This window comes from Marinobacter shengliensis, from assembly GCF_003007715.1.
GTDB lineage: Bacteria > Pseudomonadota > Gammaproteobacteria > Pseudomonadales > Oleiphilaceae > Marinobacter > Marinobacter shengliensis.
Window position 1 is genome coordinate 115,344 of the sequence record NZ_PXNO01000022.1, and the last position, 57,671, is coordinate 173,014.

The 57,671-nt window shown below is 57.6% G+C and carries 47 protein-coding genes and 1 riboswitch (2 of these 48 cut by a window edge); of the genes, 38 read left to right on the forward strand and 9 right to left on the reverse strand.

Features of this window, described 5'->3' with window-relative positions:
- Positions 1 to 32 carry the end of a TonB-dependent receptor domain-containing protein gene (locus C7H10_RS08970; protein WP_106694594.1) on the forward strand. The gene continues 2,161 nt to the left of window position 1, outside the view, so the window shows 32 of its 2,193 coding nt (coding positions 2,162–2,193); its start codon lies beyond the left edge, outside the window; its stop codon occupies positions 30 to 32.
- Positions 33 to 214: 182 nt separating this feature from the next.
- Positions 215 to 964: a substrate-binding periplasmic protein gene (locus C7H10_RS08975; protein ID WP_228263898.1), complete on the forward strand. Its 750-nt coding sequence runs from the start codon at positions 215 to 217 to the stop codon at positions 962 to 964.
- 63 nt (positions 965 to 1,027) lie between these two features.
- Here C7H10_RS08975 and thpD read toward each other — a convergent pair whose 3' ends face one another.
- Together thpD and C7H10_RS08985 are read right to left on the reverse strand one after the other, a co-directional pair.
- The gene (gene thpD / locus C7H10_RS08980; protein WP_106694595.1) at positions 1,028 to 1,963 is read right to left on the reverse strand and encodes an ectoine hydroxylase; all 936 of its coding nucleotides are present in this window, start codon (positions 1,961 to 1,963) and stop codon (positions 1,028 to 1,030) included.
- Positions 1,964 to 2,173: 210 nt separating this feature from the next.
- Positions 2,174 to 3,994, reverse strand: a complete 1,821-nt coding sequence (locus tag C7H10_RS08985; RefSeq protein WP_106694596.1) for an acyl-CoA dehydrogenase C-terminal domain-containing protein — start codon at positions 3,992 to 3,994, stop codon at positions 2,174 to 2,176.
- Positions 3,995 to 4,292: 298 nt separating this feature from the next.
- Between C7H10_RS08985 and C7H10_RS08990 the strand changes: the two genes are divergently transcribed.
- The 3 genes from C7H10_RS08990 to C7H10_RS09000 are packed head-to-tail and all read left to right on the forward strand — an operon-like array spanning position 4,293 to position 9,082.
- Entirely contained in the window at positions 4,293 to 4,808 is a 516-nt protein-coding gene (locus tag C7H10_RS08990) for a DUF3833 domain-containing protein (protein ID WP_244178236.1), read from the forward strand.
- 29 nt (positions 4,809 to 4,837) lie between these two features.
- A complete protein-coding gene (locus C7H10_RS08995) occupies positions 4,838 to 5,932 on the forward strand; it encodes an efflux RND transporter periplasmic adaptor subunit (protein WP_106694598.1) in 1,095 nt (364 codons plus the stop codon).
- A 3-nt stretch (positions 5,933 to 5,935) separates the two neighbouring features.
- On the forward strand, positions 5,936 to 9,082 hold the full coding sequence (locus tag C7H10_RS09000) for an efflux RND transporter permease subunit (protein ID WP_106694599.1): 3,147 nt from the start codon (positions 5,936 to 5,938) through the stop codon (positions 9,080 to 9,082).
- Between the two features lie 15 nt (positions 9,083 to 9,097).
- On the opposite strand, the gene C7H10_RS09005 is transcribed toward C7H10_RS09000, so the two are convergent.
- A complete protein-coding gene (locus C7H10_RS09005; protein WP_106694600.1) occupies positions 9,098 to 10,363 on the reverse strand; it encodes an EAL domain-containing protein in 1,266 nt (421 codons plus the stop codon).
- Positions 10,364 to 10,584: 221 nt separating this feature from the next.
- Here C7H10_RS09005 and C7H10_RS09010 point away from each other — a divergent pair, with 221 nt between their 5' ends.
- From C7H10_RS09010 to glmS, 16 genes are all read left to right on the forward strand, one after another.
- Positions 10,585 to 11,880, forward strand: coding sequence for an MFS transporter (locus tag C7H10_RS09010; protein WP_106694601.1), 1,296 nt, complete (start codon positions 10,585 to 10,587; stop codon positions 11,878 to 11,880).
- A gap of 351 nt (positions 11,881 to 12,231) precedes the next feature.
- Entirely contained in the window at positions 12,232 to 14,118 is a 1,887-nt protein-coding gene (mnmG, locus tag C7H10_RS09015; RefSeq protein WP_106694602.1) for a tRNA uridine-5-carboxymethylaminomethyl(34) synthesis enzyme MnmG, read from the forward strand.
- A 1-nt stretch (position 14,119) separates the two neighbouring features.
- Positions 14,120 to 14,755, forward strand: a complete 636-nt coding sequence (gene rsmG / locus C7H10_RS09020; RefSeq protein WP_106694603.1) for a 16S rRNA (guanine(527)-N(7))-methyltransferase RsmG — start codon at positions 14,120 to 14,122, stop codon at positions 14,753 to 14,755.
- A 31-nt stretch (positions 14,756 to 14,786) separates the two neighbouring features.
- Entirely contained in the window at positions 14,787 to 15,581 is a 795-nt protein-coding gene (locus tag C7H10_RS09025) for a ParA family protein (RefSeq protein ID WP_106694604.1), read from the forward strand.
- Between the two features lie 60 nt (positions 15,582 to 15,641).
- The gene (locus tag C7H10_RS09030) at positions 15,642 to 16,517 is read left to right on the forward strand and encodes a ParB/RepB/Spo0J family partition protein (protein ID WP_061333217.1); all 876 of its coding nucleotides are present in this window, start codon (positions 15,642 to 15,644) and stop codon (positions 16,515 to 16,517) included.
- 203 nt (positions 16,518 to 16,720) lie between these two features.
- Positions 16,721 to 17,128: an ATP synthase subunit I gene (locus tag C7H10_RS09035; RefSeq protein ID WP_082780615.1), complete on the forward strand. Its 408-nt coding sequence runs from the start codon at positions 16,721 to 16,723 to the stop codon at positions 17,126 to 17,128.
- An 18-nt stretch (positions 17,129 to 17,146) separates the two neighbouring features.
- Entirely contained in the window at positions 17,147 to 18,016 is an 870-nt protein-coding gene (gene atpB / locus C7H10_RS09040; RefSeq protein WP_061333190.1) for a F0F1 ATP synthase subunit A, read from the forward strand.
- Positions 18,017 to 18,101: 85 nt separating this feature from the next.
- Entirely contained in the window at positions 18,102 to 18,329 is a 228-nt protein-coding gene (gene atpE / locus C7H10_RS09045) for a F0F1 ATP synthase subunit C (RefSeq protein ID WP_058090906.1), read from the forward strand.
- A 96-nt stretch (positions 18,330 to 18,425) separates the two neighbouring features.
- On the forward strand, positions 18,426 to 18,896 hold the full coding sequence (locus tag C7H10_RS09050) for a F0F1 ATP synthase subunit B (RefSeq protein ID WP_058090905.1): 471 nt from the start codon (positions 18,426 to 18,428) through the stop codon (positions 18,894 to 18,896).
- 12 nt (positions 18,897 to 18,908) lie between these two features.
- Complete coding sequence (locus C7H10_RS09055) at positions 18,909 to 19,445, forward strand: F0F1 ATP synthase subunit delta (RefSeq protein ID WP_058090904.1); 537 nt, start codon at positions 18,909 to 18,911, stop codon at positions 19,443 to 19,445.
- Between the two features lie 28 nt (positions 19,446 to 19,473).
- The gene (gene atpA, locus C7H10_RS09060) at positions 19,474 to 21,018 is read left to right on the forward strand and encodes a F0F1 ATP synthase subunit alpha (protein ID WP_072675887.1); all 1,545 of its coding nucleotides are present in this window, start codon (positions 19,474 to 19,476) and stop codon (positions 21,016 to 21,018) included.
- Positions 21,019 to 21,088: 70 nt separating this feature from the next.
- Positions 21,089 to 21,949, forward strand: a complete 861-nt coding sequence (atpG, locus tag C7H10_RS09065) for a F0F1 ATP synthase subunit gamma (protein WP_106694605.1) — start codon at positions 21,089 to 21,091, stop codon at positions 21,947 to 21,949.
- A 54-nt stretch (positions 21,950 to 22,003) separates the two neighbouring features.
- Positions 22,004 to 23,398: a F0F1 ATP synthase subunit beta gene (gene atpD / locus C7H10_RS09070; protein ID WP_106694606.1), complete on the forward strand. Its 1,395-nt coding sequence runs from the start codon at positions 22,004 to 22,006 to the stop codon at positions 23,396 to 23,398.
- Positions 23,399 to 23,436: 38 nt separating this feature from the next.
- Positions 23,437 to 23,859, forward strand: a complete 423-nt coding sequence (locus C7H10_RS09075) for a F0F1 ATP synthase subunit epsilon (RefSeq protein ID WP_061333192.1) — start codon at positions 23,437 to 23,439, stop codon at positions 23,857 to 23,859.
- A 150-nt stretch (positions 23,860 to 24,009) separates the two neighbouring features.
- Positions 24,010 to 25,374 (forward strand): bifunctional UDP-N-acetylglucosamine diphosphorylase/glucosamine-1-phosphate N-acetyltransferase GlmU, encoded by a 1,365-nt coding sequence (gene glmU, locus C7H10_RS09080; protein ID WP_106694607.1) that lies wholly within the window; start codon positions 24,010 to 24,012, stop codon positions 25,372 to 25,374.
- Between the two features lie 29 nt (positions 25,375 to 25,403).
- Positions 25,404 to 27,236, forward strand: coding sequence for a glutamine--fructose-6-phosphate transaminase (isomerizing) (gene glmS / locus C7H10_RS09085; protein WP_106694608.1), 1,833 nt, complete (start codon positions 25,404 to 25,406; stop codon positions 27,234 to 27,236).
- A 32-nt stretch (positions 27,237 to 27,268) separates the two neighbouring features.
- Here glmS and C7H10_RS09090 read toward each other — a convergent pair whose 3' ends face one another.
- The 3 genes from C7H10_RS09090 to C7H10_RS09100 all read right to left on the reverse strand — a co-directional run bounded on the left by C7H10_RS09090 (position 27,269) and on the right by C7H10_RS09100 (position 32,505).
- A complete protein-coding gene (locus tag C7H10_RS09090; protein ID WP_106694609.1) occupies positions 27,269 to 29,413 on the reverse strand; it encodes a TonB-dependent siderophore receptor in 2,145 nt (714 codons plus the stop codon).
- Between the two features lie 72 nt (positions 29,414 to 29,485).
- Complete coding sequence (locus C7H10_RS09095) at positions 29,486 to 30,403, reverse strand: helix-turn-helix domain-containing protein (protein WP_106694610.1); 918 nt, start codon at positions 30,401 to 30,403, stop codon at positions 29,486 to 29,488.
- A 26-nt stretch (positions 30,404 to 30,429) separates the two neighbouring features.
- Entirely contained in the window at positions 30,430 to 32,505 is a 2,076-nt protein-coding gene (locus C7H10_RS09100) for a TonB-dependent siderophore receptor (protein WP_106694611.1), read from the reverse strand.
- A 386-nt stretch (positions 32,506 to 32,891) separates the two neighbouring features.
- On the opposite strand from C7H10_RS09100, the gene nhaB reads away from it, so the two are divergent.
- Both nhaB and C7H10_RS09110 read left to right on the forward strand, forming a co-directional pair.
- Positions 32,892 to 34,397, forward strand: a complete 1,506-nt coding sequence (gene nhaB / locus C7H10_RS09105; protein WP_106694612.1) for a sodium/proton antiporter NhaB — start codon at positions 32,892 to 32,894, stop codon at positions 34,395 to 34,397.
- A 212-nt stretch (positions 34,398 to 34,609) separates the two neighbouring features.
- On the forward strand, positions 34,610 to 35,317 hold the full coding sequence (locus tag C7H10_RS09110; protein ID WP_244178235.1) for a substrate-binding periplasmic protein: 708 nt from the start codon (positions 34,610 to 34,612) through the stop codon (positions 35,315 to 35,317).
- 17 nt (positions 35,318 to 35,334) lie between these two features.
- Here the strand turns inward: C7H10_RS09110 and C7H10_RS09115 are convergent, their stop codons facing one another.
- Entirely contained in the window at positions 35,335 to 36,240 is a 906-nt protein-coding gene (locus C7H10_RS09115) for a response regulator (protein ID WP_106694614.1), read from the reverse strand.
- Entirely contained in the window at positions 36,227 to 39,610 is a 3,384-nt protein-coding gene (locus C7H10_RS09120; protein WP_106694615.1) for a hybrid sensor histidine kinase/response regulator, read from the reverse strand. The genes C7H10_RS09115 and C7H10_RS09120 overlap by 14 nt, the downstream gene beginning before the upstream one ends.
- Before the next feature lie 310 nt (positions 39,611 to 39,920).
- Here C7H10_RS09120 and urtA point away from each other — a divergent pair, with 310 nt between their 5' ends.
- From urtA to C7H10_RS09165, 9 genes are all read left to right on the forward strand, one after another.
- Positions 39,921 to 41,189, forward strand: coding sequence for an urea ABC transporter substrate-binding protein (gene urtA / locus C7H10_RS09125; RefSeq protein WP_106694616.1), 1,269 nt, complete (start codon positions 39,921 to 39,923; stop codon positions 41,187 to 41,189).
- Positions 41,190 to 41,269: 80 nt separating this feature from the next.
- Positions 41,270 to 42,196, forward strand: a complete 927-nt coding sequence (urtB, locus tag C7H10_RS09130; RefSeq protein ID WP_061333201.1) for an urea ABC transporter permease subunit UrtB — start codon at positions 41,270 to 41,272, stop codon at positions 42,194 to 42,196.
- Between the two features lie 9 nt (positions 42,197 to 42,205).
- A complete protein-coding gene (urtC, locus tag C7H10_RS09135; RefSeq protein WP_106694617.1) occupies positions 42,206 to 43,411 on the forward strand; it encodes an urea ABC transporter permease subunit UrtC in 1,206 nt (401 codons plus the stop codon).
- Positions 43,411 to 44,169 carry an urea ABC transporter ATP-binding protein UrtD gene (gene urtD, locus C7H10_RS09140; RefSeq protein WP_061333203.1) on the forward strand — a complete coding sequence of 253 codons (759 nt, stop codon included), beginning with the start codon at positions 43,411 to 43,413 and terminating at the stop codon, positions 44,167 to 44,169. The genes urtC and urtD overlap by 1 nt, the downstream gene beginning before the upstream one ends.
- A gap of 2 nt (positions 44,170 to 44,171) precedes the next feature.
- Positions 44,172 to 44,861 carry an urea ABC transporter ATP-binding subunit UrtE gene (gene urtE, locus C7H10_RS09145; RefSeq protein ID WP_061333204.1) on the forward strand — a complete coding sequence of 230 codons (690 nt, stop codon included), beginning with the start codon at positions 44,172 to 44,174 and terminating at the stop codon, positions 44,859 to 44,861.
- Between the two features lie 169 nt (positions 44,862 to 45,030).
- Positions 45,031 to 46,077, forward strand: coding sequence for an aliphatic amidase (locus tag C7H10_RS09150; RefSeq protein ID WP_106694618.1), 1,047 nt, complete (start codon positions 45,031 to 45,033; stop codon positions 46,075 to 46,077).
- Positions 46,078 to 46,092: 15 nt separating this feature from the next.
- Positions 46,093 to 47,136, forward strand: coding sequence for an AAA family ATPase (locus tag C7H10_RS09155; protein ID WP_106694619.1), 1,044 nt, complete (start codon positions 46,093 to 46,095; stop codon positions 47,134 to 47,136).
- A gap of 101 nt (positions 47,137 to 47,237) precedes the next feature.
- Positions 47,238 to 48,470, forward strand: a complete 1,233-nt coding sequence (gene fmdA, locus C7H10_RS09160) for a formamidase (RefSeq protein WP_061333207.1) — start codon at positions 47,238 to 47,240, stop codon at positions 48,468 to 48,470.
- Positions 48,471 to 48,475: 5 nt separating this feature from the next.
- Complete coding sequence (locus C7H10_RS09165) at positions 48,476 to 48,829, forward strand: zinc ribbon domain-containing protein (RefSeq protein WP_106694620.1); 354 nt, start codon at positions 48,476 to 48,478, stop codon at positions 48,827 to 48,829.
- Between the two features lie 60 nt (positions 48,830 to 48,889).
- On the opposite strand, the gene C7H10_RS09170 is transcribed toward C7H10_RS09165, so the two are convergent.
- The gene (locus C7H10_RS09170; RefSeq protein WP_106694621.1) at positions 48,890 to 49,615 is read right to left on the reverse strand and encodes a DUF3047 domain-containing protein; all 726 of its coding nucleotides are present in this window, start codon (positions 49,613 to 49,615) and stop codon (positions 48,890 to 48,892) included.
- Positions 49,616 to 49,731: 116 nt separating this feature from the next.
- A riboswitch (cobalamin riboswitch) is annotated at positions 49,732 to 49,929 on the forward strand.
- Positions 49,930 to 50,041: 112 nt separating this feature from the next.
- On the opposite strand from C7H10_RS09170, the gene C7H10_RS09175 reads away from it, so the two are divergent.
- From C7H10_RS09175 to C7H10_RS09200, 6 genes are all read left to right on the forward strand, one after another.
- Positions 50,042 to 52,786: a ribonucleoside-diphosphate reductase subunit alpha gene (locus tag C7H10_RS09175; RefSeq protein ID WP_106694622.1), complete on the forward strand. Its 2,745-nt coding sequence runs from the start codon at positions 50,042 to 50,044 to the stop codon at positions 52,784 to 52,786.
- Between the two features lie 28 nt (positions 52,787 to 52,814).
- Positions 52,815 to 53,873 (forward strand): ribonucleotide-diphosphate reductase subunit beta, encoded by a 1,059-nt coding sequence (locus C7H10_RS09180; protein ID WP_106694623.1) that lies wholly within the window; start codon positions 52,815 to 52,817, stop codon positions 53,871 to 53,873.
- Positions 53,874 to 54,002: 129 nt separating this feature from the next.
- Positions 54,003 to 55,007: a 2-hydroxyacid dehydrogenase gene (locus C7H10_RS09185; RefSeq protein WP_106694624.1), complete on the forward strand. Its 1,005-nt coding sequence runs from the start codon at positions 54,003 to 54,005 to the stop codon at positions 55,005 to 55,007.
- 44 nt (positions 55,008 to 55,051) lie between these two features.
- Positions 55,052 to 55,825, forward strand: coding sequence for a CLCA_X family protein (locus tag C7H10_RS09190; protein ID WP_106694625.1), 774 nt, complete (start codon positions 55,052 to 55,054; stop codon positions 55,823 to 55,825).
- Between the two features lie 396 nt (positions 55,826 to 56,221).
- Positions 56,222 to 57,076 (forward strand): tyrosine-type recombinase/integrase, encoded by an 855-nt coding sequence (locus C7H10_RS09195; RefSeq protein ID WP_106694626.1) that lies wholly within the window; start codon positions 56,222 to 56,224, stop codon positions 57,074 to 57,076.
- On the forward strand, positions 57,073 to 57,671 hold the 5' portion of the coding sequence (locus C7H10_RS09200) for an IS91 family transposase (RefSeq protein WP_106694627.1). Its footprint extends 526 nt past the window's final position; 599 of the gene's 1,125 nt are visible here — the first part of the coding sequence; its start codon is at positions 57,073 to 57,075; its stop codon lies off the right edge, out of view. Before C7H10_RS09195 ends, C7H10_RS09200 begins: the two co-directional genes overlap by 4 nt.

The following is a 57,671-nucleotide window of genomic DNA, read 5'->3' on the forward strand; positions in this document are numbered from 1 at the left end:
GTTTGTGGCTCTCCGCAACCGTCGATTTCTGAGTTATCCACAGTTATCCACAACCCCAGGCCGCCGGCATTCGCCCGGCGGCCTGACGAATTCCCTTACGAAAACAAACAGTTTAGTTGTAAAACAACGTCAAAGCGTCGGGTAAACTCCGCCTACGTCTATTGGTGCCGCCAGTTTGGCGGTTTCATGCCATTCGAGTTAAAGGAGATAACCTGTGCGTAACCTGCTGTGCGTTACTGCGGTCGTTTTTGCCCTGTTTACGGCACCATTGCCGGCCGTGGCGTCTGAGCGTATCTATATCTATACCGAGAACTTCCCTCCCTACAACATGAGTGCCACGGGGCGTGCCTTCGAGCATAACGAAGATGGCATTGATGGTCTGTGCACAGAAATGGTCAAGGCCATTCTCGAGCACTCCGGGCTGGATTACGTGATCAAGCTGCGCAACTGGGATTTTGGCTATAACCGTGCGCTGAACAAGAAGAATCATGGCATCTACTGCACCACCTACACGGAAAACCGGGCTTCCCAGTTCAAATGGGTAGGGCCACTGACCACCAACCTGTGGACCATTTTTGCACCCCCCGGTACGGACTTGCAGATTGACAGCCTGGAAGATACCCGAGGCATGCTGTACGCCGGATACCGTGGTGATGTGATGACCGAGTACCTGCTGGAGCGCGATTTCCGGGTATCGGCCATGGACAGCGATGACCTCAACCCCAAACGTCTGGAACTGGGCCAGGTTGACCTGTGGATAGCGGACCGGCTGGCAGGACCTTACTTCGCCTCCCAACAGGACGTTGAAGGCCTGGAACCGGTGTTTTCGTTCAATAACACCGAACTGTACCTGGCGATGAACCTCGAGACTTCAGAGGAAGTGATTCGCAAGCTACGCCAGGGACTGGAGACCATTCGCAACAACGGGATGTACGAGGCCATAGAGACCAAGTGGGGCCTCTGACACCCTCGGCGAATCTATCGAGACAGGGGGGAGCCACACGCTCCCCTTTTTGCGGATATAGCCTCAACCGGTTCTTCGCAAATCCGGAGTCGCCAGTGGCTTGAGGGCCCGGGTGTTGGTGCGATTACCCAGAAATTCCGGTCTGGGCTTGTTGCCACAGAAGGGCTGTTGCAATTGGTTTTCCACACTGTTGTATACGAAGAACAGATTACTGCGCGGCCAAGGCGACATATTGGCGTTGGATGCGTGCAAGGTGTTGCACTCAAAAATGATCAACGAGCCGGCGGGACCCGTGGGTGCCTGGATACCGTATTGGTCCGCCATTTCCTGCAGATCCTGGTGATTGGGCACGCCCAGTTCCTGCCTCTTCAGCGACGACTGGTAGTTGTCTTCCGGGGTTCGGCCGACACAGGGCACAAAGGTTTTGTGGGAACCCGGGATCAGCATCAGCGGGCCGTTGAACGGTGTATTGTCGGTCAGGGCGATGGAGAAGCTGACCGCCCGCATGCGAGGCATGCCATCTTCGGCGTGCCAGGTTTCGAAGTCGGAATGCCAGTCGAACCCCTTGCCGTGAAAACCGGGTTTGAAGTTGATCCGGGACTGGTGGATATACGCCTCGCTACCCAGTAATTGATGCACCATATCGAGAATGCGAGGGTCCCGTGTCAGCCGGTCAAAACGGTCTGACAGTTCGTGAATACCAAAGACCGATCGAATTTCCTGTTTTCCCGGTTCGGTAATGGTGCCCTCGGAACGGAGAATGCTGTCGTCGTTTTCATAGGCGCGCAGATCGTCACGGAAACGTTTGACCGTGTCTGCATCGAGAAAGTTGTTGAACACCAGGAACCCGTCCCGTTCATAACGCGCCAGTTCGGTCTCACTCAGCGGACCTTCAGTACGGGCGTTTCCGGAGCTGTGGATAACCGGGTCTCTCCGGTCAAAAGCCGGAACAGGGCGTTCCAGGCGGGTGGGATAAAAGTCGTCAGCACGAGTCTCCATATTCGAACCTCCTTCTTTTATACACAGTACCGATATGGTCAGGCCTTGCCCGGCTGTGGGAAAGCCTGAAAATACTATATTCCTCAGAAAGTTATTGGATTGATGCAAAGACTTGCACCAGAGAGGGTAAGGGCAGGAACCGGGATTTCAAGGCCCCGGTTCCGGAATAAAAAAGTCCCGGCAGGCCCGGGACGGTAAGTTACCGGGTAATCACCCGGTAAAGGCCATATTGTCCGGCTCCACCTGCATCAGGTTGCGAGTCGGGCTGAGCATGCTGGTGGCGTGGGCCTGGGCCCGTGGTAGCAGGCGCTCGTAGTAGAACTCGGCGGTTGCCAGTTTGGTCTGGTAAAAGGCGTCGGATTCGTCGCCGCCGTTCTCCAGCTTGTCGGCGGCCACCGCGGACTGGCGCAACCACATATAGGCCATGGTGACGTAACCGCTGTACATCAGGAAGTCGTGGGCGGCAGCACTGACCACATCGCGGTCTTTGCGGGCCGCCAGCATCACCCGGACGGTCAGCAGGTTCCACTGGGCAGTCAGTTTTAGCAGCTCGATGGCCATCGGGCGCAGCTGTTTGTTGGTCAGGTGCTTGCGGGCAAAGTTGGCAATCTTGAGGGTGAATTCCCGCACCGCGCCGCCCTGGGTCATCAGCAACACTTTACGGCCCAGCAGGTCCAGTGCCTGGATGCCGGTGGTGCCCTCGTAAAGCGTGGCAATCCGGGTATCGCGTACGATCTGTTCCATGCCATGCTCACGGATGTAACCGTGGCCACCGAACACCTGCACACCCAGGTTAGCCGCTTCGTTGCCCAATTCAGTCAGGAAGCCTTTCAGGATCGGGGTCAGGAAACCCAGTTTGTCGTCGTATTTCTCGGCCTTCTTGTCGTCACCCACGGTGTGCGCCTCAACCATGTGGTCGGCCAGCTTCGCAGCGTAATACAGCATGGAGCGCCCACCTTCCGCGATGGCTTTCTGGGTCAGCAGCATGCGCCTTACATCCGCGTGGTGAATCAGGCTGTCGGCCACTTGGTCTGGCTCTTTCTTGCCAGACAGCGCGCGCATGGAACGGCGCTCTTTGGCGTAGTCCAGCGCCCACTGGTACGACAGTTCAGCCGGGCCAACGCCCTGAATGGCAGTACCGATACGGGCGGTGTTCATAAAGGTAAACATGCACTCCAGGCCCTGGTTCTCAGGTCCGATCAGGTAACCGGTGGCGCCGTCGAAGTTCATCACGCAGGTGGCCGAGGCCTTGATGCCCATTTTCTTTTCCAGGCTGCCGCAGTTCACGCCATTGCGTTCGCCCACGCTGCCATCCGCCGCCGGCAGGAACTTGGGCACGATAAACAGGCTGATACCGCGGGTGCCCTTGGGCGCATCCGGCAGACGCGCCAGCACGATGTGGACAATGTTCTCGGTCAGATCATGCTCGCCGGAGGAAATGAAGATCTTGGTACCGGTCAGCTTGTAGCTGCCATCGGCCTGTGGTTCGGCCTTGGTCTTCACCTGACCCAGGTCAGTACCGCACTGTGGCTCGGTGAGGCACATGGTGCCGCCCCAGCGGCCCTCCGTCAGCGGTACCAGGTAGGTTTGCTTCTGGTCTTCCGAGCCATGCAGGAAGATGGTGTTCATGGCACCGAGTGACAGCCCCGGATACATGGAGAATGACCAGTTGGCGGTGCCCATCATTTCCTGTTTGAACAGGCCCATGGACGCCGGCAGGCCCTGGCCGCCGTATTCTTCCGGGGCCGACAAGCCCTGCCAGCCGCCCATCACGTATTGGTCATAGGCTTCTTTGTAGCCTTTGGGCGTGGTGACCTCGCCGTTTTCCAGGCGGCAGCCTTCCTCATCACCGCTCTGGTAGATTGGGCTCAGAACTTCCTCACAGAAGCGCCCGCACTCGGTCAGAATGGCGTCTACAATATCCGGTGTTGCGTTCTCTCCAGAGGCCAGGGTCTGGTAGTGGCCCGGGTAGTCGAACACGTCGTTGAGCAGAAATTTCATGTCACGCAATGGCGCTTTGTACACTGGCATAACCCATCCTCACAGTCTGTTATCGCAATCCGGTCGGGCCCGAGGCCCGTTATGACTGCTGTTTTACGGCATTCACTTGCGGCTGCCATTGACGGAAAGCGCTTGTCTGCATGTCAGAATGGACAATTGGCTCAAATGACGCATTTCATATCTGCCTGATCGGATATTGCTCCGGGCCCGTAAATCACAACTCGACGACGCCTTAGCCAAGGCCATCTAGCGGAGTGTAAAAGTCATGCAAAACAGGGAAATTCGACTTAAAGCCGGTGGTGTCTGGTCAGTTGCTCTTATACTGTTGATGGTATCTGTGCTGGCGGGCTGTGCTGGCCCCTCACTGGACGATTATCGCGATACACAACCGGAGCTGATTCCCCGGGAATTTTTCCAGGGCGAACTTTCTGCCCGTGGCGTGGTCAAGAATTTCTCCGGCAAGGTCATTCGTACTTTCGATGCCGATATCAGCGCCACCTGGGACGATGACGGCGTGGGTACCCTGGACGAGGTGTTCAGGTTTGATGACGGAGAGGTCCAGACCAGAGTCTGGACCCTGACACCAGCCGGCGACAGCTACCATGCCGAAGCCGGTGATGTGGTCAAACCCGGCACCATGCGCTGGCAGGGCAACGCCATCCATATGAATTATGTACTAAAGGTGTCATACGGCGATGGCACCATAGACGTCCGGATGGACGACTGGATGTACCTGATCACACCAGACACCCTGATCAACCAGACCACCATGAGCAAATGGGGCGTCGAGGTTGGTGAGGTGGTACTGGTTATCCAGAAACTGGGGTACGGGGACGACTCGTAACATTTATATCTGAAAGGTTAGCAAAATCCATGTGGAAACAATGGCTGATTGCTGTGGTCCTGGTTGTGGTGGTAGCTGCAGGGGCTGGTATTTATCTGAACCTGGAGTCAGGAGACAGTGGCCAGAGCGGTGGCGAGGCTCAGGCCAGTGCCGTCAATGTGGTAACACCGGAACGACAAAGGGTTCGTGACACCGTTGGCGCCGTGGCAAATCTGCGAGCCCTGAACTCGGTAGAGTTGACCACTGAGGTGAGCGGTCGAGTGATGGAACTGAATCTGCAGCCAGGCGCTGCGGTAGCCCAAGGGGCTGTTCTGCTCCGGTTGGATGATCGCCAGGCCCGGGCTGACCTTGCAGTTATTGAGGCACAGCTGGCTGATGCCCGGCGCCAGTATGAACGGGCCCAGAGGCTGCGAGCCAATAACAGTATCTCTCAGTCCCAGGTCGATGAACTCAGAACCGCCGTCGACGTTGCCATTGCTCAGCGAGAGGCTGCGAGGGTCCGGTTACAGAACCATCGGATCGAAGCGCCGTTCGCCGGTGTGGTCGGGCTTTCGGATATCAGCGTTGGGGCATTTCTCCAGGCAGGCACCACCATCACCACCCTGGATACCAATGACAAGATGGAACTGAACTTCGCTGTTCCCGAGCGATTCATTGGTCAGGTCAGGATTGGGCAACGAGTTCGGGCTACCTCCCCTGCGTTTCCGGGCGAAGTTTTTGAGGGGGAGCTGATAGAACTGGCTACCCGGATCAATGAGCTGAGCCGGACACTGTCTGTTCGGGCATTGATCGACAACTCTGAGGGCCGCCTGCGACCCGGCCAATTTATGTCCGCGTCTCTGACGTTGCAGGAACGAGAAGGCTTGGTCATACCGGAACAGGCGGTCATGATCCGGGGTGATCAGAAATATGTATTTGTGGCAGAAGATGGTGTTGCCCGCCGGGTGTCGGTGCGCACGGGCTCGCGAATGCCTGGCCTGGTTGAGGTGGTGGAAGGCCTGGAGGTCGAGGACCAGGTGGTGGTCACCGGCCAGGATCGCCTGAGTACCGGTGACCGGCTCAGGCTGCTGGAGTCTGATCTGGCAATACCGGATAACCGGTTTATTTCCAGCCGGGAGTCCTGATCTATGGTCCTCTCCGATATTTCCATCAAGCGCCCGGTATTCGCTACGGTTCTCAGCCTGCTGATTGTGGTGTTCGGGGTGGCGGCACTGATGGAACTGCCCGTTCGGGAGTATCCTGACATTGACCCACCCATTGTGTCGGTGTCCACCGACTACACTGGTGCTGCGGCTGAAGTGGTCGATACCCAGATCACCCAGGTGATTGAAGGTGCGATCAGTGGCATTGAGGGTATTCGTTCCATTGAGTCATCCACTGAGCAAGGTGAATCCCGAACGTCCATCGAATTCAACACTTCTCGCGATATCGATGTTGCAGCGAACGATGTCCGCGATGCAGTTGCCCGTGTGGCCAACCAGTTACCCGATGAAGCAGATGCCCCCAGGGTTCGTAAGGCGGACTCCGATGCCCGGCCGATGATGTGGGTAACGCTGCTCAGTGATGTATGGGACAGCGCAGAACTCAGCGATTTCGCCGATCGGGTGCTGGTCGACCGGTTGTCGGTGCTCGATGGTGTAGCCGATGTTCGAATTGGTGGCGAGCGCCGATACGCCATTCGGGTGTGGCTCGACCGGGAGCGCCTGGCAGCAAGAAACATCACGGTGGCGGAGGTAGAGCGCGCACTCCGGGACAACAACGTTGAATTACCGGCGGGGCAGGTGGATTCGTCTACCCGCAATTTCACCGTAAGGGCGGAGGGGCGCTTGTCCAGTGTTGAAGAGTTCCGCAACCTGGTGGTGCGCCGTGACGGCAATGATTTGCTGCGGCTGGGCGAAGTCGCCAATATCCAGATGGGTGTGGAATCTGACATCAGCCGGTTGCGGGCCAACGGGAAAACCGCCATTGGCCTGGGCATTATCCGGCAATCCAAAGCCAATACCGTGGCGGTATCGGATGCGGTGCGTGCCGAACTTGAGCGGATTCGGGACACGCTGCCACCGGAAGTCTCACTTGCGGAAAGCTACGACGAATCCATCTTTATCCGTGCCTCCATCAAAGAGGTGTTGATCACCCTGGGCATCGCCGTGTCTCTGGTGATTCTGGTGATTTTCCTGTTCCTGAGATCCTGGCGGGCCACATTGATACCGGCCGTGACCATACCGGTGGCGGTGATCGGGGCGTTTATCGGCCTGGGTTTCCTGGGGTTTTCCATCAACGTGCTTACGTTGCTGGCGATTATCCTTGCCATCGGCCTGGTGGTGGATGATGCCATCGTGATGCTGGAAAACATCCAGCGGCGCATTGATGAAGGAGAACCACCGCTGTTGGCAGCCTATCGCGGTGCCAAGCAGGTGGCCTTCGCCATCATTGCCACCACACTGACACTGATTGCTGTGTTCGTGCCCATTTCGTTTATGGGCGGCAACGTTGGCCGGCTGTTCGCCGAGTTTGGCTTCACCCTGGCGGCTGCCGTGATCTTTTCAAGCCTGGTTGCGCTGACGCTGGCCCCGATGCTGTGCTCGAAATGGCTCCAGCACAGCCCGGAATCCGAAGAAGGCCACCGCCTGTGGGCATTCAGCGAGAAAGTGCTCAATGGCCTGACCAATGGCTATAAAAAACTGCTGACATTCTCCCTGAATCAGCCGGGTTTGTTGTTGGGCCTGGGTGTGGCTGGCCTGATCATAGCCACCGTCATTTTCCCGCGCCTGCCGCAGGAGCTTGCGCCTACGGAAGACCGGGGGGTAATCATCATGCCCACCAGCGCCCCGAGGGGGTCGACCGTTGAATACACCGACCACTTTGTCCGCCAGGCGGAGACGCAATTACTGCCGTACCTGGACGAAGGCATTGCTGCCCGCTTCCTGTCGATTGTCGGTTTCCGGGAGGAAGAAGATAACGCCTTTATGATCATGGGCCTGACCCATTGGGATAACCGCGACATTAAGCAGCAACAGGTAACCAGTGAAATCCGGCAGAAGCTGGCGGATATTTCCGGTGTACGGATTAACGTGATCAACCCGCCGGGCCTTGGCCAGCGAGGCTTCAATCAGCCTGTTGAATTTGTGGTGGCCGGGCCGGATTACGAATCGGTACAGGCCTGGAGTGAAGAGATCGTCGAACGGGCGAAAGAGAACCCGAACCTGATCAATGTGGATACCGATTTTGAGCTGACCCGACCGGAGTTACGGTTGAACATTGATCGGGACCGGGCGGCGGACCTGGACATCACCGTTCAGGATGTGGGCCTGACCCTGCAAACCATGCTTGCCTCCCGCAACGTGACCACCTATGTGGACCGGGGTCGCGAGTACGATGTCATCATCCAGGCTGACGACGCCAACAGGGCGACGCCGGGGGATCTTGAACAGATCTTTCTGCGACCGAGAGAAGGCGGCGAGCTGATTCCGATCAAGGCCCTGGTGTCGGTGGAGGAAATTGGCGCCAATCCGGACCTTCGGCGTATAGATCGGTTGCCGGCGGTGGTCATCAGCGCGTCCCTGGCCGATGGCTATGACCTGGGTTCGGCGCTGACCTACTTGAATAATCTGGCCGTGGATAACCTGCCGCCGGAGGCCCGGCTCAGCTACAAGGGCCTTTCCCGGGAATTCCAGGATTCGTCCGCGGCTATCTATCTGACCTTCGGCCTGGCGTTTATCATCGTGTTCCTGGTGCTGGCGGCCCAGTTCGAGAGCTGGATTCACCCGTTGATCATCATGTTGTCCGTGCCGCTGGCCGTGACCGGGGCGCTCATTGCGTTGGCCTGGTCTGGGATCAGTCTGAACATTTACAGCCAGATCGGCATTATCATGCTGCTCGGGTTGATGGCCAAGAACGGCATATTGATTGTGGAGTTTGCCAACCAGTTGCGGGACAAGGGTTACGAGGTGCGAGACGCGATTCTTGAGGGTGCCACCCTGCGTTTCCGTCCTGTTTTGATGACCACTATTTCCACAGTGTTCGGCGCCGTACCACTGGTCATTGCTACCGGCGCCGGTGCGGAAAGCCGGGCGGCCATCGGTATGGTGATTCTCGGTGGGCTGGTGTTCGCCACGACGCTGACGCTGTTCATCATTCCGGTGTTGTACAACCTCCTGGCGCGATTCGCCAAGTCGTCCAACGCGGTGGAAAAGGAGCTGGAGCGCCTGGCGTCCGGTTCGGCTGGCGGCTCCAGCCCCAAAGGCTCACCCGCAAGCAAGGCTGATGACTTCTGATCAGAGCGCTGGTGGTTACAGCACTGTCGGGAACACCAGATGTCCGTCCAGAACCTCGTCCGGGTGGATATCAATACAGAAAATGTGTTGGCCCGTCGAACCGGCAAGGCCTGTGGATAACGTGACGGTTCGCCGTGCATCCGGAAGCGCAACGTAAGGGCGGCAACTGTTGATTTGTTGCGGCCTTTCCAGGGCATTCCGGAAGTATTCCCGGTGGCTCCAGCGGGCACCCGCCGAGTAGTAAAGCGGGTTGAAGCGGTCGCCACTGACCATATCCACCTGCGCCAGCCGGCCCTGCTGGACGCCATGGCTATCCAGAATGAAACAGCGTTTGACGCCTTCCATGAGCAGCAGGTTTCTGCACACGCGTTCAAAGGGCTCGCCCCGGGCGATTTGATGGCAGACATCCATGATTTCAAAGCGGAGCAGTTTCAGGTAAGTTTCCTGGCTGTGATAATCCCTCAGGCTCCACTGCTGGGACCGGGACATCACCTGCTGCAGGGCGTTTTCGGCATTGATCGTGCACTCCCGGGTACTGTGTTTGGGCCGGGCAAACAGAAATCCCTGCAAAAGATCCGCTTCGGTATCCAGCGCAATCCGTGCCTGGTTCTCACTCTCGATACCCTCCAACAATACCAGGCTGCCGCTTTCTCGGATCATTCTGACCAGGCTGTGCAGCAATACCCGGGCACGCTGGTGTGTTTCCGCATTGGCTAGCAGGCTGCGATCAATTTTCACGATCAGTGGATTGATTCGCCACAGCCGCTCGAAATTGGAATCGCCCACGCCAAAATCGTCGATGGCAATCTGAAAACCAAAGTCTTTGGCTTCCTGGATGAATTCCAGAAGGCCATTGGTGTCACGTGTAGCGGTTTCCACGAGCTCCAGGACTATCCTCTCCGGAGGAATTCCGGCGCTGTGACAGTGGGTTGCAAGTTGTCCCAGGTAACCGGCGTGGTGCAGCAAGGTGTCCGGATTGATGTTGATAAACAGCCAGACCGGTTCCTGTTTAAGACCGAAGTTGGTCAGATGCAGGTTGAGCAGGTGCTGGTCGACACCGGTGGTGACGCCCAAGATTGATGCTTGCTCAAATAACTCGGGTGGGGCAATTGGCCGGTTATCCCGATGAACCCGCACCAGCGCCTCGTAACCAACCAGTTTCTGGTGGGTCGGGCTGAGAATGGGTTGATACACAGACTGGAAATCATGATGCTTTATAAATCTGGCACATTTACCAGGTACCTTGCCTCGGTGGTCTGCAAGGCTTAACACACTTTTCATGGTCAGGAGCCCTATACTGCTATGGCGTAGCCGTCCTGGCCGCTGATGGAGTTACCGGGAAAAACTGAAGCCAATTCCGTGCCATCGGTATCTGGTTCTAAAAAAGCGAGGCAGGCCTGGGGTTGAACGGCACGATGGCACCCAAGGCCCAGACGGTTTGCACCAGAACGGTGCCCAGACATCACCAAACGGCGTTTAACCGCACCAGGAAACAACAGCCTATGAGTCAACACAGTCAGTTCCGGTTATTGGGCCAACGGCGGTTTTTGCCGTTCTACCTGACCCAGTTTTCCGGCGCCTTTAACGACAACCTCTACAAAAACGCCCTGTTGCTTCTGATTACCTTTCAGGCCGGTGGTCTGATGGGGTTGTCTGTGAATGTGGTGGTCAACATCGCTGCGTTCCTGTTCATCCTGCCGTTCTTCCTGTTTTCCGGTATCGCGGGCCAGATGGCTGACCGCTATGAAAAGGCCGTGATCATCCGCAACGTTAAAGCCGCGGAAATTGGCATCATGCTGGTGGCCGCCACGGGCCTCTGGTTTGGCTGGTACGAGTTGCTACTGGTGTTGTTGTTCCTGATGGGGGTGCAGTCCACCTTCTTCGGTCCGGTCAAGTATTCGATTCTGCCCAGGGTGCTGACCGACGACGAACTGGTTGGCGGCAATGGCCTGGTCAGCATGGGCACCTTTGTAGCGATCTTGCTGGGCACCATCGCTGCGGGCTTGATCATGGGGGCTGACCAGGCGGCGAAAGTCACCGCCGTTGGTGTGGTGGTAATGGCGGTGCTCGGATATCTTGCGGCCCGGCAAGTACCCAATACCCGGGACGAATCGCCGGGTGTTAGGGTTCGGTTCCGGCCATTGCTGGAAACCTGGCGGTTGATGTCGGTGGCAGCGGAGCGGCGGCAGGTGCTGTGGGCGATTCTGGCCATCTCCTGGTTCTGGTTTCTGGGCGCCGCCTACCTGACCCAGTTCCCCAACTTCGCCAAAACCTGGCTGGCCGGGGATGAAACCGTGGTCACCCTGTTGCTGGCGATGTTTATCGTGGGTATTTCCATCGGCTCCATGCTGTGTGAGCGGCTGACCAAGCATCGGATCACGCTGTCGCCGGTACCCTGGGGTGCCCTGGGCCTGACACTGCTGGGGATCGATCTGTTCTTCGCAGTTCCGGCAGAGCCGAGCCCCTCTACCTGGCTCAGCCTGATCACCGAGCCTGTGTATATCCGGGTATTGCTGGATCTGGTGGGGATTGGCATTTGTGGCGGGCTGTTTATCGTGCCCCTGTACGCCTTTATCCAGCATGAAACCCCGGATCACAAGCGGGCGCGCATCATTGCCGCCCTGAACGTGATCAACTCGCTGTTCATGGTCTGTAGTGCCCTGGCAGGCATCGTGGTTCTGGGGGTGTTTGAGCTTGGAATTCCCGGGTTTTTCCTGATGCTGTCACTGACGAACGGCCTGGTGTGGATGAGTGTGCTGGGGTTGCGGCGCCGGGCCGAAAAATCTGTGGATAATTAATTGGAAAACCTACGGATAAGCCCGGAATAAAACTTTTTATTTCTATTAAAAACAGATAGTTAATTCGATTTTAAAGCGTTGAAAAAGTGATCAGGGGTGTGGATAACTTTCTTGAAAACTTTTCTGAGAAGCTGCTGACAACTGACTGAAAAGCAAAAAGTTTCGGTTTTTACCTAGCCTAAGCCCTGGGTTTATCCACTGGATTTCCTGGCACCCGCCGCCGGGATGCTTTTCGCTGGGGCGATATCTGGTTAAAATTTGCACATTCAGACTGCAATTTCGCCGGCGAGGCGTTATACTCGCCGCCCTGTTTTCAGACCCTTTTTTAAAGCCCGATTTCCGAGGTGTAGTGTGGAGTTTCCGACCCGTTTCGATGTCATTGTCATTGGTGGTGGCCATGCCGGTACAGAGGCCGCGCTGGCGGCTGCGCGCATGGGGTCGCAAACCCTGCTGTTGACCCACAACATTGAGACCCTGGGGCAGATGTCCTGTAACCCCGCCATTGGTGGCATCGGCAAGAGCCACCTGGTGAAGGAAATCGACGCCCTGGGTGGGGCCATGGCCCGGGCTACCGATAAAGCTGGTATCCAGTTTCGTGTGCTGAACAGCCGTAAGGGCCCGGCGGTGCGTGCCACCCGCGCCCAGGCTGACCGGATTCTGTACAAGGCGGCCATTCGCCATACCCTGGAAAATCAGCCCAACCTGACCCTGTTCCAGCAGGCCGCCGATGACCTGATTGTGGAAAACGACCAGGTGGTGGGCGTGGTTACCCAGACCGGTATTCGCTTCAACGCCAAAACCGTCGTGCTGACTACCGGTACCTTCCTCGGCGGCGTTATCCACATCGGTATGCAGCACCACGCCGGTGGCCGCGCCGGCGATGCGCCGGCCAATGCCCTGGCCAAGCGCCTGCGGGAGTTGCCGTTCAACGTTGGCCGCCTGAAAACCGGTACCCCGCCGCGCATTGATGCCCGTACCGTGGATTTTTCAGTGATGCAGCAGCAGTGGGGTGACGACCCGACACCGGTGATGTCTTTCATCGGCAGCCGTGACGAGCACCCTGAGCAAATCTGTTGTTATGTCACCCGCACTACCGAAGAAACCCACGACATTATCCGCAGTGGTTTTGACCGTTCGCCCATGTTCGCCGGTAATATCGAGGGCGTGGGCCCGCGCTACTGCCCGTCCATCGAAGACAAGGTCAATCGCTTCGCTGACAAAGACTCGCACCAGATTTTCGTGGAGCCCGAAGGCCTGACCACCAACGAGCTGTACCCGAACGGCATTTCCACCAGCCTGCCGTTCGATATCCAGCTCAAGGCCGTGCGCTCGATTCCCGGTTTTGAAAACGCTCACATCCTGCGCCCGGGGTATGCCATTGAGTACGATTACCTGAACCCCCAGGACCTGCGCCATACCCTGGAAACCAAATTTATCCAGGGCCTGTACTTTGCCGGCCAGATCAATGGCACCACCGGCTATGAAGAAGCCGGCGCCCAGGGCTTGCTGGCGGGCATCAACGCCGCCTTGCGGGCCCAGGAAAAAGCCGAATGGTATCCGCGCCGGGACGAAGCCTACCTCGGCGTACTGGTGGACGACCTGATAACCATGGGGACCAGCGAGCCCTACCGTATGTTCACCAGCCGCGCCGAATACCGGCTGATCCTGCGGGAAGACAACGCCGACCTGCGCCTGACCGAAACCGGCCGCAAGCTGGGGTTGGTGGACGACGAACGCTGGCAGAAGTTCAGCGACAAATGCGAAGGCATCGCCAAAGAGCGCAGTCGGCTGGAAAGCACCCGCATTCACCCGAACACCGAAGCCGGTGAACGTGCCAACGGCTACCTGAAACAGCCGATGACCCGGGACCAGTCCCTGGCCGAGCTGCTGCGTCGCCCCGAAATCGCCTATCAGCACATTGCCGAGATCGGTGCCGAGCAGGCCGCGGACCCGAACGTGGCTGAGCAGGTAGAAATCGAAATCAAGTACGAAGGCTACATCTCCCGCCAGGCCGATGAAATCGAGCGCCTGCGCCGGAACGAGAACACCGCACTGCCGGTGGATCTGGACTATGAGGTCATCGGCGGCCTGTCGAACGAGATCAAGCAGAAGCTGCAAACCGTAAGACCGGAAACCGTCGCCCAGGCCTCACGCATCCAGGGTGTCACTCCGGCCGCGGTGAGCCAGATTCTGGTGCACCTGAAAAAGCGGGACCTGCTCAGAAAGCAGAGTGCCTGAGATGACTTATCCACAATGGCCAGGCCAGCTGAGCGACGGGCTGGCGGCGATGAATCTGTCCCTAAGCGAGAGCCAGCAGCAACAGTTGCTGGCTTTTCTGGCATTGCTGAATAAATGGAACAAGGCCTACAACCTTACCGCCGTTCGGGAGGAGCGGGTGATGGTGTCACGGCAGTTGCTCGACAGCCTGAGCATCCTGCCCTGGATAACCACCAATCATCTGCTGGATGTTGGCGCCGGTGGCGGCCTGCCCGGTATCCCTCTGGCCATTGTGTTCCCGGAAAAACGCTTTACCCTGCTTGACAGCAATGGCAAGAAAACCCGGTTTCTGAACCAGTGTGTGCTGGAACTGGGGCTGAGCAATGTTGACGTTATCCATGGCCGGGCGGAAGACTGCCAGCCTGACCAGCCATTCACCCAGATCAGCAGCCGGGCCTTTACCGCCCTGGAGAACCTGGTGACCTGGTGCGGCCAGTTGCTCGCCAGTGAGGGCGAGTTCCTTGCCATGAAAGGCCAGTATCCGGATGATGAAGTAGCTGCCCTTCCGGCCGGCTGGCAGGTAGAATCCAGCCATTCCCTGAAGGTGCCCGGTGCAGATGGCGAGAGGCATTTGCTGATCGTCACCCGGGCTGAGTAAACCCGCTAAACCCAAGAGCAGGAGGCAAAGCATGGCGCGCGTGATTGCAGTGACCAATCAGAAAGGCGGTGTGGGCAAAACCACCACCTGCGTCAATCTTGCCGCGTCTCTTGCCGCCACCAAACGCCGGGTGCTGCTGGTGGATATGGACCCCCAGGGCAACGCCACCATGGGCAGCGGTGTCGACAAGAATAGCCTGCAGTTGTCCGGTTACGACGTGCTCACCAAACGTGCCAGCGCTGCCGAAGTGATTGTCAGGGCCGAGGCCTCCGGCTTTGACATACTGCCCGCCAACGGCGACCTGACCGCGGCGGAAGTGGAACTGATGAATGAAATCGGTCGGGAGCACCGGCTGCGCCTGACCCTCAACACCGTTCGCGAGAATTTCGATTACATCCTCATCGATTGCCCGCCGTCCCTGAACCTGCTGACCGTCAATGCCCTGTCGGCGTCGGATTCGGTGCTCATCCCCATGCAGTGCGAATACTATGCCCTGGAAGGCTTGGCCGCATTGATGAATACCGTGGAGCAGATCAAGGAAACGGTGAACCCGAACCTTGAGGTCGAAGGCATCCTGCGCACCATGTACGACCCGCGCAACAGCCTGACCCTGGATGTCTCCAGCCAGCTGAACGAGTATTTTGGTGACAAGGTCTACCGGGCGGTAATTCCCCGCAACGTGCGCCTGGCCGAGGCACCCAGTTACGGTATGCCGGCGCTGGCCTACGACCGGGCCTCCAAAGGCGCCATTGCCTATCTGGCCCTGGCCGGAGAAATGGTGCGCCGGCACGGATCGAAAAAGACATCCGCCGCGGTTGCGGTGTAACATAGATCGCCGTCAGGCGACCATGCATCCACCATTTCAACAGGAAGAATGACAACCACCATGGCGGCGAAGAAACGAGGTTTGGGCGAACGCGGTTTGGGGGCACTGCTTCAGGGTTCCAAAGTAAACCTGAACCAGGAACCCGGTAATCACGATGGAGAACTGCGGGACATTCCCGTGGATCTGATCCAGCGCGGGCGTTATCAGCCCCGCCGTGACATGGACCCGGCCGCCCTGCAGGAACTGGCCGACTCCATTCGCCAACAGGGCGTGATGCAGCCGGTGGTGGTTCGCCCCATCGCGGAAGGCCGTTATGAACTGATTGCCGGTGAACGACGCTGGCGCGCTACCCAGATAGCCGAACTGGACCGTATTCCCGCCATTATCCGCGATGTGCCCGATGAGGCCGCCATTGCCATGGCGCTGATCGAGAACATTCAGCGGGAAAACCTCAATCCGATCGAAGAAGCCTTCGCCCTGCAACGCCTGCAGGAAGAATTTGGCCTGACCCAGGCCCAGGTGGCTGAAGCTGTGGGTAAATCCCGCACCACCATCACCAACCTGTTGCGCCTGATTGGCCTCACCGAAGATGTCCGGACCATGCTTGAGCACGGTGATCTGGAAATGGGCCATGGTCGCGCCATGCTCACCCTGCCGCCGGAGCAGCAGATGCAGGTGGCCCGCCAGGTGGTGGCCAAGTCGCTGTCGGTACGCCAGACCGAAGCCCTGGTGCGTCGGATTCAGCAGGAGAAGCCCGCGGCCGAAGAAACCGAAAGCAAGGGCCTCGACCCCAATATTCGCGCCCTGCAGGACGACCTTTCAGACCGCCTTGGTGCCCGGGTTGCGATCAACCATGGCAAACGGGGAAAGGGCAAAGTGGTGATCGAATACAGTTCACTGGATGAACTGGATGGTATTCTGGGCCATATCCGCTAAGTCAGCCTGATAATCGGGAAAAATCATCCTAAAGTCCCGCTTTTCGCATTAAACACCACATGTGGTTGCTCCGGAGGTTGCAGAACACAACTTGTGTTATCTGCTATCAAATACCGACCCGATCTGGTTAAAACTTGGCCGATTTTTCGGTCGAGTTGTGTTGAACAGCTATCGGTTAACACATATAATTCCGCGCGCTTGCAATGACAGCTGGTGACATGACACGTTCGAAGAAAGCCATCATGCGTTTGCCGCTCCTGAAGTGGCTGGTTATCGAGATGGCGGCTCTGGTCACTATCAGTCTGTTGTGGTTGTTTGAAAGTCGTTTGGCCGGGTATTCCGCGTTTATCGGCGGTCTTATTTTTGTCATACCAAACGCGTATTTTGCTCACCGGATGTACCGGTACCAAGGCGCCCGACACGCGCGCCTGATGGTGGGCAACATGTTCAGGGCAGAAGGCATCAAGCTTGCCCTTACCGCAGTGGGTTTTGCGGCAGTTTTCATCTTGATGGAGCCAGTACATGTGCCGGCTCTGTTATTCACTTTTGCTGTAATGGTTGTTCTCAGTGGCGTGCTGCGCTTCCTGATTCAACCGCAAAGACAGCTATAGACTGGACGTGAGAGCAGTATGGCAGCTGATACCCCAGTAGAATATATACAACACCACCTTCAGAACCTCACTTACGGCAAGCTCCCCGCGGGTTATGAGAGGGTCGATCCCTACACCAATGATGTCACCGTGTTGCAGGAGGCCTCCTGGACGTTTGCGCGTACTTCGGCCGAAGCAACCGATATGGGCTTCATGGCGTTCCACGTGGACACCCTGGGCTGGTCCATCTTTATGGGCATCCTGTTCCTGACCATTTTCCGTATGGTTGCCAAGCGGGCCACCAGCGGCGTGCCCTCCGGGCTCCAGAACGTGGTCGAAATGACCGTCGAATTTGTTCAGACCATCGTTCGTGATGGCTTCCACGGCAGGAACCCGGTCATCGCGCCGCTGGCCCTGACCATGTTTGTCTGGATCTTCCTGATGAACAGCCTGAAGCTGATTCCGGTGGACTTTATCCCCCAGATCGCCCACGCGCTGGGTCTTGAATACTTCAAGATTGTACCGACCACCGATCCCAATGGTACCTTCGGTATCTCCATCGGTGTGTTCCTGCTGATCATCTTCTACAGCATCAAGGTAAAAGGTGCTGGCGGCTTCGCCAAGGAACTGTCCTTCACACCGTTCAACCACTGGGCGCTGGTACCCTTTAACCTGGTACTGGAAATCCTGGGCCTGCTGACCAAGCCGCTGAGTCTTGCACTGCGTCTGTTTGGTAACATGTACGCCGGTGAGGTAGTGTTCATTCTTATCGCGATTCTGCCGTTCTGGGTGCAGTGGACGCTGAACGTGCCCTGGGCGATTTTCCACATTCTGGTGGTCACGCTGCAGGCCTTTATCTTCACAACGCTGGCGGTGGTTTATCTGAGCCAGGCACACGAAGATCATTAACGGACAGTACAGAAGAAGTTTCGTAAAACCTGGATTGTGAAATCCCAAATTAACCTTTAATAAACTGAAAGCTAAGGAGTTTTAAATGGAAATCGTATTCATCGCAGCTGCTATCATCCTGGGTTCTGGCGCTCTGGCCACCGGTATTGGCTTCGCTCTGCTGGGCGGCAAACTGCTCGAGTCTTCTGCTCGTCAGCCTGAAATGGCTCCGCAGCTGCAAACCAAGACCTTCATCATGGCTGGTCTGCTTGACGCTGTTCCGATGATCGGTGTTGGTATCGCGATGTACCTGATCTTCGTTGTAGCTGGTTAATTACACCCGAGAAGCCAGGGCGCTGCTCACTTGAGTTGAGGACGCGCCCGGTTTTCCGGAAACCAGGACGCAACGAATAGCAAGAGGTATATTGCCGTGAATATAAACCTTACGTTGATAGGGCAAGCGATTGCCTTCGCTATTTTCGTCTGGTTCTGCGTCAAATATGTGTGGCCGCCAATCACGGCTGCCATGGAAGCGCGCCAGAAGAAAATTGCCGACGGCCTTTCTGCCGCAGATCGGGCATCCCTCGATCTGGAACTCGCGCAGGAAAAAGCCTCCAAAGAATTGCAAAAAGCAAAACAGGAAGCTGCAGCCCTGATTGACCAGGCCAACAAGCGTGCCGCCCAGATTGTGGAAGCGTCTAAAGACGATGCCCGCAAAGAAGGCGAAAAGCTTATTGAGCAGGCCAGGGCCGAAATTCAACAGGAGCGTGTTCAGGCTCGCGACGCACTGCGCAAAGAAGTGGCGGTTCTTGCCGTTGCCGGTGCCGAGAAGATCCTGGAAACCTCTGTAGATGCCAAAGCTCACAGCGAGATGCTGGACAAGCTGGCCGCAGAACTCTAAACGAGGGTCATCATGGCACAACTGACTACGTTAGCCCGACCCTACGCGAAAGCCGTATTCGATGCCGCTAAAGAACAGAATGCCGTTGATCAGTGGGATCAGGCACTGGCTTTTGCAGGTCTGGTCGCGGCTGACCAAGAGGTAGCGAACATCCTGGCCAATCCCGGCCTGTCTGAGCAACGCAAGGCGGAACTCTTCGCCGATTGTTTCGAAGAGCCCCTGCCTGAAGCACTCAGAAATTTCCTGTTGATTCTTGCTGAAAACAAGCGTCTGGCGCTGTTGCCGGAAGTTGCTACGCTGTTCAGTCTGTATCGCGCGGATCTCGAGCGCACCGTCAAACTGGCGGTGAACACAGCGTTCGAACTGTCTGCCGACGAACAGCAGAAGTTGATCAAAGCACTGTCCGAAAAGCTGGAGCGCAAGGTTGAGCTTGAAACCGCGGTGGATCAGTCCCTGATCGGCGGCGTGGTAGTACGCACAGGCGACCTGGTTATCGACGCTTCAGTCCGTGGCAAGCTGGCCAGAATGGCCAAGGCTCTGGGCTCCTGATTTCAGCACAAGGTTTGAGGACAAAGGCATGCAGCAACTGAATCCATCCGAGATCAGTGACATCATCAAGAAGAGAATCGAGAAACTCGACATCTCTTCCGAAGCAAAGAACGAAGGTACGATCCTGTCAGTATCTGACGGCATCGTATTGATCCACGGTCTGGCCGACGTTATGTACGGCGAGATGATTGAATTTGCCAACGGCACCTACGGCATGGCTCTGAACCTGGAGCGTGATTCTGTTGGTGCAGTGGTACTGGGCGACTTCGAAGGTCTGGCCGAGGGTCAGAAAGTTCGTTGTACCGGCCGTATCCTGGAAGTGCCGGTTGGTAACGAACTGCTGGGCCGTGTGGTTGACTCCCTGGGTAACCCGATCGACGGTAAAGGCGAGCTGGGCAACAGCCTGACCTCTCCGGTTGAGAAGGTTGCACCTGGCGTTATCGCCCGTCAGTCCGTTGACGAGCCGGTACAGACAGGTCTGAAAGCCATCGACACCATGGTTCCCATCGGTCGTGGCCAGCGTGAGCTGATCATCGGTGACCGTCAGATCGGTAAGACAGCTGTAGCGATTGACGCGATCATCAACCAGAAGAACACCGGCATCAAGTGTATCTACGTTGCCGTTGGCCAGAAGCAGTCTTCCATTGCCGCTGTTGTGCGCAAACTGGAAGAGCACGGCGCCATGGACCACACCATCGTGGTTGCCGCCGGTGCCGCTGATCCTGCCGCCATGCAGTTCCTGGCTCCGTACGCCGGTACCTCCATGGGTGAATTCTTCCGTGACCGCGGTGAAGACGCTCTGATCGTATACGACGACCTGTCCAAGCAGGCTGTTGCTTACCGTCAGATCTCCCTGCTGCTGCGTCGTCCGCCAGGACGTGAAGCATTCCCGGGTGACGTTTTCTATCTGCACTCCCGTCTGCTGGAGCGCGCTTCCCGCGTTAACGCTGACTACGTTGAGCAGTTCACCAACGGTGAAGTGAAAGGCAAGACCGGTTCTCTGACCGCGCTGCCGATCATCGAAACCCAGGCTGGTGACGTTTCTGCGTTCGTACCGACCAACGTGATCTCCATCACCGATGGTCAGATCTTCCTGGAAACCAACCTGTTCAACTCCGGTATCCGTCCGGCCATGAACGCCGGTATCTCTGTATCCCGGGTAGGTGGTGCAGCCCAGACCAAGATCATGAAGAAGCTCGGCGGTAACATCCGTCTGGCCCTGGCCCAGTATCGGGAACTGGCGGCATTCGCCCAGTTCGCTTCCGATCTTGACGAAGCAACCCGTCGTCAGCTGGAGCACGGTCAGCGCGTTACCGAGCTGATGAAGCAGAACCAGTACAGCCCGATGACGGTTGCCGAAATGGGTACCGTACTGTTCGCAGCAAACGAAGGCTTCCTGGACGATGTTGATGTAAACAAGGTTGTGAAGTTTGAAGCACAGCTGCTGGACTGGATGCGTTCCGAGCAGAAAGAGCTTCTCGACAAGATCGGCCCCGAGGGCAACTTCAACGACGACATCACCGCTGGCCTGAAAGCTGCTCTGGAGAAATTCAAGACCACTCAGAGCTGGTAAATCCACTGGGCCCGCCATTGCGCGGGCCTGCTGGTCCCTTTGAGTGTCTAACTTGAAAAGGCAGTGACTTATGGCCGTCGGAAAAGAAATACGTAACCAGATCGGAAGCATCAAGAGCACGCAGAAGATCACCTCCGCCATGGAAATGGTGGCGGCGAGTAAAATGCGCAAAGCTCAGGACCGTATGCAGGCAACTCGCCCATACGCCGAAAAGATGCTGCAGGTAATCGGACACATTGCCAAGTCCAACAAGGATTACCGTCATCCGTTCATGCAGGAGCGTGAGGTCAAGCGGGTAGGCTACATTGTAGTTTCCTCCGACCGTGGCCTGTGTGGTGGTTTGAACACCAACCTGTTCAAACTGCTCGTTCGCGAAATGCGTGAATGGAAACAAAAGGGTGTTGAGACCGACATCTGCGCCATTGGGCAAAAAGGCGCGTCTTTCTTCCGTAACTACGGTGGCAACGTTGTAGCGGCGGTGACCCATATGGGTGACAACCCGTCTGCAAGTGAGCTGATTGGTAGCGTCAAGGTGATGCTCGATGGTTTCGAGCAGGGCAAGATTGATCGCCTGTACCTTGTGAGCAACGAGTTTGTGAACACCATGACTCAGAGCCCGAATTCGCTACAACTGCTGCCATTGCCGGAAGGTGATGACGAAGATGTAGGTCACCAGTGGGATTATCTCTATGAGCCGGATTCACGTCCGATTCTTGACGGGCTACTGCCACGTTATATCGAATCCCAGGTGTATCAGGGTGTGGTAGAGAATCTGGCCTGTGAACAGGCTGCCCGGATGATTGCCATGAAGAGCGCGACAGACAACGCCGGTGGCATCATCGATGAGCTTCAGCTGGCCTATAACAAGGCCCGCCAGGCAGCCATCACCCAAGAGATTTCGGAGATTGTGAGCGGCGCGGCATCTGTTTGATAACGCTCACAAACCTACTGGTTTTATTGACTACTAGATAACGAGGAACCGAGCATGAGTAGCGGACACATCGTTCAGATCATTGGCGCGGTTATCGACGTGGAATTCCCACGTGACTCCGTGCCAAGCGTTTATGACGCACTGCTGCTTGAAGGTGGCGAAACAACTCTGGAAGTCCAGCAGCAGCTGGGTGACGGCATTGTTCGTACCATCGCAATGGGCAGCACCGAAGGCCTCAAGCGTGGCCTGAAAGCTGAGAATACCGGCAAGCCGATTTCAGTACCCGTGGGCACCCAGACTCTGGGCCGTATCATGGACGTACTGGGCCGTCCGATCGACGAGCAGGGCGACATCGGTGAAGAAGAGCGTTGGGCTATCCACCGCAAAGCACCGGGCTACGCCGACCAGGCAGCGTCTGCTGACCTGCTGGAAACCGGCATCAAGGTTATCGACCTGATCTGCCCGTTCGCCAAGGGTGGTAAGGTTGGCCTGTTCGGTGGTGCCGGTGTAGGCAAAACCGTAAACATGATGGAACTGATCAACAACATCGCGAAAGAGCACTCCGGTCTCTCCGTATTCGCCGGTGTTGGTGAGCGGACTCGTGAAGGTAACGACTTCTACTACGAAATGAAGGAGTCTAACGTTCTCGATAAGGTTGCCATGGTTTACGGCCAGATGAACGAGCCCCCAGGAAACCGTCTGCGTGTGGCCCTGACCGGTCTCACCATGGCCGAGAAGTTCCGTGACGAAGGCCGTGACGTTCTGTTGTTCGTTGATAACATCTACCGTTACACACTGGCCGGTACCGAAGTATCTGCACTGCTGGGCCGTATGCCTTCAGCGGTAGGTTACCAGCCGACTCTGGCGGAAGAGATGGGTCAGCTGCAGGAGCGGATCACCTCTACCAAGAACGGTTCTATCACCTCTATCCAGGCGGTCTACGTACCGGCGGATGACTTGACTGACCCGTCGCCTGCCACCACCTTCTCGCACCTTGACGCGACTGTGGTACTGAGCCGTGACATCGCCTCCAAGGGTATCTACCCGGCGATCGATCCCCTTGACTCTACTTCCCGTCAGCTGGACCCCCTGGTGATCGGCGAGCAGCACTACAATGTTGCCCGTGGTGTTCAGAACGTTCTGCAGCGTTACAAGGAACTGAAAGACATCATCGCGATCCTGGGTATGGACGAGCTGTCAGAAGACGACAAGCTGACCGTAGCCCGTGCCCGTAAGATCGAGCGCTTCCTGTCTCAGCCGTTCCACGTAGCGGAAGTATTTACCGGTTCCCCGGGTAAGTACGTGTCTCTGAAGGAAACCATCGCCAGCTTCGAAGGCATCCTGAACGGTGACTACGACGACATGCCGGAGCAGGCCTTCTACATGTGCGGTGGCATCGAAGAGGCAATCGAGAAGGCTAAGGCAATGAAAGCGAAAGAAGGCAAGTAAATTACCTTCTTCCCTTTCTGACCCAAGAGGCGTAAGAAATGGCTATGACCGTACATTGTGACGTCGTAAGTGCCGAAGAAAAAATCTACTCGGGCCTGGTGGAGATGCTGATCGCCACCGGTACCGAGGGTGAGCTAGGCATCCAGCTTGGCCATGCTCCGCTGCTGACCGAGCTCAAGCCCGGCTCAGTGCGGATCATCAAGCAGGGTGGCGCTGAGGAGATTCTGTACGTATCCGGTGGTTATCTGGAAGTGCAGCCGAACCTGGTGACCCTGATGGCTGATACCGCAGTTCGTGCCAAGGATGTGGACGAAGCGGCAGCCCTGGAAGCCCAGAAGCAAGCCGAGAAGGCACTGGCGAACAAGACAGGCGAGTTTGAGTACTCCCGTGCCGCCGCCGAGCTGGCAGAAGCCGCCGCTCAGCTGCGCACCATCCAGAAACTGCGCAAGCACCTGCGCTAAGCAGGGTTTGTGTCAGGGCCCGGACTGGCCTGACCGTGAACCGCATCCGCAGGTGGATGACCAGCCACACCCGCAAGGGGAAGGCCGGTTATTCACCGGGACGCGGTTTTTTATTTTGAGATTCACCACCAGATTGGAGCTTACCGCCCCATGAGCCCATTACACGTTGTGATCCTGGCGGCAGGCCAGGGCTCCCGAATGAAATCGGCGCTACCCAAGGTATTACACCCGGTGGCCGGCAAGGCCATGCTGCATCACGTGATTGATACCGCAAAGCAGCTGGGGGCGGAGAAAATTCACACGGTAATCGGCCACGGTGCAGACCAGGTGCGGGCATCGCTGGACGAACCCTCGGTGAACTGGGTGATGCAGACCGAACAACTGGGCACCGGCCATGCCGTGGCCCAGGCCCTGCCGGATCTGCCGGACGACGCCCGGGTACTGGTGCTCTACGGCGATGTGCCGTTGACCCGCAAAGACACCCTCGAAGCCATGGTCTGTGACCTGGACGATGGCAATCTCGCCCTGCTGACCGTGGATATGGACAACCCTCACGGCTATGGCCGGATCGTTCGTAACGCTGAGGGCCAGGTACAGGCGATTGTGGAGCAGAAAGACGCCACCGCCGAGCAGCAAGATATCCACGAGGTGAACACCGGTATCCTGGCCGTTTCTGCCCGGCACCTGAAAAGCTGGTTACCCACACTATCCAACAGCAATGCCCAGGGTGAATACTACCTGACCGACATCATCGCTATGGCGGTTGACCATGGTTTGTCCGTCACGGTATCCCAGCCGTTAAACCCGTTTGAAGTGCAGGGCGTCAATAACCGCCTACAACTGGCGGAACTGGAGCGATGGTACCAGCGCCAGCAGGCGGAACGCCTGATGACCGAAGGCGCCTCCCTGGCAGACCCTGCCCGGGTGGATGTGCGCGGTGAGCTGACCATCGGCAACGACCTGTGGATTGATGTGAACGCGGTGTTTGAAGGCAAAGTCAGCCTTGGCAGCAACGTGGTGATCGGCCCGAACTGTGTGATCAAGGATTCCACCATCGCCGATGGTGCTGAAATCAAAGCCAACAGCGTGCTTGAAGGTGCAATTGTAGGCGCCAATGCCCAGATTGGCCCGTTCGCCCGCCTGCGCCCGGGTACCGAACTGGCCGCCAACACCAAGGTGGGCAACTTTGTCGAAACCAAGAAAGCCGTAGTGGGTGAGGGCAGTAAGATCAACCACCTGAGCTACGTGGGGGACGCCTCTCTGGGCCGTAATGTGAATGTGGGTGCAGGCACCATCACCTGCAATTATGATGGGGTGAACAAGTTCAAAACCGAGATTGGCGACGGTGTGTTTGTGGGCTCCAATACCTCGTTGGTTGCACCGGTGACGGTAGCGGCCGAGGCCACCATTGGTGCGGGGTCTACCATCACCCGCAACGTCGCGGAAAGCGAACTGGCCGTGGCCCGGGGCAAGCAACGGAATATCGCGGGCTGGGAACGGCCGAAAAAAGCGTAACAACCGAATAACTGACAGGTGATAACAGCATGTGTGGGATTGTAGGAGCGGTTTCCGAACGGGATGTCCAGGGTATTCTTCTGGAGGGGCTCCGCCGCCTTGAATACCGGGGTTACGACTCCGCTGGCATGGCCGTGATCAACGGCAAGCCGGAAGTGCAGCGTGCCCGGGAAGTCGGTAAGGTTGCTGCCCTGGCTGATGCTATCAGCGCCAACCCCCTGGCTGGGCATCTCGGTATCGCCCATACCCGCTGGGCCACCCATGGTGAGCCATCCCAGGTGAATGCCCACCCGCACATGTCTGGTGACCGCCTGGCCATTGTCCACAATGGCATCATCGAGAACTATCAGGAACTCCGCGAAGAGCTGAAAGCCGAAGGCTTTGAGTTCACCTCCCAGACCGACACCGAAGTGGTTGCCCATCTGATCGGCAAGAACTACAAGGCCGGCGGAAACCTCTATAACGCCGTCAAGACTGCCATTGGCCGCCTGCGCGGTGCCTTTGCACTGGCGGTTGTCCATGCCAACGAGCCGGACCACCTGGTGGTGTGCCGTGAAGGCAGCCCGCTGGTGGTGGGCGTGGGTATCGGCGAGAACTTCATCGCCTCTGACCAGCTGGCGCTGCTGCCGGTCACCGACCGGTTCATGTTCCTGGAAGAAGGCGACATCGCCGATATCCGCAAGGACAAGATCGAGATCCACGATCGCGAGGGCCAGGCGGTTGAGCGCTCCATCAGCCGTTTCGAGCACGGTGCCGATTCCGCCGACAAGGGCGAGTACCGGCACTACATGCTCAAGGAAATCTACGAGCAGCCAAAAGTGATCAAGGCCACCATGGAAGGCCGGATTACCGCTACCCGGGTGCTGGAGCAAGCCCTGGGTACCGATGCCGAAAACCTCCTGGAGAACGTGCGCCACGTTCAGATCATCGCCTGTGGTACCTCCTACCACGCCGGCATGGTGGCCCGTTACTGGATTGAAGACCTGGCCGGTGTGCCCTGTTCCGTGGAAGTAGCTTCCGAGTTCCGCTACCGCAAGCACGTGATCCAGCCAGATACTCTGTTCCTGTGCATTTCCCAGTCTGGCGAAACCGCCGACACCTTGGCGGCTTTGCGCCAGGCCAAGAAAGCCGGTTTTCGAGCGGCATTGGCCATCTGTAACGTACCGGGCAGTTCGCTGGTGCGGGAATCCGACCTGGTGATCATGACCCAGGCCGGCCCTGAAATCGGTGTAGCCTCCACCAAGGCGTTCACCACCCAGCTGACCGCCCTGCTGATCTTCACCCTGGCCCTGGCCCGCCACAACGGCCTGAATGCCGAACGGGAAGCCGACATCGTGAAGGCCATTCACCTGTTGCCTGGCCAGGTCAACGATGTGCTGGCCCTGGATGGCGAAATCGAGGAGATGTCCAAAGCCTTCATGGACAAGAACCACAGCCTGTTCCTGGGCCGGGGTTCCCAGTACCCGGTCGCTATGGAAGGAGCTCTCAAGCTCAAGGAAATTTCCTACATCCACGCCGAAGCCTATCCGGCCGGCGAGCTGAAGCACGGCCCCCTGGCTCTGGTAGACAGCGAAATGCCCGTGGTGACCGTGGCCCCCAACAACGACCTGGTGGAAAAACTCAAATCCAACCTGGAAGAAGTGCGGGCCCGTGGCGGCGAACTTTTTGTATTCGCCGACAAGGCTGCAGACGTGAAGCCGGAAGAGGGCTTGCACGTGATGCAGATTCCCTCGGTGCATGAAATCACTGCGCCCATCGTCTACACCGTGCCACTACAGTTGCTCTCCTATCACGTGGCGGTACTCAAGGGCACCGACGTGGATCAGCCGAGGAACCTGGCGAAGAGCGTGACGGTCGAGTAGCCCCGACCGCCTGGACGGCTGGGCACCGAGACTCAGAACGTGTAGGAAACGGAAGCCTCCACCGTGCGCTCCTCGCCAAACCAGCAGTTGTTGGCGTCAAAGCAGCTGTAGTAGCGCTCGTCGGTAAGGTTGTTCACGGACAGGCCCAGTTCGGCACCGCGGAGGCTGTGAGAGACGCGTCCCAGGTTGTAGCGCAGTGCGATATTGACCAGTGTGGCGTCCGGCACGTTCCCCTCGTTCGTCGCTGCGTTGTATTCCGCCTCGCCGATGTAGCGGGCGCCAATGCCTGCCACCAGGCCATCCAGTGGGCCGTTATAGAAGCCATAGTCCGCCCAGACCGACAGCAACTGGTCGGGCACCCACACGGGCGTCTGGCCTTTCAGGCCGGTGTTGTCCTTGGTCACCTCCACACTCTGCAGCGTGTAGCTGGCGGTCACCAGCAGACTGTCGATGGGCTGGGCCTGAGCCTCCAGCTCGATGCCCTGGGAGCGCACTTCCCCCGCCTGGACCTGGTCCAGAGGTCCGCCATTGGGGTCGCGGGTGGGCACGTTGTCCTTGGTGATCTGGTAGAACGCCAGGTTGAGTGAAGTGCGTTGATCCTGGGACTGGTATTTTACCCCCAGCTCCCACTGGTCCCCCTTGGAAGGGTCGAATTCGTTGCCGTTGCGATCACTACCGCTTTGCGGCTCGAAACTCTCGGCGTAGTTGAGGTAGGGCGAGAGACCGTTGGCGCCGCGATACATCACGCCGGCACGTGTAGAGACGTTGTCCTGGTCCAGTTTGCTGTTCACAGGCGCGCCGTATTTGCGGCCGGACTCTTCCCCGGTGAAGTCGTCCCAGCGCACGCCGCCGATCACCACGAAGCGGCCCAGCTCAATCTGGTCCTGCAGGTACACGCCAAGCTGCTTCTTGCGGATGTTGAAGTCCGAGGACAGAGCCGTATTCTCGATGTTTATGGTGCTTCTGGATATCTGATAGTAGTCCGGATCGAACAGATCGATGGCCGGTGCGGCAGTGTCTTCATAGATAACGTCGGAATCGAGACTCAGGTAGTCCACGCCAACCAGAATGTTGTGCCGGGCCCGGCCGGTCTGGAAGCGCCCCGAGAACTGGTTGTCCACCGTAAACCCGGTGGTTGCCTCGTCGGTCAGGTAGGCCTGGCGTTGCAGGGTGCGTCCGTCCTGGCTGAACGGGTCGTTGGAGAATCGGTAGGTGTAGGTATTGGTCTGGAATGCCTCGGCATCGGTATATCGGAAGTTCTGCAGGAAGTTCCAGTTGTCATTGATGTTGTGGTTGACCTTGTAGCCGACCAGCAACACCTCTTTATCAAATTCGTTCCAGTTGGCGTCGCCGGAGAAGGCATCCTGCGGGAGGTCTCCATTCGGGTTGGGCAAGAACAGGCCGGAAGCGGGCAGGGTGGTGTAAATGCCCATAGCCGGATCTTTCTGGTAGTAGAGGTTGAAGTTCACCACGGTGTTGTCACTGACCTGCCAATCCACGGAAGGCGCGATCATGTGGCGCTCTTCCTCAGAGGTTGCGGCCTGGCCATCCCGGGTGCGGGTCAGGCCAACAAGGCTGTAGGACAGGTTGGAATCGCCCAGTTGACCGCGGCTTTCAATGGACGCCTCGGCCAGATTGCGGGAACCGCTGGCAACCTCAATTTTGTTGAAGTGCTCTGAGGATGGCTGTTTGCCGATCAGATTCACCATACCACCGGGCGGCATGGACCCATACAGAGTGGAGGTGGGGCCACGAAACACCTCAACCTGCTCCACAGCTTTCAGATCAATCTGGGGCTGCAGATTCCAGTCGTTGTACAGCAGCTGCAGGCCATCGTAATAGTTCTGGTAATTGATGAAGCCGCGGATGCTGAACAGGTCCAGCCGGCCGACTGCGCCTCCGCGAAGTTCGGTGTTCACGCCCGGTGCATAGCGCAGTGCAGTGGCCACGGAATCGGCATCGCGCATTTCCAGGGCCTGTTGATCCAGTACTGAGATACTCTGGGGAGTGTCGCCCGGCGCCAGTGCCGTCTTGGTGGCAGTGTTCCTGTAGGTTTCGCCGTAAACCGTCATGGTGTCCAGCTCCATGGGTTCATCGGTATGAGCGACGGCCAACGGGCTGCCAGAGAGACTAACGGCAATAGCAAGTAATGACGGTTTGATCACGTGTGAGGGCATGTCGGGTCCTGTTTAACGTGGGAACGATTAAGTGCGAATCATTCCCATTATATTTATCTGGCTGAACAGGACTTAACCGATTGGTGCATGCCGGGCAATGAATGGCTCGTTGAGGGTGACCGGAATCCAGTATTCCATGGCCACCTCGGGCGCGTTGGCGTCAAAGTCAGGCGGGTACACTTCCAGGTCGTAACCGTAGACGGCATTGCAACCTGCGTGCGGAAGCCAGGCCGCGAAGAACCACTTCAGGATTTCCGAGAGGGACTGGATTGGTCCCTGGAAGGAGATCACCACGTAGTTCTGGGCGGGTACTTTAAGGGTCTCGATCTCGGTGTCGGCGTCTTGGATCTCTGTCTGAACGCCAGCCAGATAGCGGAATTCGGACTCCGGCCCCCGGGAGAGATCGAGAACACCGAACCTTGGCTGTTCAGGCGGCAGCCTCTCACTCTCTATGAGTGATGCCCAGAGGGCGGGAACCTTGGTGTCGAAATCAGGGTTGGATGAGAACAGCCCCCGGATCCTGTCGGAGCGGCCTGATACGCTAAACGCCGGTTTCGAATCCAGCCGTATGGCGGGCACCCGTGCCCTCCACGCGGCGTCTGGAAGCTTAGCCGGGTCAAGGCACAGTGGCGTGGTGAGCAGGCAGGGCAGGCCGCGCCGGCGATATTGAGCCGGCGGGCAGCCAAAATGCTGTTTGAAGCTGCGGGTAAAGCTGATGTCAGAACTGAAACCGCAGGTCAGGCCGATATCGATAATCCGCTGTTCGGTGAAAAGCAGCATTTCCGCCGCCAGGCTCAGCCGCAGCTCCCGGACGTATCGACCTACGGACTGTCCGGTCTGTTCCGAGAACACGCGGTTGAACTGCCAGCGGGACCAACCGCCTATCCTGGCAAGGCTGGCCACGGCCAGAGGCTTGTCCAGGTTCAGGTGAATGTGTCTGAGAACCTGCTCGATCCTGCCAAGCTGGCCATACCGGCTTGAAATCGTCATCACAGGTCCCCGCCGGGCAGTGCCGGTTACCAGCGATAGCTGAGGCTGGCTACTACGCTCCGCTCGGCGCCGTAATAGCACCAGTAGTCACAGCTGGCCACGTATTCACGGTCGGCCAGGTTGCTGACGTTCAACTGGGCTTGCCACTGGGGCGCGAAGGCATACTGGGCCATCAGGTCGAACACGGTGTATGAGGGCACTTCCGTGTTGCCGTCTTTGGTTTCGCCCACAAACCGGGCGCCGGCGCCGACCTTCAGGCCCGGGGCCAGGTCGGTGAAGCTGTAGTCCAGCCACGCCGAGGCCTGGTGGCGTGGAATCAAGGGGGCCTGGCGTTCGCTACCGGCCGTGGCCTGGTCGCGAACCTTGGCGCTGTTGTAGGTGTAGGCGGCGGTCAGCTCGAGCTGCTCGGTGAGGTAGCTGACGCTCTCCAGCTCGAAGCCTTCAGTGGTACGCTCGCGGTCCTGGATCTGGAAGCCACCCTGGCTGGTGCCCAGGGAGTTCTTCTCTTCAATGCGGTACACCGCTGCGGTCACGTACCCGTCCAGATTGCGGGGGGCAATTTTCACGCCCAGCTCAATTTGCTCGCCGGTGCGCGGCTCATACAGGTCGCCGTTGCCGTCGGTACCGGCAATGGGTTGGAAGGATTCGGTATAGGATATATAGGGACTGACGCCGTTTTCGGCCAGGTACATCACACCGCCGGAAAGCGACAGCTGGTCATCGTCTGCCTTCTGGCGGGTATTGGCATCGCGGTTGATGTTGTCCACCTTCGCCTGGTCATAGCGTGCGCCGGCCAGGAATACCCAGCGGTCATCCAGACGCAGCTGGTGCTGGAGGTAGTAGCCGGTCTGCCGCTTGTCGATCTCGGTAACGATCAGGTCGGCGGCCGTGACTGGTGTGAAGTTACCGTACTGCGGATTGAAAAGGTCAATGGGGCCGCCGAATATTGAGAACCCACCCGCACCATTCTGTTGTCCCTTGTTATTCAGATCCTGGTAATCGACACCTGCCAGGAACGTATGCTCGGTACGATCGGTGTACCAGTTGCCGACCACACGGTTATCCACCGTCCAGCTGTCGATCTTGCCGTCACGATAGGTGAGGTAACGCTGGCCTTCCCGCGGACCTGTCTGGAAAAAGATGTAGCTGCTGCGCAACAGCAGATCCAGCTCGCTGTAGCGGAAATCCTGTTCGAACCGCCAGGTATCGTTGATCTGGTGGCTGAGGGCATAGCCCAGAGAGGTCTGGGTGCGTTCGTTGGTGTCGTAACCAGGTTCACTGTAATTGGTGGAGGGATCCACCTTGCCAAACGGTGTGTCCTGCACGGTGCCGTAGGCCAGCTTGAACGGGTTGGTCGGGATGGCGTCGTCTTTCTGAAAGCTGGCCAGAACGGTCAAGCTGGTGTCTTCGGTGATGTCCCAGGCCAGACTGGGCGCGATGTAGTAGCGTTCGTTTTCGGTGAAGTCCAGGTCGCCTTCGCCGTCGCGATAAAGGCCCACCAACCGGTAGCGGACGTTATCGGTTCCGGCGACCGGGCCGGAGGTGTCAACCCCAAGCTGGCGGTGCTTGTCGGTACCTGCCTGCACCAGCACCTCGCCCTGCGTGTTATCGGTTGGGCGCTTGCTGATGGCGTTGATCACACCGCCCGGAGGCGCTTCACCGTAAAGGATGGAGGCCGGTCCCTTCAGCAGTTCGACCCGCTCCAGGCCGTAGGTTTCAGGCAGCCACTGGTAGAAGCCCTCGCGATAGATTCGCAGGCCGTCCTGGTACGTGGCCTGGTCAAAGCCGCGGATTTTCAGCCAGTCGGTGTCGTTGTCATCACCGTAGTGACCCGACACCACACCGGCGCGGTACTGGAAGGCCTCATCAAGGGACTGAACATTACGCTCCCTGAGTTCCTCTTCCTCCACTACCGACGCTGGTCGTGGGGTTTCCACCAGCGGTGTCTCCACCTTGAGTGCTGTGGCCGAGACTACCAGGGCCTCCAGGCTGGCGGGTTCGGCATCCTGTGCCAGAAGCGGGGCCCAGGTGGTTGCCATACCAACGGCCAGGGTCAGTCGTATGGCTTGCGTCAACGGCTTGGTCAGGAAAACGGCGGGCATAAGGCACCTTTGTAACGGCTGTAAGTAACAAGAATGGGTGAAACATCACCGAAATTCGCCGAATATTATTCCTTAAATAATCTTAATGCAAACCAATATCATTCACGTTTATGGTCGGTTGCCGGGGATGATGGGTTAAATTTTCATGAAACCACCTTATCCGACCGAAAATCGGTTAAAATGCCGTCGCCCGTCCAGGGATAATTAAGTAGTATTACGAAAATTATTGTGAAGCCCGAGCGTATACTCTCTCCTTTTTATTATTAAGACCAAAAGCGGTCTTACGTTTGTACCTTTGGACCATACCCCGGTACGCAAATATCAAGGAAGATGCTGATCCTCCGGCGCACTATTCCAATAACCCGCTTTCTCAGAAGACCATCGCAATGCCCAACACCGTCCTGTCTGGCTTTACCCATAATTTTCTTGGCAAAGCGCCTGTCTGGTACAAACAGGTAATTCTGTTGTTTCTGATTGCCAATCCCATCGTGATGTACGTGTTCGGGCCGGGTGTGACTGGCTGGTTGCTGATTGGTGAGTTCATCTTCACCTTGGCCATGGCGCTGAAGTGTTATCCGCTGTTGCCGGGCGGTTTGCTGGCGGTGGAGGCGTTGCTGATCGGGCTGACCACGGCAGACGCCGTGTATCACGAGGTTCTGGTGAACTTCCCGGTGATTCTGCTGCTGATGTTCATGGTGGCGGGCATCTACTTCATGAAAGACCTGCTGCTGGTCACCTTTACCCAGATTCTGGTGGGGGTTCGCTCCAAGTCGGCTTTGTCGTTGTTATTCTGCAGTGCGGCCGCGCTGCTCTCAGCGTTTCTGGATGCGTTAACGGTGACCGCCGTGATTATCAGCGTGGCGGTGGGCTTTTTCTCGGTTTACCACAAAGTGGCTTCTGGCAAAGGTTATCAACAGAAAGATCACAACGCCGGCAGCGATGAAGAAGTGATCGAGCTGCACCGGGAAGACCTGGAAAACTTCCGGGCGTTTCTGCGCAGCCTGTTGATGCACGGGGCCATCGGTACCGCTCTTGGTGGGGTCGCCACCATGGTGGGTGAACCCCAGAACCTGCTGATCGCCAAAGTGGTCGGTTGGGATTTCGTGGGCTTTTTCCTGCACATGGCGCCGGTGAGTATCCCGGTGCTGTTCGCCGGCCTGGCGACCTGCTGGGCGCTGGAGAAACTACGCTGGTTCGGCTACGGCGGCCGACTGCCCAAGCCGGTTCGCCAGGTGCTGGAAGAGTTCGCCAAGAACGAGCGTGCCCGCCGCACCAAAGCCGACCAGGCATCCCTGTGGATTCAGGCCATCGCTGCCGCCATCCTGGTGATCGGCCTGGCGTTTCACATTGCTGAAGTTGGTCTGATTGGCCTGCTGGTGATTATCCTGATTACCTCGTTTACCGGCGTCACAGACGAACACCAGATTGGCAAAGCCTTCCAGGAATCCCTGCCGTTCACCTCTCTGCTGGTGGTGTTCTTCGCCGTGGTGGCGGTGATTCATGAGCAGCATCTGTTCAAACCGATCATCGATTACGTACTCAGCCTGCCGGAGCACCAGCAGCCGGGCATGTTCTTTATTGCCAACGGCCTGTTGTCGATGATCAGTGATAACGTGTTTGTGGCGACGGTGTACATCAGCGAGGTCAAGCAGGCGCTGGATGCCGGCGCCATCAGCTATGAGCACTTCCAGACCCTGGCGGTGTCCATCAACACCGGCACCAATCTGCCCAGCGTGGCCACTCCTAACGGTCAGGCGGCGTTTCTGTTCCTGCTGACTTCCGCCATCGCGCCACTGGTGCGGCTGTCGTATGGGAAAATGGTGATCATGGCGTTTCCGTACACCCTGGTAATGGGTGGTGTGGGGCTGTACATGGTGACCCATTCGTTCTGAATCAACATTTTTTGACGTTCGCCGCTACAGTGATTGGTGTATCTGTTACTCTTTAAAGAAACAGATAACGATAAGCGGTATACATGCGCAGTTGCCAACGTTACTCCACTGATCTGCCTCGTGGCGCCTGTGCGCTGACGGGGCTTTTTGTTGTTCTGATCGGACTTCTTTTTAACACCCTGGTTTATGCTGACGATCAGGACCCATATAGTATGAAGGCCGTGCGAGTTGCCTATGCGGAGTTTCCGCCCATCACCTACCGCACCGCTGAGGGTGAACCAGCCGGTGAGTTTGTGGAGATTACCAGGAAGGTTGCCGCTGAGGCCGGCTACGAGCTGGAATTCCTCTATCTGCCTGTGGCACGCACCTACCTCTACCTGAAAGACGGCACTGTTGACCTCTGGCTGGGATTATCTGCCACGCCGGTACTGAAAGAGGTCGTTCTGGAAAGCTGGATCAGCCCGATTCCCGTGGAGTTGAGTGCCTGGTACCGCCAAGACACAGAACTGCTGGAACACATGGACCAGTTGCATGGCAGCATGGTGATATTGATCGGTGGCTACACCTACGGAGGCCTTAGGTACTGGTTGGAAGACCAGCCAGACATTCGCATCACCGAGGCGCCTAACCATCGTTCGGCGGTGGACATGCTGAAACGAAAGCGGGGTGATTACCTGCTCGATTACCGCCAACCGGTGCGAGAAATCCTGACCCACCCCTCAGATGCCATTATCCGGGAATCGGAACTACGAACCCGCAACAGCGCCTGGATGTTCTCGCTGGCTAGCTCCCGGGCAGCCATTCTTCGGGAGGCGTTTGATGATGCCTATCTGCGGTTGGCTGAGCGTGGTGAAGTGCCGCCGGTGCGCCGGTTCGAGAAAACCTTTGTATTGCCGGGGTTTCCTGACGAGTATCGTTGAGTGATCTAGACGGGACACTAGCTGATGGCCAGCACCCGTATTGCGTTTGCAGCTGCGGCCGTCCGGTTTTCCACGCCCATTTTCCGAAAAACCTGTTCCAGGTGTTTGTTCACCGTGCGTGGGCTCATGTCCAGAATCTGACCGATTTCCCGATTGGTTTTGCCGTTGGCAATCCACAACAGCACATCGGATTCTCTGAGTGTGAGTTCAAAGGCCTCTCGTAGTGCAGTCGCCGAACTGTGCGGGTTCTGAGGTGTTTTAATCCTCAACAGGTATTCTCTCTCATCAATCGGCGCCAGGAACTCGATGGAACGCGGGGTATCTGCAAGCCGGATGGGGAGGGCATGCCCCGGTTCCGGTTGGCGAGTAAGCCAGACTTCAATCTGTTTTCGCAGGGACTCCTGTTCCGGGTCTTCGTTACCCGGCAGTATTCGGTAAACCTGTGGCGTTCCCCAGAGCAATTCACCGCTGGCATTGACGGAAAACAGATTCTGGCCGGCCCGGTCAAGTGCTGAGCGGGCACTTCGTGTCATGCGTGCGTTCGCCAGATGCACTTGCATACGGGCCAGCAATTCGGTGGTATTGATGGGTTTGGTAATGTAGTCGACGCCGCCGGAACCAAGCCCCATCACTACGTGTTCGGTATCGCTGAGACCGGTCATGAACACGATCGGAATGTCGGCGAACGCCGGATTTTCCTTCAGCCTGCGACAGGTCTCAAAGCCGTCCATGTGGGGCATCAGGGCGTCCATAAGAACGATGTCTGGCACGATGTTCTGACTGATAGTAAGTGCCTGTCCACCCTCCAACGCTACGAGAACCGTCATGCCTGCTTCCTCCAGGGCGTCACTGATCATCCGGATCGAATCGACGGCATCATCCACGACCATGACCACGGTTTTTTTCTGTTCAGGCAGACTCATGTTCGGGTACCTCAAGTAACGCAAGAATTTTCTCAAACTGAAATTCGTTGGTGAGTTTCGTCAGTTCGGTTGTGAAATGGCTGTCGGCTTTGCCGCTGTGTTTAAGCTCGTTCAAAGCCTCAAGCAGCCCCTTGCGATGACCGATTCGGGCCAGCGACATCAGAACCTGGCATTCCTCGAATCCTGGTAACGTCAGTTCAGCTTGCGCCGGAGGCTCAAGTGCAGCGAGCGGGTCCGGGCTGGGTTTGAAGCGCCATGCTATGTTTAGCACTTTGCCGATAGTATCCAGCAGCAGATTCAGGCGAACTGGCTTGATGATGTAGCCATCATGCAGGTGGGGCGAACCCGGTGAGTGCTGGCCTTCGTTGGCGTCGGCGGAGATCATGATGACTGGCATGTGGTGTTGGGCATCTCTGAGTTGTTGAAGGATCTCCCAACCGTTAAGCCCAGGCATGGATACATCAAGCAGGATCAGATCCGGCCGGTCGCTGCTGACCTGTTGTGAGACCAGCAGAGAATTCCCCATGTCGCCAACGTCAAACCCAAGAGGCGACAGCATGGCTCGAATGACCTGGCGGTGCGACAGATCATCATCCACGATGAGCACTTTACGACGGGTGCCGTGGTAGCCGTAGATCCGCCGGGCAGGTGCGGTTATGGAGCGGGGGGTAACCTCATGCAGGCTGGATAGCATCAGGCTGACCTTGAAGGTGCTGCCTTTTCCGGGGGTGCTGGTAACCGATATGTCTCCCCCCATGATTTCGGTCAGCAATCGGGTAATGGTCAGCCCCAGCCCTGTTCCTATCCGGCTCTGCCCCGCGGAACGAACCCGCTCGAACGGACGGAAGATCCGTTCGATGTCGGCTTCGGCAATGCCTTCACCGGTATCCTGCACGGTGAATTCTGCCACCTGGCTCCGATAGCGGAGTGTCAGGCACACCCGGCCGTGATCCGTGTATTTGATGGCATTCGACAGCAGATTGATCAGGATCTGGCGGAGACGTTTCTCATCGGCGGTTACCCGCTCAGGAAGTGGCAACGGGCAATGGTATTCAAAGGCCAGTCCTTTTTCCTCGGCCTGCAAACGGAACATCGTGACCAACTGCTCCATCAGAACTTCAATCCGCACCTGGTCCCGGTGCAAGTCCAGGCGGCCCGCCTCGATTTTGGAGATATCCAGCAGACCCTCGATCAGATCGGCAAGGTGTTCGCCGTTACGATGAATCACACCCAGTGCCTCCTTGCGGTGGGCGGGGATGTCGTCGTCGTTCGCCATCAGTTGGGCATAGCCCAGAATGGCATTGAGTGGAGAGCGCAACTCATGGCTGATGCCCGTGAGGTAACGGCTTTTCGCCAGGTTGGCCGCATCGGCCTGTTCCTTGGCCTGCTGCAGAGCCTGATCGGTTCTCTCGTGCGCGACAATTTCTTCGGTCAGCAATCGGGTTTGGCGCCGGGATTCCTCCTCTGCGACCACCCGGCTTTCGTGGGCCAGAACGAACAGCCAACAAATCACACCCGTCACGATGACCAGAATGAAAAAGACCTTCCAGAGCGTTACCGACAGCAGGATGCCTTCCGCGCTCGTCGCGACTGGGGTCTTGAAATAGATCAGAGATAGCAGCAGGCCCGACAAGCCGTTGATCAATAGCAACAAACTCAGAAAATGACCGAGGCGTGATCGCAGGCGAACCAGCAGGTAATCGGGAACGAATTTGCCCAGGAACAGCTGAAGCTGTTCCTTATAGCCCCCACCGGGTTTGCAGACATCGTCGCATCGAGCGTCGAGTGAGCAACACAGGGAACAGATGGTGCCCGCATAAGCGGGGCAGTGGGTCACGTCTTCCGGCTCAAAGGCGTGCTCGCAGATGCTGCACTGCACCAGCTGGTGATCGGTAGCGATCGGTGTGAACGGGCGCGCGGTGTAGAAACGGCCGCCGGTTCGCCAGGCAATAACCGGGGCCATGACCAGGGCGACCGCCAGGGCGATGAAATGCGAGAGTGCCTGGGCATAAAGGCCAATCGCGCCAGAGTGGCAGACAACACCTACCAGGGAGGCGGTGATCATCGCCCCGACACCCACCGGATTGATGTCGTAAAGGTGTGCCCGTTTGAACTCGATGTGGGCGGGGCTCAGCCCAAGCGGTTTGTTGATCACCAGATCGGCCACCAGAGCACCTACCCAGGCAATGGCGACGATGCCGTAGAACCCCAGTGTTTCCTCCAGAGCCCGATACACCCCCAGTTCCATCACCAGCAGCGCGATAGCCACATTGAACACCAGCCAGACCACACGGCCGGGGTGGCTGTGGGTGAGCCGGGAGAAGAAATTCGACCAGGCAATGGAGCCGGCGTAGGCGTTGGTTACGTTGATCTTGATCTGACACAGAATGACGAAGATACCCGCGAACGCCAGGGAGATTTCCGGGGAATGGGTCACGTAACTGAACGCGACCAGGTACATGTGGGTAGGATCGGCGGCTTCGCTGGCGGGAATGCCCTGATTCAGTGCCAACACGGCCAAAAAAGAGCCTGCCAGGATTTTTATCATCCCGATCACAATCCAGCCAGGACCACCGGCCATCACCGCTATCCACCAGCGGCGTTTATCCTTTGGCGTCTGGGGCTCGGGAATAAAACGCAGGTAATCAACCTGCTCGCCAATCTGGGCAATCAGCGAGAAAACCACGGCGGCGGCAGCGCCAAACATGAGCACATTGAAACCCTGACCTTCCGATACACCGACACCGCCAAACTGGGTCCAGTCACTGACCGATGACGCATCGGCATAAATGATGAAAACAAAGGGCAACAGTTGCAGCACGATAAAGGCGGGCTGAGTCCAGACCTGGAACCGGCTGATGGTAGTTATGCCATGGGTAACCAAGGGAATGATCACCACCGAACAGATCAGGTAGCCCAGCACCAGAGGAATGCCGAATAGCATTTCCAGGGCCATGGCCATAATGGCCGCTTCGATGGCAAAAAAGATGAAGGTGAAGCTGGCGTAGATCAACGAGGTAATGGTGGAGCCAATGTAGCCGAAACCGGCGCCACGGGTGAGCAGATCTATGTCGACGCCATATCGCGCCGCGTAGTAGCTGATGGGTATGGCGGTCAGAAAGATCACCAGGCTGACGGCCAGAATAGCCGCTACGGCATTGTCGAAGCCGTAGTGCAGGGTAATGGCACCGCCAATCGCTTCCATGGCCAGAAAGGATATGGCACCCAGGGCGGTATGACTGACCCTGGCAGCCGACCAACGGCGGGCGCTCTTGGCGGTGAAGCGAAGCGCGTAATCCTCCAGGGTCTGGTTGGCAACCCACTGGTTGTAACGACGCCGGACCCGAAAAATATTCTGTCTTGCGGCCATAGTGCCTTGCCTTCTGGTACAGAGCGCGACTTTTTGGTGCAACTACCGGGTTGGCAGCACCGTCTTTGACAGCTGGAACAAGATCCATGCCATGTGATGGTGCGGATAAGGAATCGCGCCTGACATTATTGCTTTCGTCTTCGCGTTTTAGCCTGCTGAGCCCGTGACAGGAATGCGTCAAATGACGTAGGCCGCTGGGGTGATTGCCGAATGGGCTCTGTGTCAGTGCCTGAGCAGAATGTGTGTCGTGGGCGCTGTGCTTCGTTCGTTGAAGTGCGGTACCGGCATACCAACACTGCGAGGAATAACCATGGGCACGACAGATTCAACCGCCAACGGGCGGTCATTCGGCAAGGGAACCGGGCTTCGCAAGAAGCTCATGACGCTGGCAGCATCCATGATGCTGGCCACATCGGCACAGGCGGCCACACCCCCCACCTCCGAGGTGAATACCACTGGGCTTGCGGTGACAGACGACACCGTCAAGGTTGGCATACTGCACTCCATCACCGGCACCATGGCGATCAGTGAAATCGGTTCAGTACAGGCCGAGAAACTGGCCATTGAACAGATCAACGCCTCCGGCGGTGTGCTGGGCCGGCAGATCGAGTTCGTGCAGGAAGACGGCGCCAGCGACTGGCCCACCTTCGCGGAGAAATCCCGCAAGCTGCTGCGCCAGGACAATGTCGCGGCCATTTTTGGTGCCTGGACCTCCGCTTCCCGGAAAGCCATCCTGCCGGTAATCGAACAGTTCAATGGCATGCTGTACTACCCCACGTTCTACGAGGGCCTGGAGCAATCACCGAACGTGATCTACACCGGGCAGGAAGCCACTCAGCAAATCCTGGCCAGTATCGATTGGGCGGTTGAAGAGAAGGGCGCCAAAACCTTCTACCTGCTGGGTTCGGACTACATCTGGCCCCGCACCTCCAACAAGATCGCTCGCAAACACATCGACAAGCTGGGTTTGAAGGTAGTCGGCGAGGAGTATTACCCACTGGGCCATACCCAGTTCAACTCGGTGATCAACAAGATCAAGCTGCGTAAGCCGGACGTTATTTTCGCATCGGTTGTGGGCGGCTCCAACGTGGCCTTCTACAAGCAGATGAAAGCCGCTGGCATTGATTTCACCAAGGAAAGCCCGCTGTTGCTGACCATCTCTGTCACTGAAGACGAAATCCGGGGCATCGGTGGTGAAAACGTGGAGGGCATCTATGCCTCCATGAAGTACTTCCAGAGCCTGGATAACCCCAACAACCAGGAATTTGTGGCGGCGTTCAAAGAAGCCTGGGGTGATGACATGGTCATCGGTGATGTTACCCAGGCTGCCTACCTTGGCCCCTGGCTGTGGAAGATGGCTGTCGAGAAGGCCGGCTCTTTCGATGTCGACAAAGTGCGTGAAGCCTCACCGGGCATTGAGTTCACCAAAGCCCCGGAAGGTTATGTCCGCATCCACGAAAACCATCACCTCTGGTCCAAGACCCGTATTGGCAACGCCCAGCGCAATGGCCAGTACAAAGTGGTCTACGAAACAGAAGACCTGATGGAGCCAGATCCTTTCCCGGAAGGTTACCAGTAAGCACGGCTGGCCGGTGCCAAGGGGCGCCGGCCGCCGGTTTTCCAAACGGTTGGGTGCGTTATCTCTAGGGAGTAAGGGTCATGTTTGATGGCTACACCACCAGTGAATTGATGTCGATATTTGCCATGCAGGGGTTTGCCGGGCTGTCCCTGTTTTCAGTGTTTGTGCTGATGGCACTCGGCCTGGCGATCATTTTTGGTCAGATGGGGGTGATCAATATGGCTCACGGGGAATTCATGATCCTCGGTGCCTATACCACCTACCTGACCTCCAGTGCTTTTCAGAGTTATCTGCCCGGTTTGTTCGGGGGCTATTTCTTCGTCGCCATGCTCTTTGCCTTTCTGGTGTGCGCGGCGCTGGGGGCCTTTGTCGAATGGGCCATGGTCAGGCATCTGTACAGGCGGCCGCTGGATACGTTGTTGGCGACCTGGGGCCTGAGCCTGATTCTCCAGCAAGCCTACCGCACGATTTTCGGCGCCCGGGAAGTAGGGGTCACCCTGCCGGATTGGATGATGGGATCAATCCAGGTCACCGACATGGTGGATCTGCCCATTAACGGGCTGTTTGTGATGATCATCGCGCTGTCCATCGCCATAGCCGTTTACTTCCTGATGTACCGATCCGGTTGGGGCAAAAAGGTAAGGGCCGTGGTCCAGAACCGGCCCATGGCCGAAGCCGTGGGCATCAACAGTGCCGGTGTCGACAGGGCCACGTTTGCCCTGGGCTGCGGGATTGCGGGTATTGCCGGCGCGGCCTTCACCATGATCGGCTCGACTGGCCCATCGTCCGGCCAGGCCTACATCGTGGACACCTTCCTGGTGGTGGTCTTTGGCGGTGCACAGAGCCTGATTGGCACCATTGTGTCTGCGTTTGGCATCTCTCAGGCCCAGTCCACCCTCGAGTTCTTCCTGAGTGGTTCGATGGCCAAGGTACTCACGCTTCTGGTGGTTGTCGGCATTCTCATGCTGCGCCCGGAAGGACTTATGGCCCTGAAGATTCGTCGCTAGGAGACCGTCATGAAAGACTCACCCGTTGTGAAATGGTTTGCCTCCCGAGAGGGGCTGTACTATCTGGCGTTGGCGCTGTTACTGGTGGTTGTTTTGCCGGTCATGCTCGATGCCTTCCGATTGAATATGGTCGGCAAGTACCTGACCTACGCCTTTGTGGCCATTGGCTTGGTGATGTGTTGGGGTAAAGCAGGCATTCTCAGCCTGGGACAGGGCGTTTTTTTCGGGCTTGGCGGCTACTGCATGGCGATGTACCTCAAGCTTGAGGCCTCAACGCCGGAAGCGACGGCCATACAGTCAACGCCCGGTATCCCGGACTTCATGGACTGGAACCAGATCACCGCTTTGCCCTGGTTCTGGGAGCCGTTCAACAGCTTCGCCTTCACCCTGATTGCCGTGATCGGGGTTCCGGTTCTGCTGGCTCTCATTATCGGCGTTGCCATGTTCACCCGGCGTGTGGGTGGCGTCTACTTTGCCATCATCACCCAGGCCATCGCCGCCATCCTGACCATCCTGATCATTGGTCAGCAGGGATACACCGGCGGCATCAACGGCATCACCGACCTTAGGACCCTGATGGGTTGGGACATCCGTACCGATGAAGCGAAAACGGCCCTCTACTTCGTAACGGTTGCGCTGTTGTTCGTCTGCCTGTTCGCTGCCCGCCTGATCCAGAAGCGCAAACTCGGGCGCATCCTGGTGGCGATGAATACCCAGGAAAATCGCGTCAGATTTTCCGGCTACGACGTGGCCGCCTTCAAAATCTTCGTGTTTTGCCTGGCTGCGGCTTTTGCGGGCATCGGCGGCGCGCTGTTTACCTTGAGTGTCGGCTTCATGTCGCCCTCGTTCATCGGCATCGTGGCTTCGATCGAGATGGTGATCTTCTGTGCCCTGGGTGGCCGTCTTTCCATCCTTGGAGCCGTCTACGGTGCGCTACTGGTCAACGCCGCCAAGAGTGGGTTTTCCGAATCCTTTCCAGAACTGTGGCCCTTTGCCATGGGTGCGCTGTTTATTGGCGTTGTTCTGGCCTTCCCCAATGGTCTTGCAGGCCTGTACCAGACTTACGTGATGCCTCTGGAGGAGCGTTTGTTCAGACGCAAGCCAAAGACCGATGGTAGCCAGAAAGCCAAGGCAACAGCGCCGGCCCAAACCCCTGGGGAACGGGGCAAGGAATACGACCCGCTCATTGACCAGTACAGCCCGGAGAAATCCTGATGAAAGCAGCCAAAAGCAAAAGTAAGGACTTTTTGTTGGCGGTAGAGGGACTGACCGTATCGTTCGACGGCTTTAAAGCGGTAGACGACCTGTCCTTCTACCTGGACCCAAACGAAATCCGGGTGATCATCGGCCCCAATGGTGCGGGTAAAACCACGGTGCTGGACTTGATCTGCGGGAAAACCCGGGCCACGTCAGGCTCCATTCGCTTCCAGGGGCGGGAGCTGACAAAGATGAAAGAGCACCAGATTGTGCATTCTGGGGTTGGGCGTAAATTCCAGACCCCCTCGGTGTTTGAAGACCTCACCGTGTTCGAGAATCTCGAAGTGTCTTACCCCCAGGGCCACTCGGTGATGGGCGCCCTGGCGTTCAAGCGGGACCTTGCGGTGGTGGAGGAAATTGAATCGGTTGCCCGGACCATTTTTCTTGAAGACATGCTTGAGCAGCCGGCGTCTTTGCTTAGTCATGGTCAGAAGCAGTGGCTTGAAATCGGCATGCTGCTGATTCAGAAGCCGAAGCTGATCATGTTGGATGAACCCGTAGCGGGCATGTCTGTGGTGGAGCGCAAGAAAACTGCCGAATTACTGAAAGTGATTACCCGTGAACACACGGTTCTGGTGATCGAACACGACATGCAGTTCGTGGGTGACATTGCTGACCGGGTAACGGTGATGCACCAGGGCAAGGTGTTGTCAGAGGGGTCCATCGAACACGTGAAATCGGACCCGAAAGTCATCGAAGTCTACCTGGGGCATTGATCATGCTGAGCGTCAAACAACATTCGGTGGCCTATGGCCAGAGCAACATCATCGAGAACCTGGACCTTGAGATTGGTAGGAATGAGATCGTTGCCGTGGTTGGCCGCAATGGTATGGGCAAGACCACGTTGATGAAGTCCCTGGTGGGTATGACGCCGACCAGAGGTGGGCAGCTCCTGCTGGATGGTGCGGATCTTTCCAACCTTAAGAGTTTCCAGCGGGTGAGGGCAGGGATCGGCTTTGTGCCCCAGGGCCGGATGATTTTTCCGACCCTGACCGTGAAGGAGAACATTGAGACCGGCCTGGCTGCGGTCGGGGAGAAGAAGATTCCTGAGGACCTTTATGAGCTGTTTCCGGTGCTGAAGGAAATGCTGCATCGCCGGGGCGGCAACCTGTCTGGCGGACAGCAGCAACAGCTGGCGATCGCCCGGGCGCTGGCTACCCGGCCCAAGGTGTTGCTGCTGGATGAACCGACTGAGGGTATTCAGCCCAACATCATCAAGGACATTGCCAAGACTCTTCGGCGGATTCGCGATGAGCGAGGGTTGTCGATTGTGGTGTCGGAGCAGGTGTTGAGTTTTGTGATGGATGCGGCGGATCGGATTCTGGTGATCGAGAAGGGGGAGATTGTTCACGAGGAGCTTCGGGAGGAGGCGGATCAGGACAAGATTGCCAGTTATCTGGCTGTTTAATTCATTTGGGGGAGGTCGAGTCGATGGGGAGGTCCTTTCGGGACACGCCGTGAATACGTCCGTGTAGGCTCGGATGCGCCATCCCTGGCGCATACGGTCCCGAAAGGACCTCCCCACCGCCTCTCCCCGAACCTGTTTGGTAAACGTTCAGCATTGATGGGTGATTAATATGAGACACGGTGATATTTCCAGCAGTAACGATACCGTCGGTGTAGCGGTGGTGAACTACAAGATGCCTCGGCTGCACAGCAAGGCCGAGGTGTTGGATAACGCGCGTAAGATTGCGGACATGATCAAGGGTATGAAGGTGGGGCTGCCGGGTATGGATCTGGTGGTGTTTCCGGAGTACAGCACCATGGGGATCATGTACGACAACGACGAGATGATGGACACCGCTGCAGCCATCCCGGGTGACGAGACGGCGATTTTCTCGGCGGCGTGTCGTGAGGCCAATACCTGGGGGGTGTTTTCCCTGACCGGGGAGCGGCATGAGGATCACCCGAACAAGGCGCCCTACAACACGCTGGTGTTGATCAACAATGAAGGCGAGATTGTTCAGAAGTACCGCAAGTGCATTCCCTGGTGTCCGATTGAGGGCTGGTATCCCGGCGACACCACCTATGTGACTGAGGGGCCCAAGGGGATGAAGATCAGTCTGATCATCTGTGACGATGGCAATTATCCGGAGATCTGGCGGGATTGCGCCATGAAGGGTGCGGAGCTGATTGTGCGCTGCCAGGGCTATATGTACCCGGCCAAGGAGCAGCAGATCATGATGGCCAAGAGCATGGCCTGGGCCAATAACTGCTACGTGGCAGTGGCCAACGCCAGTGGTTTTGATGGCGTTTACTCCTACTTCGGGCACTCCGCGATCATCGGCTTTGATGGCCGCACCCTGGGTGAGTGCGGTGAGGAGGATATGGGAGTGCAGTACGCCCAGCTCTCCGTCAGCCAGATTCGTGATGCCCGGGCCAACGACCAGTCCCAGAACCACTTGTTCAAGCTTCTGCACCGGGGATACACCGGTGTGCATGCCTCCGGTGACGGCGACAAGGGCATTGCGGATTGTCCGTTTGAGTTCTACCGCACCTGGGTGATGGACGCCCAGAAAGCCCAGGAGAACGTGGAGGCTATGACCCGTAAGACCGTGGGCACCGCCGAGTGTCCGGTGGGTGATTTGCCGTTTGATGGCAAGGAAAAGTCCGCAGGGGCGTAACCCCGGGAGGTACCAATGCCGTTTATCAACGAACGGCTGGAAGCCAACCGGGAAACACTGGCAAGGAGCCGGGCCGATTCAGGCCCGGTTCGTGTTTCCCGGTTCCGCTTTGAGCCGGATGCTGTGATGGAACGCCTTAGGGCGAACCTTGTGGGCCAGGAGCACGCGCTCGCAGCCATGGAGTCCATGCTGGTGCGGGTGAAAGCCGATATCGGTGATGAAAACCGCCCGCTGGCGGTTTACCTGTTTCTCGGGCCGACCGGTGTGGGCAAAACCGAGACGGTAAGGCTGATCGCAGAGGCTATACACGGGCGTCGGGACGCCCTGTGCCGTGTCGATATGAACACGCTGGCCCAGGAACATTATGCAGCGGCACTGACCGGGGCACCCCCGGGTTATGTCGGCAGCAAGGAGGGCCACAGCCTGTTTGATCTGGACAAGGTACAGGGATCGTTCAGCAAACCGGGCATCGTTCTGTTTGACGAGATTGAGAAAGCCAGCAAGGAAGTGGTTCGTGCCCTGCTGAACGTGCTTGATACCGGGCGGCTGGTCTTTCCCTCCGGCAACCGGGAGATCGACTTTCGCAATACCCTGATTTTCATGACAAGTAATGCCGGCGCCTTGGCGGCCGAGAACCACCACCGGCGCTTTCAGCAGGGCTGGCGGCGATGGCTGGGCCTTTCGCCAGGAGAGGTTGGAAGGGTTCAGGATGCTGCATTGCGCGATCACTTTGATCCGGAGTTTCTCAACCGTATCGATCAGATTCTTACCTTTAACCACCTTTCCGAAAACTGGCTCGATGCGCTGCTGGATATCGAGCTGGCTGGCCTTAACCGGCGACTTGCGAGGAAAAAAGCGGTGTTAACGGTATCTGACGGGCTGCGCGAGTCGCTTTGTGCCGGTTACGACAGTCGCTATGGCGCCAGGGAGATGCTCAGGACGTTTCGCCAGCGGCTTGAGCCTGAATTAGCGCGGGCGTTACTGGCCCATCCTGAGGCGGAGCAGTTCGCCGCAGACATCGAAAACGGCGAGATAAAGGTTCGCCAATACGTCGAATGACGTAGGCGCCGGGGGTATTTGGCGAATACCCCCGAAATGCCGTGCAGCCGATAGTAGAGGCGTTATTCAAACTGACAAGCCAATGTACAGGAGCGCCCGCTATGGCTGAAACCATCATCAAGATCGATCTGAATAAATCGGCCTACGAGAACGACAAAGTCCACAACCGCTGGCACCCGGATATTCCGTTGGTGGCCACCGTCAAACCCGGTGACGATTTTATCGTGGAGTGTTACGACTGGACCGGCGGCCAGATCAAGAACAACGACAGCGCCGACGACGTGCGTGATGTAGACCTCAGCCAGGTGCATTTCCTGTCCGGCCCCATTGGCGTTGAAGGCGCAGAGCCGGGTGACCTGCTGGAAGTCGACATTCTGGACATAGGTACGTTTGAGGAGAGCCAGTGGGGCTTCAACGGTTTCTTCTCCAAGCAGAACGGCGGTGGCTTTCTGACGGAACATTTTCCCGAAGCCCAGAAATCGATCTGGGACTTCAACGGTATGTTCACCAAGTCCCGGCATATTCCTAACGTGGAGTTTGCCGGGTTGATCCACCCCGGACTGATTGGTTGCCTGCCTTCCAAGGAACTTCTGGATACATGGAACAAGCGGGAAGCGGGCCTGGTAGCAACGGACCCTGACCGTGTGCCGGAGTTGGCTACTCTGCCTAACGGTGAAACGGCCCACATGGGCCAGATGAGAGGGGACGCAGCCAAGGCGGCTGGCGCTGAGGCCGCGCGAACCGTGCCACCCAGGGAGCATGGCGGCAACTGCGACATCAAGGATCTTTCCCGTGGCTCCAAAGTGTATTTTCCGGTCTACGTAGATGGCGCAGGACTGTCTGTAGGCGATCTGCACTTCAGCCAGGGTGATGGTGAAATTACGTTCTGTGGGGCCATCGAAATGGCTGGCTGGATTCACTTGCGGGTGAACCTGATCAAAGACGGCGTGCGTAAATACGGCATCAAGAACCCGGTGTTCAAGCCCAGCCCCATCAAGCCCCGCTACGACGATTATGTGATCTTTGAAGGCATCTCGGTGGATGAAGAGGGCGGCCAGCACTATCTGGACGTGCATGTGGCCTATCGCCAGGCCTGCCTGAATGCCATCGAATACATGACCAAGTTCGGCTACAGCAGGGCACAGGCTTACGCGATCCTTGGGTGTGCGCCGGTGGAGGGGCATATCAGCGGCGTGGTGGATATTCCCAATGCCTGTGCAACGCTCTGGCTGCCAACCGGCATCTTTGATTTCGACATCAACCCGTCAGCTGATGGCCCACAGAAGAAAGTCAGTGGCGGTATGGACGTGCCCCTTTCGAAAGACAAGGAGTAAGCACCATGCCTGTGTATGACTACAAATGTCGGGAACACGGGTTGTTCCACCAGCTGGCCACCATGGAAGCCTGCGCCAAGCCGGCGGAGTGCCCGACCTGCCAGGCGCTGTCACCCCGTGTCATAGTGCTGCCTCCGGAGATTGCCGCCATGGACCCGGCCAAACGATCGGCTCAGGACCGGAACGAGCGCTCAAAACACGAGCCAGTGTTCTCGACTGCCGATCGCAGGGCACACGACAAGGAACACAGCCGAAGTTGTGGTTGCGGCTCACCGAAGCCGGGCAAATCCATGCTGTTCTATACCGCGGACGGTAAGAAAATGTTTCCCTCGATGCGCCCGTGGATGATCAGCCACTGACAGCCGATTCGACGTTTCACGTGTTTGGCCCCGATACGGGGCCTTTTTTTGATCTACAAGTCACGGCCTCTCAAGCACCAGATCCCGATACCACGCTGTTGCCCGTTCACCGGTATTATCCGCATCCGACATGATGGCCACGCCAACAATGCGCGGGGGGTTCTCCCCGAACGCTTCCCGGTAATCTGCCACAATATCCCGTTCCACCGTGACCCACTCACCGGTTTGCTCCGGGCCGGAATTGACCGCCACCATCATGGTCTGGTCGGTGAAGGCGTTGGCGACGATGGATTGCTCCGGCAACCGGTTGGCCCAGATGTAGTTCAGGGCATTACCCGGCAGGGTCTCCCCAAACATCACCTCCACGGTTTTGCGCTTGGCCCGTTCAAAGAATCCTGCCTTGTCGGGCTGGAATTCAAAGGCCACGTAGATTCGCGCCGGGTAGTCGTCGCCGGACTTTTTCCGGGCATCGCCTTGGTCGAACACATTGGACACCCTCCATTGCCAGCGCAGAATCAGCGATTCGCCGGGTTCTAACGACAATCGGGCAATCAGGCCGGAGGCGCTGTTATCGGCGGTCGCCTTGACCACCTGAACACCGTCGTCCGTGACCAGCTCATAGCGTGTGTGCCGGTCGATTCTGGGAAATTCCAGAGGTTCCCAACCATCGGATAATGAACTCATGGTGGAGAAGGGTTGCAGTAAAGACTCCTGCGCCATCAGTAACGGGCTGGCCAATAGCAGAGCCAACACCCATGCAGTGCCTGCCAGTGATGAACGCTTCATAGACTTGTCCTTTTGTTTCCGGGCCACTGCAATGGCAGACAGCGGGCCTGCGATAAAGTGCCTTGTCAGTGGCTATTAGTCCGTATATAGTGACCGAATCCTTGGTTGACTACCATATGTTGTGATCATTCTCTGATCACTTCAGGCATAAAGGTAGTCGGGAATCCGGTGAGAATCCGGAACTGACGCGCAGCGGTATTGGGGAACGAGCGTGGCATCAAGACACTGGCAAGCGCCGGGAAGTCGCCACGCAAGGCCGAACCAACAGGTTCACGCCCCTGAGTCCGAAGACCTGCCAGGGAAACAGTACTGCACCTTCGCGACTCAAGGTGAGCAGATCGGTTATCCCTGCCCTGAAACAAGGCACGGTGTGCTCCTGCATTCGCGAAGGCTAAATGGAATCTGACGCGACTTCAGGAGAACACGATGTCTGCCACCGCTCTGGCCGAAGCCCCGGCCGCCGATACCCAATCCCTTCAAGTTATTAAACGCAACGGCACCCTGGTTGGATTCAATCCCGCCAAAATCAGTGTGGCGGTGACCAAAGCGTTCCTGGCCGTGGAAGGCGATAAAGCCGCCGGCTCTGCCCGCATCAACGACGCCGTGCATCGGGTAACCGAACAGGTGGTGCAGGCCATCAGCCGGCGCCTGAAAGCCGGCGGTAAAGTGCATATTGAAGACATTCAGGACCAGGTGGAACTGGCCCTGATGCGGGCCGAAGAGCAAAAGGTGGCCCGGGCTTACGTGCTCTACCGGGAAGAACACGCCCGCAAGCGCGCCATCGAAGAGCCCATGGAAGCGCACCCGCACCTGACCGTGAAAAAAGCCGACGGCAACGTGGCGCCGCTGGACTTGGGCCTTATGAAACTGCAGGTAGAACAGGCTGCCACCGGCCTGGAGGGCATTGATGGCGAATCCCTGGTCGACGAAGCCCTGCGCAACCTGTACGACGGTATTGAGGAAACCGAAGTGCTCTCCGCCCTGATCATGACGGCCCGTGGCCGTATCGAGCAAGAGCCGGACTACAGCGCCGTCACCGCCCGCCTGTTGCTGGAACAGCTTCGCCTGGAAGCGGCTGAGGCCCTGGACCTGCCCCGCAACCAGCCGCTGGCAGAGGTTTATCCACAGGCCCTGAGCGCGTTCATCCACGCCGGTATCCGCTACGAATTGCTGGACGAAGCCCTGGCCGCCTTTGACTTGGAACGCCTGGGTGCGGCCATCATCCCCGAGCGCGACCACCAGTTCGGTTTCCTGGGCCTGCAAACCCTGTACGACCGCTACTTCCTGCACTGGAACAAAGCCCGCCTGGAACTGCCCCAGGTGTTCTTCATGCGTGTCGCCATGGGCCTGGCCCTGCGGGAAGACGACCCCAACGCCCGCGCCATCGAATTCTATAACCTGCTGTCCAGCTTTGATTACATGGCCAGCACGCCCACCCTGTTCAACAGCGGCACCCGCCATTCCCAGTTGTCCTCCTGCTACCTGACCACCGTGCAGGACGACCTGGAAGGTATCTACGGCGCCATCAAGGATAACGCGCTGCTCTCCAAATGGGCCGGCGGCCTGGGCAACGACTGGACGCCAGTACGTGCACTGGGCTCCCACATCAAAGGTACCAACGGCCAGAGCCAGGGCGTGGTGCCGTTTTTGAAAGTGGTCAACGACACCGCCGTGGCGGTCAACCAGGGCGGCAAGCGCAAGGGCGCCGTGTGTGCCTACCTGGAAAGCTGGCACCTGGACATCGAGGAATTCCTGGAGCTGCGCAAAAACACCGGTGACGAACGCCGCCGCACCCACGACATGAACACCGCCAACTGGGTGCCGGATTTGCTGATCGAACGCATGCGTGAAGACCGGGACTGGACCCTGTTCTCCCCCAGCGATGCCCCAGACCTGCACGATCTTTACGGCAACGCCTTCCGGGAACGCTACGAGCATTACGAAGCGCTGGCGGAGCAGGGCAAGATCAAACTGTTCAAGAAAATCCCTGCCAAACAACTGTGGCGCAAAATGCTCACCGTACTGTTTGAAACCGGCCACCCCTGGGTTACCTTCAAAGACCCCTGCAACCTGCGTTCCCCGCAGCAGCACCAGGGCGTGGTGCACAGCTCCAACCTGTGCACCGAAATCACCCTGAACACCAGCGCCGACGAAATCGCCGTATGCAACCTGGGCTCGGTCAACCTGGCCGCCCACATCGCCAACGGCGAGCTGGACGTACAACGCCTGGAACGCACTGTGACTACCGCCGTACGCATGCTCGATAATGTTATCGACATCAACTTCTACGCCGTGCCTCAGGCGAAGAACTCCAACCTCAAACACCGCCCCGTGGGCCTGGGCCTGATGGGCTTCCAGGACGCCCTCTACCAACTGGGCCTGCCCTACACCAGCCCGGAAGCCGTCGAGTTTGCCGACGTGGCCATGGAGCAACTGAGCTACTTCGCCCTTCGCGCCTCTGCCACCCTGGCCGGCGAACGGGGTGCCTACGAAACCTATGAAGGTTCCCTGTGGGATCAGGGCATCCTGCCCATCGATTCCATCAACCTGCTGAAAGACAGCCGCCGGGAAGGGGACCTGTCACTCAACACCAACAGCCGCCTGGACTGGACCCCGGTGCGTGAGCTGATCGCCAAAAACGGTATGCGCAACAGCAACGTTATGGCCATCGCCCCCACCGCCACCATTTCCAACATCGTTGGGGTTTCCCAGTCCATCGAACCGGCGTACCAGAACCTGTTCGTGAAATCGAACCTCTCCGGCGAATTCACCGTGGTCAATCCCTCCCTGGTGCGCGACCTCAAAGCCGAAGGCCTTTGGGATAACGTCATGGTCAACGACCTCAAATACTTCGACGGCAGCGTGCAACAGATCGACCGCATTCCACCGGTACTGAAAGCCCGCTACGCCACCGCCTTCGAAATCGACCCAAGATGGCTGGTAGAAGCCGCGGCAAGGCGCCAGAAGTGGCTCGACCAGGCCCAAAGCCTGAACCTGTACATGGCCGAACCCAGCGGTAAAAAACTGGACGCCCTGTACCAACTGGCCTGGGAACGCGGTTTGAAAACCACCTACTACCTGCGCTCCCTGGGCGCTACCGGCGCCGAAAAAGCCGCCCCGCAACCCCAGGTGTGCAGCATTGATGAGCCGGATTGCGAAGCCTGTCAGTAACCACTTACTTAACTTTGGAGGCCTAACCATGCTGGATTGGGACGACGAACCAAAAACCGAAAACAAGCCGACGGCCAGCGCCGGACCGGCGCCGGTGAACGTAGACGACAAACGCGTGATCAACGGCGAAACCGACATCAACCAGTTGGCGCCGTTCAAGTACCCCTGGGCCTGGGAATACTTCATGAACGCCAACAAAAACCACTGGACCCCGCTGGACGTCAACATGGCCCAGGACGTCCACGACTACCACCACCGCCTGAGCCCGGCGGAAAAGCACGTGTATGAAAACGTACTGGCCTACCTCACCACCTCCGACATCCTCGCCATGCGCAACATCGGCCTGGCGGTGATGGAGAAGATGAGCGCGCCGGAACTGCAAATCTACCAGGCCCGCCAGGTGTACGAAGAAGCACTGCACACCTGGACCTACCAGCACTGCATTGAAACCCTCAACCTGGACCAGAGCGAAATCTACAACCGCTACCGGGTGGTGCCAGAAATCAACGGCAAGATCCAGGTAGCCAACCGACGGCTGGACGCCGCCATGCGCTCCGACATGAACCTGCGCAACAAAGACGACCTGCAGGAATTCATCATGTCGTACCTGTTCTTCGCCGCCGTGTTTGAGGGCTGCTGGTTCTACAACGGCTTCAGCCCCATCTTCGCCCTGCAGCGCCGGGGCCTGATGCGCGGCACCGGGGAGCAACTGCAGTACATCCTGCGGGACGAAGCCATGCACTTCTCCTTCGGCCTGAAAGTGGTCAATCAGATTCTTGAGGAAGAAAACATCACCTTCGACCCCAAAGCCGTGCGCGACATGTGGGACGAATCCGAAGCGGCCGAGATGGCCTACGCCAACTACATCCTGCGCGACCCCATCCTCGGCTACTCGGCGGAATACCACAGCGAGCAATTCCGCTTCGTGGCCAACCGCCGCGCCAGGACTGTCGGCCTGGAAGAACCTTTCCCGGGTGCCAAGAACGTTTCGCCCTGGCTGGACGAGCAGGCCACCATGCGTAAAGAGAAGAACTTCTTTGAAACCCGGGTGATTGAATACCAGACCGGGGCGCAGCTGGAGTGGTAACACGCTAAAACCGCCGGTGCCCCAGACAACTAAGGTTGATCTACGGCACCGGCGGGAGTGTAATGGCAGCACAGTGACGTTGCGCACGGCGCCCGGTTTCGGGCGCTCTCTACGGAAGAGGCCAAGCCCATGAAAGTGGCTGTTTTCAGCACCAAACCCTACGACGAGCAATTCCTTGGGCAGGCCAGCCGGGACAGCCAAGAGCATGAACTGGTGTTTCTGGAACCCCGGTTGAATACAACCACCGCGGCACTCGCCAAAGGCTTTGATGCGGTGTGTGTCTTCGTGAACGATCAGGTAGACGGCGCCGTACTGGGCCAGTTGGCCGAAGGCGGCACCCGCACGGTAGCCCTGCGCTGTGCCGGCTTCAACAACGTTGACCTGAAAGCCGCCGAGCGCCTGGGGATCAGCGTGGTGCGAGTACCCGCTTACTCACCCTATGCCGTGGCCGAACACACCGTCGCCCTGATTCTGACCCTTAACCGGCAGATTCACCGGGCGTACCACCGCATCCGCGATGGTAATTTTGCACTGGATGGTTTGCTGGGCTTCGACCTGCGAGGGCGAACCGTGGGCGTGGTGGGTACCGGCCAGATAGGCCTGGAGGTAGTGCGCATTATGCGTGGCTTCGGCTGCCGGGTGCTCTGCCATGACCTTCATACCAACCCGGAAGCTCAGCAACTGGGTGGTGAATATGTGGCGCTGGACGACCTGTTCAGCCAGGCTGATATTGTCAGCCTGCATTGCCCGTTAACCCCCGACACCCACCACCTGATCAACGCGGATGCCGTGGCCAAGATGAAACAGGGCGTGATGCTGATCAACACCAGCCGGGGCGCCATGGTCGATACCGCCGCGATCATCGAGGGCCTTAAATCCGGACAGATTGGCTACCTGGGCCTCGATGTGTATGAAGAAGAAGGTGACCTGTTTTTCGAAGACCTGTCCAACATCGTGCTGAAAGACGACGTGTTCGCGCGCTTGCTGACCTTCCCCAACGTAGTGATCACCGGCCACCAGGCCTTTTTCACCCGCAACGCCCTGGAGAGCATTGCGCGCACCACCCTGGGAAATCTGACCGAACTGGAATCGACCGGGCAATGCGCAAACCAGGTAACCGCCCCCGCCGGTTAACGGCGCACTGAGACAAGCGGGACGCGTACTCGTACAATCCGACCATGCCCAGACAGTTTTATCGAACGGGCCCCGACCATCGTGCCGGGGCGCCTGTTACCTTCCTTGATGTACGCCGCCGCTTCCAGTTCCGAACCGTGGAGATTGGCCGCTGGGTAACCGAACCGGAAAAGCAGCGCAGCGCCGCACTGTTTTACGACGCCCTGTGCGACTTGATGACCATCCTCGGCGGCACCGAAAGCCTGATCTCCCTGCGCGGCAGCCTGGCCCTGCAATACGGCATAGGTGGCCGGCCCGGCGTCTCCGCCCATTACACTCCCGCCACCCGCAGCTTCGCCCTGGCGAAGAATGCCGGCCCCGGCAGCATTGCTCATGAATGGTTTCATGCTTTCGACCACTACATAGCGGACAAATTGTTCCCAAACGCTGCCAAAGCAGAGTTTGGCTCCACACTCTGGCTAACCCGTGAAGATGCCATCGCCCACCCCCTGAATGACCGACTGCAAGCCTGCTACCGCGCAATCCTGCTGGACAGCGCAGGTGAGCAGCCCAGCAATCTTTTCCGGCAATCAGCCAAGGCCGACAAAGCCGCCGGCGTGCATTACTACAGCCGGCCTGAGGAGCTCTGTGCCAGAGCTTTCGAAGCCTTCGTTCAGGACGCCACCGTAAAAAATGCCTTCCTGGTGAAAGGCACCAAAGAAAGCGAAGAGGCCCAGTTGGGGCTTTATCCACAGGGGCCACAGCGCGAAAGCATCAATCGGGCGTTTCTTGCTTACTTTCAATCCTTGGGCAGGGCCTTGCAGCGAACAGACGCATGACAGCCGGAGTTATACGAACGCGTTCGCAAAACTCCGGAAAATTGCATGGGAAATATATGTAACCTTCTGATATGGTTGAAAAGTAGGATTTTGAGGGGCGGAGTTATACGCCCCGGGATAGGAGCAGGGGGTGGCTCGAAAAAGGGCGTATAACTCCGGCGGTAGCCGTGGTGCTTGCTGTTAACTTTCTGTTTTTGTTGGGAAAAGTATGATGTTTTGGGCGCGTTTGGGGTGGATTTATACGAACGCGGGATATACGAACGTGTTCGTATAATTCACTGTTGAACTAAACCGCTTCGCGGTAGCGAGTGGTCTTGGGATTTTCCGCAAGACCAGGGAAAGTGACGGATACTTTTGAACAGCCCGCGTGGGCTTTTCAAAAGAGGAGATTCCGTCATGACACCGTTACGTCAGACTATGATCCAGGCCATGCGCCAGCATGGTTTTTCTCTACAGACTCAACGAAGCTACCTTTACGTGGTTGCCGATCTGGCCCGATATTATCGTCGGTCTCCCGATCGGCTAGAAGTTGATGACCTGCAGACCTATTTCAACTATCTGGTCCAGGAGCGCTCCCTTGCTCCCGCCAGTTGTCGGCTTTACCTTCACGGCATTCGGTTTCTGTTCCTGCAGGTCCTGCACTGGCCGGACTTCGATGTTGAGCTGGTTTTACCTAAACGTCCTCAACGCATTCCGGAGTTACTGACTCGCCAGGAAGTGGCTCGGATTCTGGAATCCGTTCAGAACCCAAAGCATCGCGCTTTGTTATCCGTCACTTATGGCTGCGGTTTGCGAGTCAGTGAAGCTGTCGCCCTGCAGGTGAAGAATGTTGATGGTGAGCGTCAGTTGCTCCGAATCCATCAAGGTAAAGGCGCAAAGGATCGAATGGTCCCGTTGGCAGGTGTGTTACTGGAGATGCTACGGGAATACTGGCGTCTTGGGCGCCCCATGTCTTGGTTGTTTCCAAGCGAGGTGCTGACAGGAAAGCATCTGACGATCACTACCGCCCAAAAAGTGTACCGTCATGCCAAGAGTGCCAGTGGTGTGCAAAAGTGTGGAGGGATACATGCGTTGCGCCATGCCTATGCCACGCATCAGTTGGAGCATGGCGTACCACTGAACGATCTGCAAAAGTTCCTGGGGCACAGTAATCTGCGTACCACTGAGCGATACCTGCATTGGTTGCCCGGGCTATCCTCTCAGAATCGCTCGCCTGCGGATTTGATCGCGGATCTGGGGGGCGTGCGATGACCGGTTCGGTGACGGTTCAATCCGCTTTGAACCGGTTCCTGGTAAAGGAGTCATTAGACAGCCATCGTCGCAAGGTCTGCAGCCGGCTGATGGATTGCCGAACGGCACGGATGGGCGGTATGGAGATGCGGTGCGAACAGTGCAATATGCGCACCGTTCACTACTACGGCTGCCGGGACCGGCATTGCCCACAATGCCAGGGCCGAGCCAGTCAGCAATGGTGTGAGCGCCAGCGCCGATCACTGCTACCAGTACCTTACTTTCACTTGGTGTTTACCTTGCCACATGCCTTGAACGGCTGGGTGCAGGTGCATCCAGAGGTGGTCTACCGTCGTCTTTTCGAATCAGTCTGGAACACGCTCAGTCAATTTGGTCTTAAAACCAAACACTTGCAGGGTGAGTTAGGAATGACGGCGGTGCTCCATACCTGGGGGCAGAACCTGAGTCGCCATGTTCATGTGCATTGTTTGATTCCGGGCGGGGTGCTCACAGATTCTGGTGAATGGCATCGGGCCAAACATCAATATTTGTTCCCGGTCAGGGCGTTGTCACGGCGCTTTCGCGGACGGATGGTGTCGTCGCTCAGGCACTCGGT

Coding starts and splice junctions, on each gene's coding strand:
- C7H10_RS08985 (WP_106694596.1), bottom strand. CDS start 3,994: ATGCCAGTGTACAAAGCGCCATTGCGTGACATGAAATTTCTGCTCAAC.
- C7H10_RS09075 (WP_061333192.1), top strand. CDS start 23,437: ATGGCTATGACCGTACATTGTGACGTCGTAAGTGCCGAAGAAAAAATC.
- C7H10_RS09090 (WP_106694609.1), bottom strand. CDS start 29,413: ATGCCCTCACACGTGATCAAACCGTCATTACTTGCTATTGCCGTTAGT.
- glmS (WP_106694608.1), top strand. CDS start 25,404: ATGTGTGGGATTGTAGGAGCGGTTTCCGAACGGGATGTCCAGGGTATT.
- C7H10_RS09180 (WP_106694623.1), top strand. CDS start 52,815: ATGCTGGATTGGGACGACGAACCAAAAACCGAAAACAAGCCGACGGCC.
- rsmG (WP_106694603.1), top strand. CDS start 14,120: ATGACTTATCCACAATGGCCAGGCCAGCTGAGCGACGGGCTGGCGGCG.
- urtB (WP_061333201.1), top strand. CDS start 41,270: ATGTTTGATGGCTACACCACCAGTGAATTGATGTCGATATTTGCCATG.
- fmdA (WP_061333207.1), top strand. CDS start 47,238: ATGGCTGAAACCATCATCAAGATCGATCTGAATAAATCGGCCTACGAG.
- atpG (WP_106694605.1), top strand. CDS start 21,089: ATGGCCGTCGGAAAAGAAATACGTAACCAGATCGGAAGCATCAAGAGC.
- urtC (WP_106694617.1), top strand. CDS start 42,206: ATGAAAGACTCACCCGTTGTGAAATGGTTTGCCTCCCGAGAGGGGCTG.
- C7H10_RS09110 (WP_244178235.1), top strand. CDS start 34,610: ATGAAGGCCGTGCGAGTTGCCTATGCGGAGTTTCCGCCCATCACCTAC.
- atpD (WP_106694606.1), top strand. CDS start 22,004: ATGAGTAGCGGACACATCGTTCAGATCATTGGCGCGGTTATCGACGTG.
- C7H10_RS08995 (WP_106694598.1), top strand. CDS start 4,838: ATGTGGAAACAATGGCTGATTGCTGTGGTCCTGGTTGTGGTGGTAGCT.
- C7H10_RS09095 (WP_106694610.1), bottom strand. CDS start 30,403: ATGACGATTTCAAGCCGGTATGGCCAGCTTGGCAGGATCGAGCAGGTT.
- C7H10_RS09025 (WP_106694604.1), top strand. CDS start 14,787: ATGGCGCGCGTGATTGCAGTGACCAATCAGAAAGGCGGTGTGGGCAAA.
- C7H10_RS09155 (WP_106694619.1), top strand. CDS start 46,093: ATGCCGTTTATCAACGAACGGCTGGAAGCCAACCGGGAAACACTGGCA.
- C7H10_RS09170 (WP_106694621.1), bottom strand. CDS start 49,615: ATGAAGCGTTCATCACTGGCAGGCACTGCATGGGTGTTGGCTCTGCTA.
- C7H10_RS09120 (WP_106694615.1), bottom strand. CDS start 39,610: ATGGCCGCAAGACAGAATATTTTTCGGGTCCGGCGTCGTTACAACCAG.
- atpB (WP_061333190.1), top strand. CDS start 17,147: ATGGCAGCTGATACCCCAGTAGAATATATACAACACCACCTTCAGAAC.
- C7H10_RS09190 (WP_106694625.1), top strand. CDS start 55,052: ATGCCCAGACAGTTTTATCGAACGGGCCCCGACCATCGTGCCGGGGCG.
- C7H10_RS09035 (WP_082780615.1), top strand. CDS start 16,721: ATGACAGCTGGTGACATGACACGTTCGAAGAAAGCCATCATGCGTTTG.
- C7H10_RS09115 (WP_106694614.1), bottom strand. CDS start 36,240: ATGAGTCTGCCTGAACAGAAAAAAACCGTGGTCATGGTCGTGGATGAT.
- C7H10_RS09165 (WP_106694620.1), top strand. CDS start 48,476: ATGCCTGTGTATGACTACAAATGTCGGGAACACGGGTTGTTCCACCAG.
- nhaB (WP_106694612.1), top strand. CDS start 32,892: ATGCCCAACACCGTCCTGTCTGGCTTTACCCATAATTTTCTTGGCAAA.
- C7H10_RS09150 (WP_106694618.1), top strand. CDS start 45,031: ATGAGACACGGTGATATTTCCAGCAGTAACGATACCGTCGGTGTAGCG.
- C7H10_RS08990 (WP_244178236.1), top strand. CDS start 4,293: ATGGTATCTGTGCTGGCGGGCTGTGCTGGCCCCTCACTGGACGATTAT.
- C7H10_RS09100 (WP_106694611.1), bottom strand. CDS start 32,505: ATGCCCGCCGTTTTCCTGACCAAGCCGTTGACGCAAGCCATACGACTG.
- C7H10_RS09030 (WP_061333217.1), top strand. CDS start 15,642: ATGGCGGCGAAGAAACGAGGTTTGGGCGAACGCGGTTTGGGGGCACTG.
- thpD (WP_106694595.1), bottom strand. CDS start 1,963: ATGGAGACTCGTGCTGACGACTTTTATCCCACCCGCCTGGAACGCCCT.
- C7H10_RS09185 (WP_106694624.1), top strand. CDS start 54,003: ATGAAAGTGGCTGTTTTCAGCACCAAACCCTACGACGAGCAATTCCTT.
- C7H10_RS09195 (WP_106694626.1), top strand. CDS start 56,222: ATGACACCGTTACGTCAGACTATGATCCAGGCCATGCGCCAGCATGGT.
- urtE (WP_061333204.1), top strand. CDS start 44,172: ATGCTGAGCGTCAAACAACATTCGGTGGCCTATGGCCAGAGCAACATC.
- atpA (WP_072675887.1), top strand. CDS start 19,474: ATGCAGCAACTGAATCCATCCGAGATCAGTGACATCATCAAGAAGAGA.
- C7H10_RS09010 (WP_106694601.1), top strand. CDS start 10,585: ATGAGTCAACACAGTCAGTTCCGGTTATTGGGCCAACGGCGGTTTTTG.
- atpE (WP_058090906.1), top strand. CDS start 18,102: ATGGAAATCGTATTCATCGCAGCTGCTATCATCCTGGGTTCTGGCGCT.
- C7H10_RS09000 (WP_106694599.1), top strand. CDS start 5,936: ATGGTCCTCTCCGATATTTCCATCAAGCGCCCGGTATTCGCTACGGTT.
- C7H10_RS09175 (WP_106694622.1), top strand. CDS start 50,042: ATGTCTGCCACCGCTCTGGCCGAAGCCCCGGCCGCCGATACCCAATCC.
- urtD (WP_061333203.1), top strand. CDS start 43,411: ATGAAAGCAGCCAAAAGCAAAAGTAAGGACTTTTTGTTGGCGGTAGAG.
- urtA (WP_106694616.1), top strand. CDS start 39,921: ATGGGCACGACAGATTCAACCGCCAACGGGCGGTCATTCGGCAAGGGA.
- glmU (WP_106694607.1), top strand. CDS start 24,010: ATGAGCCCATTACACGTTGTGATCCTGGCGGCAGGCCAGGGCTCCCGA.
- C7H10_RS09055 (WP_058090904.1), top strand. CDS start 18,909: ATGGCACAACTGACTACGTTAGCCCGACCCTACGCGAAAGCCGTATTC.
- C7H10_RS09005 (WP_106694600.1), bottom strand. CDS start 10,363: ATGAAAAGTGTGTTAAGCCTTGCAGACCACCGAGGCAAGGTACCTGGT.